Annotated in this window: 49 protein-coding genes and 4 tRNA genes (2 of these 53 cut by a window edge); 24 read left to right on the top strand and 29 right to left on the bottom strand. The window is 65.0% G+C overall.

What is annotated here, in order from left to right; genetic code table 11:
- Positions 1 to 136, bottom strand: partial view of a methyl-accepting chemotaxis protein gene (locus LY622_RS02565; protein ID WP_234289454.1) — the 5' portion only. Its footprint begins 1,457 nt before the window's first position; only the first 136 of its 1,593 coding nucleotides appear in the window; it begins with the start codon at positions 134 to 136; the stop codon falls past the left edge of the window.
- A gap of 190 nt (positions 137 to 326) precedes the next feature.
- A complete protein-coding gene (locus tag LY622_RS02560; RefSeq protein WP_234289453.1) occupies positions 327 to 1,601 on the bottom strand; it encodes an O-acetylhomoserine aminocarboxypropyltransferase/cysteine synthase family protein in 1,275 nt (424 codons plus the stop codon).
- Between the two features lie 139 nt (positions 1,602 to 1,740).
- Here LY622_RS02560 and LY622_RS02555 point away from each other — a divergent pair, with 139 nt between their 5' ends.
- The 6 genes from LY622_RS02555 to LY622_RS02530 all read left to right on the top strand — a co-directional run bounded on the left by LY622_RS02555 (position 1,741) and on the right by LY622_RS02530 (position 10,764).
- A complete protein-coding gene (locus LY622_RS02555) occupies positions 1,741 to 3,462 on the top strand; it encodes a SulP family inorganic anion transporter (RefSeq protein ID WP_234289452.1) in 1,722 nt (573 codons plus the stop codon).
- 264 nt (positions 3,463 to 3,726) lie between these two features.
- Positions 3,727 to 4,887, top strand: coding sequence for a TAXI family TRAP transporter solute-binding subunit (locus LY622_RS02550; protein ID WP_234289451.1), 1,161 nt, complete (start codon positions 3,727 to 3,729; stop codon positions 4,885 to 4,887).
- A 66-nt stretch (positions 4,888 to 4,953) separates the two neighbouring features.
- Positions 4,954 to 6,978 carry a TRAP transporter permease gene (locus LY622_RS02545; RefSeq protein ID WP_234289450.1) on the top strand — a complete coding sequence of 675 codons (2,025 nt, stop codon included), beginning with the start codon at positions 4,954 to 4,956 and terminating at the stop codon, positions 6,976 to 6,978.
- Between the two features lie 55 nt (positions 6,979 to 7,033).
- The gene (locus LY622_RS02540; protein ID WP_234289449.1) at positions 7,034 to 8,458 is read left to right on the top strand and encodes an enoyl-CoA hydratase/isomerase family protein; all 1,425 of its coding nucleotides are present in this window, start codon (positions 7,034 to 7,036) and stop codon (positions 8,456 to 8,458) included.
- On the top strand, positions 8,458 to 9,651 hold the full coding sequence (locus tag LY622_RS02535; protein WP_234289448.1) for an acyl-CoA dehydrogenase family protein: 1,194 nt from the start codon (positions 8,458 to 8,460) through the stop codon (positions 9,649 to 9,651). Before LY622_RS02540 ends, LY622_RS02535 begins: the two co-directional genes overlap by 1 nt.
- A gap of 9 nt (positions 9,652 to 9,660) precedes the next feature.
- Positions 9,661 to 10,764: an acyl-CoA dehydrogenase family protein gene (locus tag LY622_RS02530; RefSeq protein WP_234289447.1), complete on the top strand. Its 1,104-nt coding sequence runs from the start codon at positions 9,661 to 9,663 to the stop codon at positions 10,762 to 10,764.
- Positions 10,765 to 10,798: 34 nt separating this feature from the next.
- Here LY622_RS02530 and LY622_RS02525 read toward each other — a convergent pair whose 3' ends face one another.
- From LY622_RS02525 to LY622_RS02515, 3 genes are read right to left on the bottom strand one after another with little or no spacing between them, the layout of a single operon-like run.
- Entirely contained in the window at positions 10,799 to 12,187 is a 1,389-nt protein-coding gene (locus tag LY622_RS02525) for a hypothetical protein (RefSeq protein WP_234289446.1), read from the bottom strand.
- The gene (locus LY622_RS02520) at positions 12,184 to 13,809 is read right to left on the bottom strand and encodes a class I adenylate-forming enzyme family protein (RefSeq protein WP_234289445.1); all 1,626 of its coding nucleotides are present in this window, start codon (positions 13,807 to 13,809) and stop codon (positions 12,184 to 12,186) included. Before LY622_RS02520 ends, LY622_RS02525 begins: the two co-directional genes overlap by 4 nt.
- Positions 13,809 to 14,960 (bottom strand): acyl-CoA dehydrogenase family protein, encoded by a 1,152-nt coding sequence (locus LY622_RS02515; protein ID WP_234289444.1) that lies wholly within the window; start codon positions 14,958 to 14,960, stop codon positions 13,809 to 13,811. Before LY622_RS02515 ends, LY622_RS02520 begins: the two co-directional genes overlap by 1 nt.
- A gap of 202 nt (positions 14,961 to 15,162) precedes the next feature.
- Between LY622_RS02515 and LY622_RS02510 the strand changes: the two genes are divergently transcribed.
- The 9 genes from LY622_RS02510 (at position 15,163) to LY622_RS02470 (ending at position 23,757) form a co-directional block, all read left to right on the top strand.
- Positions 15,163 to 16,713, top strand: coding sequence for a 3-hydroxyacyl-CoA dehydrogenase (locus LY622_RS02510; protein WP_234289443.1), 1,551 nt, complete (start codon positions 15,163 to 15,165; stop codon positions 16,711 to 16,713).
- Between the two features lie 22 nt (positions 16,714 to 16,735).
- The gene (locus LY622_RS02505) at positions 16,736 to 17,944 is read left to right on the top strand and encodes a 3-oxoadipyl-CoA thiolase (RefSeq protein ID WP_234289442.1); all 1,209 of its coding nucleotides are present in this window, start codon (positions 16,736 to 16,738) and stop codon (positions 17,942 to 17,944) included.
- A 98-nt stretch (positions 17,945 to 18,042) separates the two neighbouring features.
- Positions 18,043 to 18,852 (top strand): IclR family transcriptional regulator, encoded by an 810-nt coding sequence (locus tag LY622_RS02500; RefSeq protein WP_234289441.1) that lies wholly within the window; start codon positions 18,043 to 18,045, stop codon positions 18,850 to 18,852.
- 153 nt (positions 18,853 to 19,005) lie between these two features.
- Positions 19,006 to 20,142, top strand: coding sequence for an MlaE family ABC transporter permease (locus LY622_RS02495; protein ID WP_234289440.1), 1,137 nt, complete (start codon positions 19,006 to 19,008; stop codon positions 20,140 to 20,142).
- Positions 20,139 to 20,930 (top strand): ABC transporter ATP-binding protein, encoded by a 792-nt coding sequence (locus tag LY622_RS02490; RefSeq protein ID WP_369413713.1) that lies wholly within the window; start codon positions 20,139 to 20,141, stop codon positions 20,928 to 20,930. The genes LY622_RS02495 and LY622_RS02490 overlap by 4 nt, the downstream gene beginning before the upstream one ends.
- Positions 20,930 to 21,871: an MlaD family protein gene (locus LY622_RS02485; protein ID WP_234289439.1), complete on the top strand. Its 942-nt coding sequence runs from the start codon at positions 20,930 to 20,932 to the stop codon at positions 21,869 to 21,871. Before LY622_RS02490 ends, LY622_RS02485 begins: the two co-directional genes overlap by 1 nt.
- A 14-nt stretch (positions 21,872 to 21,885) precedes the next feature.
- Positions 21,886 to 22,515 (top strand): ABC-type transport auxiliary lipoprotein family protein, encoded by a 630-nt coding sequence (locus LY622_RS02480; protein ID WP_234289438.1) that lies wholly within the window; start codon positions 21,886 to 21,888, stop codon positions 22,513 to 22,515.
- 124 nt (positions 22,516 to 22,639) lie between these two features.
- A complete protein-coding gene (gene csiR, locus LY622_RS02475) occupies positions 22,640 to 23,326 on the top strand; it encodes a DNA-binding transcriptional regulator CsiR (RefSeq protein ID WP_234282895.1) in 687 nt (228 codons plus the stop codon).
- A 215-nt stretch (positions 23,327 to 23,541) separates the two neighbouring features.
- Positions 23,542 to 23,757, top strand: coding sequence for a hypothetical protein (locus LY622_RS02470; protein WP_234289437.1), 216 nt, complete (start codon positions 23,542 to 23,544; stop codon positions 23,755 to 23,757).
- Positions 23,758 to 23,783: 26 nt separating this feature from the next.
- Here the strand turns inward: LY622_RS02470 and LY622_RS02465 are convergent, their stop codons facing one another.
- Genes LY622_RS02465 through LY622_RS02455 form a run of 3 tightly spaced genes read right to left on the bottom strand, consistent with a single transcriptional unit; the run spans position 23,784 to position 26,193 of the window.
- Positions 23,784 to 24,743: a 5-oxoprolinase subunit C family protein gene (locus LY622_RS02465; protein ID WP_234289436.1), complete on the bottom strand. Its 960-nt coding sequence runs from the start codon at positions 24,741 to 24,743 to the stop codon at positions 23,784 to 23,786.
- A complete protein-coding gene (pxpB, locus tag LY622_RS02460; RefSeq protein WP_255761862.1) occupies positions 24,740 to 25,417 on the bottom strand; it encodes a 5-oxoprolinase subunit PxpB in 678 nt (225 codons plus the stop codon). Before pxpB ends, LY622_RS02465 begins: the two co-directional genes overlap by 4 nt.
- A gap of 23 nt (positions 25,418 to 25,440) precedes the next feature.
- Positions 25,441 to 26,193 (bottom strand): 5-oxoprolinase subunit PxpA, encoded by a 753-nt coding sequence (locus LY622_RS02455; RefSeq protein WP_234289434.1) that lies wholly within the window; start codon positions 26,191 to 26,193, stop codon positions 25,441 to 25,443.
- A gap of 217 nt (positions 26,194 to 26,410) precedes the next feature.
- Here LY622_RS02455 and LY622_RS02450 point away from each other — a divergent pair, with 217 nt between their 5' ends.
- The 5 genes from LY622_RS02450 (at position 26,411) to LY622_RS02430 (ending at position 30,822) form a co-directional block, all read left to right on the top strand.
- On the top strand, positions 26,411 to 26,848 hold the full coding sequence (locus tag LY622_RS02450; protein WP_234289433.1) for a VOC family protein: 438 nt from the start codon (positions 26,411 to 26,413) through the stop codon (positions 26,846 to 26,848).
- Positions 26,849 to 26,860: 12 nt separating this feature from the next.
- Complete coding sequence (locus tag LY622_RS02445; protein WP_234289432.1) at positions 26,861 to 27,853, top strand: LysR family transcriptional regulator; 993 nt, start codon at positions 26,861 to 26,863, stop codon at positions 27,851 to 27,853.
- 16 nt (positions 27,854 to 27,869) lie between these two features.
- Positions 27,870 to 28,853, top strand: a complete 984-nt coding sequence (locus LY622_RS02440) for a TRAP transporter substrate-binding protein (RefSeq protein WP_234289431.1) — start codon at positions 27,870 to 27,872, stop codon at positions 28,851 to 28,853.
- A gap of 67 nt (positions 28,854 to 28,920) precedes the next feature.
- On the top strand, positions 28,921 to 29,484 hold the full coding sequence (locus LY622_RS02435) for a TRAP transporter small permease (RefSeq protein WP_234289430.1): 564 nt from the start codon (positions 28,921 to 28,923) through the stop codon (positions 29,482 to 29,484).
- 33 nt (positions 29,485 to 29,517) lie between these two features.
- Positions 29,518 to 30,822: a TRAP transporter large permease gene (locus tag LY622_RS02430; protein ID WP_234289429.1), complete on the top strand. Its 1,305-nt coding sequence runs from the start codon at positions 29,518 to 29,520 to the stop codon at positions 30,820 to 30,822.
- A gap of 12 nt (positions 30,823 to 30,834) precedes the next feature.
- Here LY622_RS02430 and LY622_RS02425 read toward each other — a convergent pair whose 3' ends face one another.
- From LY622_RS02425 to osmF, 8 genes are all read right to left on the bottom strand, one after another.
- Positions 30,835 to 32,694, bottom strand: coding sequence for a protein kinase domain-containing protein (locus LY622_RS02425; protein ID WP_234289428.1), 1,860 nt, complete (start codon positions 32,692 to 32,694; stop codon positions 30,835 to 30,837).
- A gap of 70 nt (positions 32,695 to 32,764) precedes the next feature.
- Positions 32,765 to 34,390 carry a dihydrolipoyllysine-residue acetyltransferase gene (locus LY622_RS02420; protein ID WP_234289427.1) on the bottom strand — a complete coding sequence of 542 codons (1,626 nt, stop codon included), beginning with the start codon at positions 34,388 to 34,390 and terminating at the stop codon, positions 32,765 to 32,767.
- 28 nt (positions 34,391 to 34,418) lie between these two features.
- Positions 34,419 to 35,396 carry an alpha-ketoacid dehydrogenase subunit beta gene (locus LY622_RS02415; RefSeq protein ID WP_234289426.1) on the bottom strand — a complete coding sequence of 326 codons (978 nt, stop codon included), beginning with the start codon at positions 35,394 to 35,396 and terminating at the stop codon, positions 34,419 to 34,421.
- Between the two features lies 1 nt (position 35,397).
- The gene (locus LY622_RS02410) at positions 35,398 to 36,624 is read right to left on the bottom strand and encodes a thiamine pyrophosphate-dependent dehydrogenase E1 component subunit alpha (RefSeq protein ID WP_234282618.1); all 1,227 of its coding nucleotides are present in this window, start codon (positions 36,622 to 36,624) and stop codon (positions 35,398 to 35,400) included.
- A 219-nt stretch (positions 36,625 to 36,843) separates the two neighbouring features.
- Positions 36,844 to 37,575 (bottom strand): ABC transporter permease, encoded by a 732-nt coding sequence (locus tag LY622_RS02405; RefSeq protein ID WP_234289669.1) that lies wholly within the window; start codon positions 37,573 to 37,575, stop codon positions 36,844 to 36,846.
- Positions 37,576 to 37,622: 47 nt separating this feature from the next.
- Positions 37,623 to 38,564, bottom strand: coding sequence for an ABC transporter ATP-binding protein (locus LY622_RS02400; RefSeq protein WP_234289425.1), 942 nt, complete (start codon positions 38,562 to 38,564; stop codon positions 37,623 to 37,625).
- Positions 38,561 to 39,727, bottom strand: a complete 1,167-nt coding sequence (locus LY622_RS02395; protein WP_500796435.1) for an ABC transporter permease — start codon at positions 39,725 to 39,727, stop codon at positions 38,561 to 38,563. Before LY622_RS02395 ends, LY622_RS02400 begins: the two co-directional genes overlap by 4 nt.
- 3 nt (positions 39,728 to 39,730) lie before the next feature.
- Positions 39,731 to 40,642: a glycine betaine ABC transporter substrate-binding protein OsmF gene (gene osmF, locus LY622_RS02390; protein WP_234289424.1), complete on the bottom strand. Its 912-nt coding sequence runs from the start codon at positions 40,640 to 40,642 to the stop codon at positions 39,731 to 39,733.
- A gap of 93 nt (positions 40,643 to 40,735) precedes the next feature.
- Here osmF and LY622_RS02385 point away from each other — a divergent pair, with 93 nt between their 5' ends.
- A complete protein-coding gene (locus LY622_RS02385; RefSeq protein ID WP_234289423.1) occupies positions 40,736 to 41,731 on the top strand; it encodes a DUF1853 family protein in 996 nt (331 codons plus the stop codon).
- A gap of 50 nt (positions 41,732 to 41,781) precedes the next feature.
- Here the strand turns inward: LY622_RS02385 and cysS are convergent, their stop codons facing one another.
- Positions 41,782 to 43,182: a cysteine--tRNA ligase gene (gene cysS / locus LY622_RS02380; RefSeq protein ID WP_234289422.1), complete on the bottom strand. Its 1,401-nt coding sequence runs from the start codon at positions 43,180 to 43,182 to the stop codon at positions 41,782 to 41,784.
- Between the two features lies 1 nt (position 43,183).
- Positions 43,184 to 44,878 carry a glutamine--tRNA ligase/YqeY domain fusion protein gene (locus LY622_RS02375; RefSeq protein ID WP_066446835.1) on the bottom strand — a complete coding sequence of 565 codons (1,695 nt, stop codon included), beginning with the start codon at positions 44,876 to 44,878 and terminating at the stop codon, positions 43,184 to 43,186.
- Positions 44,879 to 45,068: 190 nt separating this feature from the next.
- On the opposite strand from LY622_RS02375, the gene LY622_RS02370 reads away from it, so the two are divergent.
- Both LY622_RS02370 and LY622_RS02365 read left to right on the top strand, forming a co-directional pair.
- Positions 45,069 to 45,578: a peptidylprolyl isomerase gene (locus tag LY622_RS02370; protein ID WP_234289421.1), complete on the top strand. Its 510-nt coding sequence runs from the start codon at positions 45,069 to 45,071 to the stop codon at positions 45,576 to 45,578.
- A 79-nt stretch (positions 45,579 to 45,657) separates the two neighbouring features.
- Positions 45,658 to 46,416, top strand: coding sequence for a UDP-2,3-diacylglucosamine diphosphatase (locus LY622_RS02365; protein ID WP_234289420.1), 759 nt, complete (start codon positions 45,658 to 45,660; stop codon positions 46,414 to 46,416).
- A gap of 23 nt (positions 46,417 to 46,439) precedes the next feature.
- Here the strand turns inward: LY622_RS02365 and LY622_RS02360 are convergent, their stop codons facing one another.
- The 11 genes from LY622_RS02360 to LY622_RS02310 all read right to left on the bottom strand — a co-directional run bounded on the left by LY622_RS02360 (position 46,440) and on the right by LY622_RS02310 (position 56,998).
- The gene (locus LY622_RS02360; protein WP_234289419.1) at positions 46,440 to 47,477 is read right to left on the bottom strand and encodes a CobW family GTP-binding protein; all 1,038 of its coding nucleotides are present in this window, start codon (positions 47,475 to 47,477) and stop codon (positions 46,440 to 46,442) included.
- A 180-nt stretch (positions 47,478 to 47,657) separates the two neighbouring features.
- Positions 47,658 to 49,475 (bottom strand): SurA N-terminal domain-containing protein, encoded by a 1,818-nt coding sequence (locus LY622_RS02355; RefSeq protein WP_234289418.1) that lies wholly within the window; start codon positions 49,473 to 49,475, stop codon positions 47,658 to 47,660.
- A 200-nt stretch (positions 49,476 to 49,675) separates the two neighbouring features.
- Complete coding sequence (hbs, locus tag LY622_RS02350; protein ID WP_234282598.1) at positions 49,676 to 49,948, bottom strand: non-specific DNA-binding protein Hbs; 273 nt, start codon at positions 49,946 to 49,948, stop codon at positions 49,676 to 49,678.
- A gap of 175 nt (positions 49,949 to 50,123) precedes the next feature.
- Positions 50,124 to 52,529 carry an endopeptidase La gene (lon, locus tag LY622_RS02345; RefSeq protein ID WP_234289417.1) on the bottom strand — a complete coding sequence of 802 codons (2,406 nt, stop codon included), beginning with the start codon at positions 52,527 to 52,529 and terminating at the stop codon, positions 50,124 to 50,126.
- Positions 52,530 to 52,685: 156 nt separating this feature from the next.
- Positions 52,686 to 53,963, bottom strand: a complete 1,278-nt coding sequence (gene clpX / locus LY622_RS02340) for an ATP-dependent Clp protease ATP-binding subunit ClpX (protein WP_234282594.1) — start codon at positions 53,961 to 53,963, stop codon at positions 52,686 to 52,688.
- A 75-nt stretch (positions 53,964 to 54,038) separates the two neighbouring features.
- A complete protein-coding gene (clpP, locus tag LY622_RS02335) occupies positions 54,039 to 54,659 on the bottom strand; it encodes an ATP-dependent Clp endopeptidase proteolytic subunit ClpP (protein ID WP_234289416.1) in 621 nt (206 codons plus the stop codon).
- Between the two features lie 97 nt (positions 54,660 to 54,756).
- Positions 54,757 to 56,127, bottom strand: a complete 1,371-nt coding sequence (tig, locus tag LY622_RS02330) for a trigger factor (protein ID WP_234289415.1) — start codon at positions 56,125 to 56,127, stop codon at positions 54,757 to 54,759.
- 307 nt (positions 56,128 to 56,434) lie between these two features.
- Positions 56,435 to 56,509, bottom strand: a tRNA-His gene (locus LY622_RS02325).
- A gap of 37 nt (positions 56,510 to 56,546) precedes the next feature.
- Positions 56,547 to 56,621: transfer RNA gene (locus LY622_RS02320), tRNA-His, on the bottom strand.
- 155 nt (positions 56,622 to 56,776) lie between these two features.
- Positions 56,777 to 56,853: transfer RNA gene (locus LY622_RS02315), tRNA-Arg, on the bottom strand.
- A gap of 68 nt (positions 56,854 to 56,921) precedes the next feature.
- Positions 56,922 to 56,998: transfer RNA gene (locus LY622_RS02310), tRNA-Pro, on the bottom strand.
- Positions 56,999 to 57,224: 226 nt separating this feature from the next.
- Between LY622_RS02310 and folD the strand changes: the two genes are divergently transcribed.
- Positions 57,225 to 57,671: the 5' portion of a bifunctional methylenetetrahydrofolate dehydrogenase/methenyltetrahydrofolate cyclohydrolase FolD gene (gene folD / locus LY622_RS02305; protein ID WP_234289414.1), read on the top strand. It continues 432 nt past the right edge of the window; 447 of the gene's 879 nt are visible here — the first part of the coding sequence; the start codon lies at positions 57,225 to 57,227; the stop codon falls past the right edge of the window.

Here is a 57,671-nt window from a genome sequence, read left to right as displayed (position 1 = left end):
TCAGCGACAAGAGGCTGCCGGCCAGGACGCCGAGACCCAGGCCCAGGTAGAGCTGCCATCCTGAGCCGAGATCGTTCAATACGAAAACGCCCGCGGCAAGAGAGACCGCGGCTAACAGAAACATCAGTATCCGCATGACGCCTTTTCTCTTTGTTATTGGGAATAATCAGAGATTAGCGTCTTGCGAGTGGCATTCGCATCACCACTTTGGCCTGAGAGACCAAAGCACAACTCAAGTCGATGACACATCAGCCGATATAATGAAGTTATGCCTCAGGATATACCGACTGTGGGGTGGGCCGCCCCATGCAGGGGCGCCCACGCCGTCAGGCCTGACTGGCGGCGAGCGCCTGCTCCAGATCGGCGATAATATCATCGATATGCTCGATGCCGATGGAGAGGCGCACCATGTCGGGTGTCACGCCGGCGGCGATCATTTCCTCGTCATTCAGCTGGCGGTGAGTAGTCGATGCGGGAATCGACGAGCAGGTCTTGGCGTCGCCGATGTTGACCAGGCGCAGGATCATGCCCAGCGCGTCGTAGAAGCGCGCCCCCGCCTCGCGGCCGCCCTGGATGCCGAAGCTGAGAATGCCCGAGGCATGGCCGTCCATGTAGCGCTGGGCGAGCTCATGATCCTTGTGAGCGGGAAGACCGGCGTACTGGACCCAGTTCACCGCCGGATGTCCCTCCAGGTACTCGGCCACCTTCCGCGCATTGGCGCAGATACGCTCGATCCGCAGCGACAGCGTTTCCAGACCCTGCAGGAGATTCCACGCCGCCTGGGCCGACAGTGCCGCCCCCATGTTCCGCAGCGGCACCACCCGTGCACGGGCGATGAAGGCGGCTTCGCCGACGTCGCGGGTATAGCTCACCCCATGATAGGAGACGTCGGGCTCGTTGAGCAGCGGGAAGCGCTGCGGATGATCGGCCCAGGGGAACCTGCCGGAATCGACGATGACGCCGCCAACCGTGGTGCCATGGCCGCCGATATACTTGGTCGCGGAGTGGATGACGATGTCCGCCCCCTGCTCTATCGGCCGCCACAGGAAGGGGGTGGGCACGGTGTTGTCCACGATCACCGGAACGCCATGGCGATGGGCGGCCTCGGTCAGGCGCGCCATGTCGACAACGCTGCCGGACGGGTTGCCAACGCTTTCGCAGAAGACGGCCTTGGTCCGCGCATCGATCAGCGACGCGATGCCCTCGATGTCATCCTTGTCGGCGAAGCGCACCTCGATGCCCTGGCGCGGCAAGGTATGCGCAAACAGGTTGTAGGTGCCGCCATACAGTTCGCTGATGGAGACGATATTGTCACCGGCCTCGGCGATGGTCTGGATGGCATAGGTGATCGCGGCCATGCCGGAGGCGACCGCCAGGCCGGCGATACCGCCTTCCAGTGCAGCGACGCGCTGCTCAAGCACCGCACAGGTTGGATTCATGATGCGAGAATAGATGTTTCCCTCGACCTTGAGATCGAACAGGTCGGCCGCATGCTGGGCGTTGTCGAAGGAAAACGAGGTGGTCTGGTGGATAGGAACGGCCACGGCATGCTGGTCGTCGGGTGAGTAGCCGTGGTGCAGGGCGATGGTCTCGGGCTTCATGGCGTGTCCTGTCGGTTCGAAGAAACGTTCGGTTTTATTTCACCTGATGCTAACCAAGTCTCAACCCTTGCACCAATATCGTTTAGTCTGGTGCTCTACGCCTCCTGCCGGCCCAGACACTCAACCTCGAAGAGAACGGATGCTCAAGCGCTACCTGCCGATACTGACGTGGCTTCCTCACTACAACCGCCGGCTGTGCGGCGCCGATCTGCTGGCCGGAGCGATCGTCACCATGATGGTGATACCGCAGTCACTGGCCTATGCCATTCTTGCCGGCCTGCCGCCGGTGGTGGGCCTTTACGCCAGCCTGCTTCCGCTGCTGGCCTATACCCTGCTTGGCACCAGTCGAACGCTTGCCGTGGGCCCTGTTGCCATCATTGCGCTGATGACAGGGGCGGCCCTGAGCGGGGTCGCCGCACCCGGCAGCGCGGCCTATCTCCAGGCGGCCCTGGTGCTGTCCCTGCTCTCCGGGTTGATGCTGGTGGTCATGGGGATGCTGCGCATGGGCTTTCTGGCCAACTTCCTGAGCCACCCGGTAATCGCCGGTTTCCTGTCCGCTTCCGGCATCCTGATCGCGGCCAGCCAGGCCGGCCACCTGCTGGGTATCGACGCCAGTTCCACCGCGCTGTTGCCGCGCGTCTCGGAGCTGGTCACCGGGTTACCGGAAGTCCACCTGCCCACCCTGGCCCTGGGGGGCGGCTGCCTGCTGTTTCTGGTCCTGCTGCGGCTGCGCGGCAAGCGGGCGTTGCGGGGGCTCGGCCTGCCCGGCAACCTGGCCGACCTGCTCACCCGGGCCGGCCCCGTCCTGGCCGTGGTGGTCACCACCTGGATCACCTGGTATTTCGACCTTGCCGCACAGGGCGTGGCCGTCATCGGCGACATACCCCGTGGGCTGCCTCCCCTGACGCTCCCCGGCTTCGACACCTCGCTGTGGCGGGCCTTGATGATCCCGGCCTTCCTGATCAGCGTGGTGGGTTTCGTCGAGTCCGTCTCCATGGGGCAGATGCTCGCCGCCAGGCGGCGTGAACGCATCTCTCCCAACCAGGAGTTGATCGGGCTCGGCGGAGCCAACCTGGCAGCGGCCTTTTCCGCCGGCATGCCCGTCACAGGAGGCCTGTCACGCACGGTGATCAACTATGATGCGGGCGCCCGCACGCCACTCGCCGGCTTTTTCGCCGCCATCGGCATCGGCGCGATCACGCTCTACTTCACCCCGGCCCTCTACCACCTGCCCATTGCCACCCTGGCCGCCACCATCACCGTGGCGATTCTGACCCTGGTGGACATTCCCATGATCCGCCAAACCTGGCGCTACTCCCGCAGCGATTTCTCGGCCATGGCGCTGACCATCCTGCTGACCCTGGTAGAGGGGGTGGAAGCCGGCATCATCAGCGGTGTCGCGCTTTCCATCGGCCTGTTCCTCTATCGCACCAGCCGCCCCCACAGTGCATTGGTGGGCCGCATACCGGACACCGAGCACTTCCGCAACGTCGAACGCCACGACACCGAGACCGTCAGCCACCTGGCCCTGCTGCGCATCGATGAAAGCCTCTATTTCGCCAATGCCCGCTACCTGGAGGATACCGTCTACGACCTGGTCGCCACCCGCCCCGAACTCGAGCACGTGGTATTGATCTGTTCGGCGGTCAACCTGATCGACGCCTCCGCCCTGGAGAGCCTCGACGCCATCAACGCGCGTCTCTCCGACTCCAGGGTCACGCTGCATCTGGCCGAGGTTAAAGGCCCGGTCATGGACCAGCTCAAGCGCAGCGACTTCCTCGACGACATGACCGGCCGGGTGTTCCTGAGCACCTATGCCGCCTGGCGCGAATTGTCACGCCCCTCCGACGCCATGGACTGACGCACCACCTCTCCTTGCGCCAGAAAAGCCTATACCTTGGTCGCATGTTTCGCTTTTTGGCATTCGCCGCAGCTTCCGCCTCTCCCCCTCTTCCAGCGACTTATCAATCAGTTGACACCTGTGTTCCGCCAAGCGGACGAGCAAGCCTCGCGACAGGGACAAGCATGCGTTGACACCGACTCGTCGCCTTCCTAGTATCGAGTGCAGTTTCGGAATCAAATACCGCACAGCAAAACAACAATCGCTTTGTACAGGAGTCGTTCCATGCGCCAGTTCTCCCGCTCACTCATTCTCGCCGCCCTGCCGCTCTCGCTGCTCTCCGCCGGCGTGGCCCAGGCAAGCGAGGTCGAGCTCCCGCGCACCATGGCCTGGACCGCCTACGGCACGAATTCAAGCGGCTACGCCCAGGCCGTGGCCATCGGCAACATGCTGCAGAATACCTACGGCACCTCGGTGCGTATCCTGCCTGGCGACAACGATGTCTCGCGGATGACGCCGCTCAAGCAGGGCCGCGTCGACCTCTGCGCCTGCGGGATCGCCAGCTATTACGGTGCCGAAGGGGTCATGATGTTCGCTCACCGCGACTGGGGCCCCCAGCCCATCCGAGTGATTACCACTTCTACGGCTTCGTTCGGCCTGTCACTGGCGGTCGCCGGGGATCTCGACGTCGTGACGCCGGCTGACCTGGCCGGCAAGCGTATCGCCTATATTCGCGGGGACGATGCCCTGAACAAGGGCACCGAAGCCTACCTTGCCTTCGGTGGATTGACCTGGGACGACGTGGAGCGCATCGACTTTCCCGGCTATGCCCGCTCCTTCGACGGCATCATTGCCGGCAACGCCGATGCCTCCTTCACCACCACCGTGACTCCGCCAGCGCAGCAGCTTGCAAGCAGTCCTCGAGGCATCAGCTGGCCGGTATTGGACCCCGACAATGCCGAGGGCTGGGAGCGCATGATGGCCGTGGCGCCGTACTTCCGCCCCCATGAGGTGACAGCCGGCGCGGGTGACATCAGCGCCGACAACCCCGTGCCCAGCGCCAGCTATCCCTATCCGATCGTGGTCGGCAATCAGGACCTCGACGACAAGGTGGCCTATGGCCTGATCAAGGCGTTGCAGGAAAACTACGACGACTACAAGGATGCCGCACCCGGCGCCGTGGGCTACGCCTTCGAGTACCAGGATCTGCAGTGGGTCATACCGTTCCACGATGCGGTCGTCGAGTACTACGAGGAGATTGGCGTCTGGACCGACGAGATGCAGGCGCACCAGAAGGGGCTGGTGGAGCGCCAGGAGCTGCTCGTCGCCACCTGGAGCGACTTCATTGCCGACGCACCTGAAGACGAGGATGAGTTCCGTGATGCCTGGATGCAGGCGCGCGCCGAGGCACTCAGCGACGCCGGTCTCGAACCGGTGTTCGAATAAGCCGCGCCCTCTCAGCCTGAACCTGGGGCGGCCTTGCCGCCCCTTCCCCGATTCACGGACGCCACCATGACCAACCCCACTCCCCCTGCCGATTCGACGCGCGAGCTCAAGGAAAAGGTCACCCACGTTCGTCCGCTTCCCCCTGCATTGCGCTGGATTCCCGGCGCAGTGACAGTCCTGCTGATGTTGATGACCCTGGATTACCTCTTCAACACGGGTTGGCTGCGCTTCATCACCGGGTTGGAGACCCAGTTCTACTATGCCGTGGTGGCCCTGCTGCTGCCGCTGGTCTATCTGCTGTGGCCGATCAAGTCGTCCCTGCAACACCGCCCGGTGCCCTGGTACGACTACGCGCTGTGCCTGGCGACGCTGATTGTCGGCGGCTACTTCGTCTACAACGCCGAGTCGATTCTCGAGCGCGGCTGGGCCTTTGCCGCCCCCGATATCGCCATCCTGGCCAGCTATGCCTGGTGGCTTCTGATCGTGGAGGCAGCCCGGCGCGCCGGCGGCTGGCCCATCGCCGTCATCGTGTCGCTGTTCTCTCTCTACCCTTTGGTCGCGGATATCGTGCCCGGGCCGATCCAGGCGTTCCCCTCCACCCTGGAGGAGACCGCCATGTACCACACCATGAGCACCGAGAGCATCATGGGCGTGCCGCTGCAGGCCTTCGCCGGCCTGGTCATCGGCTTCCTGGTGTTCGGCGTGGTGCTGCAGAAGAGCGGTGGTGGCAAGTTCTTCATCAACCTGGCCTTCGCCCTGCTCGGCCACGTCCGCGGTGGGCCGGCCAAGGTCTCGATCTTCTCCAGCGGCCTGATGGGCTCGATGAGCGGCAGCGTGATCAGCAACGTGCTGACCACCGGCGTGCTGTCGATTCCCGCCATGCGTCGTATCGGCATGGGCCGCTCTTTTTCCGGCGGCGTGGAAGCCTGCGCCTCCACCGGCGGGGTGCTGATGCCCCCGGTGATGGGCGCCACCGCCTTCGTCATGGCGATGTTCCTCGACGTGCCCTATGCGGCCGTCGCCCTGGCCGCGGTCATTCCCTCGATTCTCTATTTCCTGGGGCTGTTCATCCAGATCGATGCCTACGCCGCGCGCCACGATATCAAGGGGCTTCCCGCCGCTGAATTGCCCTCACTGTTGCAGACGCTGAAGGAGGGGTGGTACTTCATCTTCGTCTTCGCACTGCTGGTATGGATGCTGTTGGTGATGCAGCGCGAAGCCGTGGCTCCCTTCTATGCCACCGCCCTGCTGCTGGTGCTCAACCAGTTCTCGCGCCGCAACCGCTGGGGGCTGCGCGAGCTGGGCGAGTCGCTCTCCTCGGCGGCCAAGCTGTTCGCCGAGCTGATCGCCATCCTGGCCGGCGTCGGCATGCTGGTCGGCGCCCTGTCGATGACCGGCCTCTCCGGCACCATCGCCAACGACTTCATCCATATCGCCGGTGGCAGCGTGCCGCTGCTGCTGCTCATGGGTGCGCTGACCAGCTTCGTGCTCGGCATCGGCATGACCGTCACCGCCGCCTACATCTTCCTCGCGGTGGCACTGGCCCCGGCGTTGATCCAGGGCGGCGGGCTCGACCCCATGGCGGTGCACATGTTCATCCTCTATTGGGGCATGCTCAGCTTCATCACCCCACCGGTGGCCCTGGGCGCCTTTGCCGCCGCTACCGTGGCCGGCGCGCGCCCCATGGCCACCGGCCTGCAGGCCATGCGACTGGGTAGCGTGATCTACTTCATTCCTTTCCTGTTCGTGCTCAACCCGGCGCTGATCATGCAGGGCGAGCCGCTCCAGATCGGCCTGGTCTTCGTACAGGCGCTGGTGGGCATCGTGCTGTTTGCCTCCGCCATGCAGGGGTATCTGATCGGTGTCGGGCGACTCGGTGTCGGTGCCGTTTGCGAGACGCTTGTCCGCGGCCTGGTGCTGGTGGCCGGTCTGCTGTTCGCCTTGCCCGGTGGCGGCATGGTGCCGCTCAGCCAGGTCGAGCTGTTCGCCTACGCCCTTGCCGCCCTGGTCCCTGCCGTACTGCTGGCGCGCTGGAGCCAGCGCCGGGCCCGGCCACAGGCGGCGACGCTGACGCCGCCCACGGACTCATGAGCTACCGTTTGCATGACTCGTTCTCCTCCACTCCAGATACTGGGAGCTCCACCCCATGACGACTCCGGTCACATACCAGCGCCATGACGATATCGGCGTGATCGTCATCGACAACCCGCCGGTCAACGCCCTGGGCCAGGCCGTACGCCAAGGCCTGGTGGAGGCCATTGCACAGGGCAACGAAGACCCCGAAGCTCGCGTCCTGGTGCTGGTCGCTCGCGGCAGGACCTTCATCGCCGGTGCCGATATTCGCGAGTTCGGCAAGCCGCCCCAGGCGCCGATCCTGCCGGACGTGATCAGGCATCAGGAGGCCAGCGCCAAGCCCATCGTCGCCGTCCTGCACGGCACGGCCCTCGGTGGCGGGCTCGAAGTCGCTCTGGGCTGCCAGCTTCGGGTCGCCCTGCCCGGCACCCGGGTGGGTCTGCCCGAGGTCAAGCTCGGGCTGCTGCCGGGCGCCGGTGGCACCCAGCGGCTGCCACGCCTGGCCGGCATCGCGGCGGCGCTCGACCTGATCACCAGCGGACGTTTCGCAGCCGCGGACGAGGCGCTAGAACTCGGTATCGTCGATGCCTTGGCGGACACCAACGACCCTCTCGAAGCCGGCCTGGCAGCGGCGCGAGACGTGCTGGCCGGCAAGCGCTCGCCGCGGGTAACCGGCGAGCTGCCACCCCCCGCGGCCGATCCAGTGGCCATCGAGCGTTATCGTGCCAGGCTCGAACAAGAGGTACCCGAGCTTTATTCACCGTTCCGCTGCATCGAGGCGATCGCCGCCAGCAGCGAAGGCAGCCTGGCCGAGGGCCTGCGCCGGGAGCGCGAACTGTTCCTCGCCTGCATGGATTCGCCCCAGCGCGCCGGGCTGATCCACGCCTTCTTTGCCGCTCGCGCGCCGCACAAGGTGCCCGACGCCAGCGATGCACCGGCCCTGACACGACTCGCCTTGCTCGGCGAGCATCCACTGTTCGCGCAGCTCAAGGGCAAGGCCGAGCGCGCCGGCATCGATCTAAGCGACAATCCCGACGCCAATGCCCAGGCCTGCCTGGCCGCTCCGGGCAGCGCCACGCCCTGCCCCGCGCCCTGCCTGCACATCGCACTGCTATCCCCGGCCGAAGCCGAAGCCCTTGACGCCATCGACGCTGACCTGGCGTTGGTCGTTCCTGAAGAGGGCAACATGGCGGAGCTGGTCACCCTGCGTGCCGACGCCGGGCAGCAGCAAGCCGTGGCCAATGCACTCAAGGCGCTGCGCCTTGCCATCGTGGCAAGCCGCCAGGGCAGCCTGCTGGCGACGCTGGCAAAGGCCGCGCACGGCGATGCCGCCAACCCCCAGGCGGCCATGGAAGCGGCCAGCCTGATGCTGGCGGAGCGTGGCTGGGCCTATCGCGATAGCGATATCGACCTGCTCGCCATCGAGGACCTGGGCTATCCGCGCCACCTGGGCGGCCCCCACCGACAGGCCTGCCACACCGCCGGAGGAGACGCCTGATGAACCTCGAATTCACCGCCGAGGAGCAGGCGTTTCGCCGGGAAGTGCGCGACTTCCTGGCTACCGGTTTGCCCGACGACATCCGGGAGCGCGTCCGCCTGGGGCGGCGCCTCTCCGCCGACGATCACCTGCGCTGGCAGGATAGTCTCAGTGTACGCGGCTGGCTTGGCGTCAACTGGCCGCAAGAGCATGGCGGCCCGGGCTGGGGCCCGGTGGAACGGCACATCTTCGAAGAGGAGTGTGCCGCGGCCCACGCCCCGACCATCGTGCCCTTCGGCGTCAGCATGGTCGCCCCGGTGATCATGAAGTTCGGCAGCGAGACGCAGAAACGCCACTATGTGCCGCGCATCCTCTCCAACCAGGATTGGTGGTGCCAGGGCTACTCCGAACCCGGCGCCGGCTCAGACCTGGCCAGCCTGCGCACTCGCGCCGTGCGTGACGGCGATGAGTATGTCGTCACCGGCCAGAAGAGCTGGACCACCCTGGGCCAGCACGCCAACATGATGTTCTGCCTGGTACGCACCGATCCCGAGGCCAAGAAGCAGGCCGGTATCAGCTTCCTGTTGATCGACATGGAAACTCCCGGCATCAGCGTTCGCCCGATCATTACCCTCGATGGCGCCCATGAGGTCAACGAGGTGTTCCTCGATGAGGTGCGCGTCCCGGTCGCCAACCGTATAGGGGAAGAGGGCCAGGGCTGGACCTGCGCCAAGTTCCTGCTTACCCATGAGCGCACCGGCATCGCCGGGCTTGGCCACGCCAAGCAGGCCCTGCGCCACCTCAAGTCGGTGGCCTTGGAGATCCAGCATCGCGGCCGCCCGCTGCTCGAGCAGCCACACTTTCGTCAGCGCGTGGTCAAGGCGGAGATCGAACTGATGGCACTGGAGGTCACCCACCTTCGCGTGCTCGCCGCCGCCCGCGACGGCGGGGCGCCGGGTGCCGAAAGCTCGCTGCTCAAGGTCCGCGGTTCGGAGCTGCGCCAGGAGCTCAGTGAGCTGACCCGGCGCGCCCTGGGCCCTCAGGCGCTGCCCTTCTTCCCCGACCATCTCTACGGCGACCAGGAGCTGGAGCGCGAAGAAGCCGAGCATGCCGCCCTGGGCGCGCAGTATTTCAATCGACGCAAGCTCTCGATCTACGGCGGCAGCAACGAGATCCAGAAGAGCATCGTCGCCAAGACCCTACTCGGCATGTAAGGAACTGACATGAACTTCGCATACAGCGACGAGCAGCGCATGCTCGCCGATACCCTGGAGCGCCTGGTCGCCGACCAGGCGCCAACCGAGACTGACGCCCTGCACGGGGAGCCCTCTCCCCTGTGGGGCACCTTCGCCGAACTGGGGCTGCTGCAACTACCGTTTACCGAGGAGGCCGGTGGCCTGGGCGGTGACGGCATCGACGTGATGATCGTGATGCAGGCGCTTGGCCGTGGCCTGGTGCGCGAGCCCTACCTGGCCGGCCTGCTGCTGCCAGGCACCCTGCTGGCCCGGCTGGCTGATGCGCCCCAGCGTGAGCGCTGGCTGGCCCCGTTGCTGGAAGGCGAGCTGCGACTGGCCCTGGCCTGGCAGGAGACCGCCGCCCGCTACGATGCCCACGCCATCGCCACGTGCGCCCGCCGACAGGCGGACGGCTGGATCATCGAGGGTGCCAAGCAGGTCGTGATAGCGGCCCCTTCGGCCACGGCACTGCTGGTTAGCGCCCGGGTCGACGACGGCACGCTCGGCGTCTTCCTGGTGCCTGCCGACAGCCCGGGACTCGAGCGACGCGACTATCCGACACTGGACGACCAGATCGCCAGCGACGTGCAACTGAAGGGCGTGGCCCTACCCCACGACGCCCGCCTTGGTGAAGACGCCGCCGAAGCCCTGGCGGAGGTATTGGCGTTGGGGCGCGCCGCGCTCTGCGCCGAAGCGGTGGGCGCCATGGAGGCCGCCTGCGACCAGACGCTGGCCTACCTCAAGGAGCGCCGGCAGTTCGGCACCCCGCTGGCAAGCTTCCAGGTGCTGCAGCATCGCATGGTCGACATGCACCTGAACCTGGAGCAGGCTCGGTCCATGGCGATCCTCGCCGCCGCCAGCCTCGAGCGCCCCAGTGACGAGCGCGACTACCGCGTTGCCGCAGCCAAGGCCTACTGCGGGGAAGCGGCCCGCTTCGTCGCCGAGCAGGCCATCCAGCTCCACGGCGCCATGGGCATGACCGAAGAGTGTCGAATCTCCCACTACGCCAGACACCTGGTGATGTTCGATCACCATCTGGGTGACGTCGACCATCACCTGGAGTTCGTCAGCGAGGGGCTAAGCGCCGCCTGAGCTTCGGAAACAGCTCGGCAACACCTCAGCCAGGTCACCAGGAGACGAACAGGAACCAGCCGGAGAGCAGCGGAATCGCGGCGACAAGGAAGCGTGCGTTCCAGCGGTAGCCAATGCGGGTCGACGCCACGCCGGTGAAACGCGACAGGATCAGCATCGATGCGGTCATCGGCGAGGACATCAGCGCCAGCGCCCAGCCCACCATCAGCGAGGCGCCGACCAGCGCCGGGGTCAACCCCTCGATGGGCAGCGAGGGCAGCAGGCCGACGAGCAGGGTCACGGTCACGATGGGATTGACCCCGACCTGAGCCAGCCCCACCACTGCCAGCATTGCCAGCACCGCATTGCCCGCTCCCAGCGGCTCGATGACGACCAGCAGCGGTCCCAGGCTATCCACCGGCACCAGCGCCACGCAGAGGTGGCCGAGGTATCCCGCCGCCCCAAGCACCACCACTTCATTGCCGATGGGCGCCACAAGCCACGGCAGCTGTCGCCGCAGGCTGGCCAGCGCCGCCGGCACACCCAGCAGGCCGAGCCGACGCCGCTGCCAGGCAAGCCAACCAAGCGCACCCAGCGGCGCCCCGACCAGGGCAGCGATGGGCAGCCGCACCTCGAGCACCCAGGAGAGCAGGAACACCAGCGAGACGATACTCAGCAGCAGCAGGCAGAACTGTCCCAGGGGTGCCAGCGAAGGCGCCGGGTGCCTGGCGCCACCGGCGGCTGGATGCGGGCCTGTCAGGTGGTCTACGGCCCAGCCCACCAGGAAGATGAGCAGCGCCGCGCCGATCACGTAGGGCGCCAGGTCGATCCAGCGCAGCTCGTGCAGGTTCGAGAGTACGACCGCCACCCCGATCCCCATGGGGGAAATCAGCGGCGCCAATGAAAAGCCCCGCAGCAGCGCGAGCATCATCCGCCGCTGGCGCGCCTGCCGTACCCAGGCACGCCCCTGGGCCGCCGCCAGGGTGTTGCTCTTCTCGATCATGCCGGCAAAGAGGTTGAGCACGCCGATGTTGAGGATGATGCCGAACAGCGCGGAACCGGCGGAAAGAATGGGATAGCGGCGCCCGGGTGGCTGCAGCAGCATTGCCTCGCCGCAGCGGCGCACCAGCCGCGACCGGTAGGCCGGCAGGCGCAACAGACTGAGCGCGACGACGAAGGTGGCGAAGAAGGCGAAGCGCCCGGCCGCCTCGAACAGCAGCCGGCCGGGCGCCTCGGCACGCCATAGCGCCATCAGGGTCAAGATGCCGGCTGCGAGCAGCAACCCCCGCGCCATGGGCGAGAGGCTGCCACGCAGCGTGGCCAGATAGCCAGCCAGGGCCAAGACGCCGATAGCCTGAAGGGTCGTGCTGACGAAGACGAGGTGACACAGGGTGGCCAGCGTGACGACGACCAGCAGGCCGGCGCGCAGACGCGCCGGCCTCACTCGGGAGGGTCCTCCCTTCCGGCCATGTCACGCAAGCGTCCCTTGAGGATCTTGCCACTGGCGGTGGCCGGCAAGGCATCCAGCAGGATCAGGCGAGTCGGCCGCTTGTAGGGCGCCAGCCGCGGGCCGATGAAGTCGCGCAGCTCGGCCTCGCTGAGCATGGCGCCGGGCTCGCACTGGACGAAGGCGACCACCTCCTCGTTGCCTTCGACCGGGAGCCCGACCACCGCCGACAGGGTCACGTCAGGGTGTTCGTTGATCACCGCCTCCACGTCGGGCGGGTAGATGTTGAAACCGGAGCGAATGATCAGCTCCTTGCTGCGACCGACGATGTAGAGCTGGTCGTCCTCGTCGAAGCGGGCGATGTCGCCGGTATTGAGCCAGCCGTCGTCGGTGAGGCACGCACGCGTGGCAGCGGGCTGGCGAAAATAGCCCTTCATCACATTGGGGCCGCGCACCCATAGCTCGCCTGCGCCTGCGTGATCGGGCTCATCCTCGCCGCCCTCGCCCAGCGGCTCCAGGCGATACTCCAGCAGCGGCAGCACCCGGCCCACGGTATTGTTGCCGAAGCGATCGTCGATGCGGGTCTGGCTGATGGTCGGGCTCGCTTCGGTGAGGCCGTAGCCGTTGTGCAGCGTCAAGCCAAACAGTGCCTGGACCCGCCCCTTGAGGTCGCCATCAAGCGGGGAGCCGCCGGCGGAGATGTAGCGTAAGGCCGGCGCCTCCAGCGGCCGCCCTTCGCGACGCAGAAACTCCAGCGTACGCGCGAACATGGCCGGTACGCCCTGCAGTACGGTGATGCGCTCATGCACCAGTGCCGCCAGCATGGACGCGGCATCGAAGCGTGGCACGGTATAGAGACAGGCGCCGTTGTAGAGCGACCCCATGCAGACCGATGAAAGACCGAACACGTGGGACATCGGCAGCACGCCATAGACGCGCTCGCCCTGGCTGAGGTGACGCATGCCCCCCGAGAGCGTGGCAATGAACAGGATGCCCCGGTGGGTCAGCATCACCCCCTTGGGCGTGCCGGTGGTGCCCGAGGTGTAGATCATCGCCGCGACCTGGTCGGCACCGCCGGCTGCGACAGGCTCCGGCTCGACATCGGCCTGGGGCGTGCGCATCAGCCGACCCAGGCTGGGGTGTTCACAGGCCTCGGCGCCATGCCGAACGCCGTGGGCCTCGGCTTCCGGCGAGGCCTCGCTGGTGTAGAACACCCGGCGCGGCTGGCAGTTGTCGCGGATCGCGTCGATTTCCTGGCCCGAGAGGCGCGAATTGACGATGGCCACCCAGACATCCCGCTCGCTGGCCGCCAGCAGCAGCACCACCAGCGCCCGGCAGTTCTCGCTCACCGTCATGATGCGATCGCCCGGTCGAACGCCCAGCGAATCGAGCCACTCGGCGGCGGCTCGAATCTCGCGGCCCAGCTCGGCGTAGCTCCAGCGCACCTCGCCGTCGACCAGCGCCGGCTCATCGGCAAGCCGCTCGGCGTTTTCCAATACCCGAGTACTCAGGCGCTCGGGCAGCTCGGCCACCAGGTCGCTTGCCAGGCGGCCGAAGATCGCCTCGTCGGGTGCCCGGCGGGATACCGAGAGAGCCTTCGGCTCACGTCGGAGAGCCATCAGCTCGCCTCCCGCACCATGTTGCGCGCGATCACCACTTGCTGAATCTGGGTCGTGCCCTCGTAGATGCGGAACAGGCGCACGTCGCGGTAGAAGCGCTCCACCGCATACTCGGCCATGTAGCCGGCACCGCCGTGGACCTGCACCGCCCGGTCGGCGACGCGCCCCACCATCTCGGCGCAGAACAGCTTGCAGCAGGACGCCAGCGTCGACACCTTCTCACCGGCATCCTTGCGTCGCGCGGCGTCGAGCACCATGCTGCGACCGGCATAGGCTTCTGTCTTGCTGTCGGCGAGCATCGCCTGAATCAGCTGGTGCTCGGCCAGCGGCACGCCAAACTGCTTGCGTTCGATAGCGTAATTGAGCGACTCCTCGACAAGACGCTCGGCCACGCCCACGCACACCGCCGAGATATGCAGCCGGCCGCGATCGAGCACCTTCATGGCGGTCTTGAAGCCCTTGCCCTCCTCGCCACCGATGATGTTCTCGGCCGGCACCCGGCAATCCTCGAAGATGATATCGCAGGTGTGGGCCCCCTTCTGGCCCATCTTCTTGTCCGACGGCCCGCGCTTGAGACCCGGCGCGTCGCCATCGACGATGAAGGCGGTGATTCCGCCCGCGCCCTTGTTGGCGGGATCGGTGCGCGCCATCACGGTGAAGACGTCGGCTTCGGGGCCGTTGGTGATGTAGCGCTTGGTGCCGTTGAGCACATAGTGATCGCCGTCACGCACCGCCGTGGTGCGCAGGCTGGCGGCGTCGGAGCCGGAGTCCGGCTCGGTCAGGCAGAAGGAACTGAGCAGTTCACCGGTGGCCAGGCGAGGCACGTATTTCGCCTTCTGCTCCGGTGTGCCATCGATCAGGATGCCCTGGGCGCCGATGCCGTTATTGGTGCCGAATACCGAGCGGAAGGCCGGCGAGGTCTTGCCGATCTCCATCGCCACCAGCGCCTCCTCCTCCATGGTCAGGCCCAGGCCGCCGTACTCCTCCGGGATCGACAGGCCGAACAGCCCCATCTCCTTCATCTCCTCGAGCAGCTCGGGCGGCACGGCATCGTCTTCTGCCAGCCGCGCCTCATTGGGTATCAGGCGCTCGCGTACGAAGCGGGAAATGGTATCGATCAGCTGATCGAGCAGTTCGGTATCGCGAATCATGACATGTCCTCATAAGGAAGAAGGCGGCTGGTCTGGACGAGATACCTTGAATTCGTCAGGCTCATCTGTCCTTATTTCGCTAAGCAGAATCAAAGACCGCACTTGGTTGTCAGGCACTCTTGCATAGCCTAGGATGGCAGTCAATAAACGAAATAGTATTCCGCAAAGCGAAACAACAAACACGATTCGAGAGGACGATGCCATGTCGAAAGGAATGTCCAAGGAGATACCGAAAGCGGACACACCGCCCCCTCCCTACCGGACGCTGGGCATCGTCGGTACCGGCGCCATGGGCCGCGGCATCGCCCAGATCGCCGCCCAGGCCGGACTGACCGTGTACCTGCATGACCTGCGCGACGGCGCCATCGACGAGGCGCGTGAGTTCATCGGGGGCCTGTGGGATCGAGGTGTACAGAAGCAGCGCTTGAGCGAAACCGACGCCGAACGCTTTCGCGCCAGCCTAAAGGAAGCCGCGAGCCTTGCCGACCTGGCCGGGTGCGATATCGTCGTCGAAGCCATCGTCGAGCAGCTCGAGGCAAAACAGACCCTGTTCCAGCAGCTCGAGGAGATCCTCGACGACCGGGCGGTGCTGGCCACCAATACCTCATCGCTCTCGGTGACCGCCATTGCCTCGGCCTGCCGCCGACCTCAGCGCGTCATCGGCTTCCACTTCTTCAACCCCGTGCCGCTGATGAAGATCGTCGAGGTGATCCCTGGGCTGCGCACGGCAGACGACGTGACCGAGAGGGTCGAAGCGCTGGGCAAGGCCATGGGACATTTCACCGCGCGAGCCACTGACACGCCGGGCTTCCTGGTCAACCACGCCGGGCGCGCCTTCGGCACCGAGGCGCTGCGCATCCTCGGCGAGAGCGTGACCGATCATGCCACCATCGATCGCATCCTGGTCGACCAGGGTGGCTTTCGCATGGGTCCCTTCACCCTGCTCGACCTGACCGGTCTGGATGTCTCCCATGCGGTAATGGAGTCGATCTACCATCAGTACTATGAGGAGCCGCGCTTCCGTCCCTCGCCGCTGACACGCCAGCGGCTGACCGCCGGCCTGCTGGGTCGCAAGAGCGGCGAGGGCTTCTACCGCTACGTCGACGGCAGGCCGGAGGTCCCCGATGAGCCGCCACTGCCCGATGCCTCACCGCGCCCGGTATGGATCGGCGCCGAGGCTGATGAGGCTCATGCACAGCTCGCCGAACTGGTACACGGTGCGGGCTGGACGCTGGAGAGCGGCCCTGAGCCATCGCCGGAAGCGCTCTGCCTGGTGGCACCGCTGGGCGAAGATGCCACCGGCTGCGCCCTGCGCCTGGGCCTGCCGGCGGAACGCTGCGTGGCCGTGGACCTGCTGGCCGGCCTAAACAAGCGCCGCAGCCTGATGACCACCCCGGCCACTCTTGCCGATTACCGCAACGCCGCCATGGCCCTGCTCGGCCACGACGGCACACCGGTCAGCGCCTTCAACGACAGCAACGGTTTCGTGCTGCAGCGGGTGGTGGCCTGCATCGTCAACGTGGGCAGCGAGATCGCCCAGCAGGGCGTGGCCGAGCCGGATACCATCGACCGCGCCGTGGAGCTCGGGCTGGGCTATCCCCGCGGCCCCCTGGCCATGGGCGACCACTACGGCAGCCGCCGGATACTCGCCATTCTCGACAACCTGCTCGCAGCCACCGGCGACCCCCGCTACCGGGCCAGCCCATGGTTGCGCCGCCGCGCCACCCTGGGGCTACCGCTGACCACCCCTTGAGCACCAATCGGAGACGATTTCCATGCAAGACGCCTATATCTACGACGGGCTGCGGACCCCCTTCGGCCGCCACGGTGGCGGACTCGCCGGCATGCGACCCGACGACCTGCTGGGGCACGTTCTCAAGGCCCTGGTGGCACGCAACGACTTCACCCCGGCGTCCTATGAGGAGGTGCTGGCAGGCTGCACCAACCAGGCGGGCGAGGATTCCCGCAACGTGGCGCGCCATGCGGGCCTGCTGGCCGGCCTGCCCGTCGAGGTGGCGGCCCAGACGGTCAACCGCTTGTGCGGTAGCGGCCTGGCGGCCATGGTCGACGCAGCGCGGGCCACTCGCCTCGGCGAAGGCGAGCTCTTCCTGGCCGGTGGCGTGGAGTCGATGTCCCGCGCGCCCTATGTGCTTGGCAAGGCCGAGTCGGCCTTCGCCCGCAACCAGCCGCTGTACGACACAGTAATCGGTTCGCGCTTCCCCAATCCCTGGATCGCCCGCGAGTTCGGCAGCCATAGCATGCCCGAGACCGCCGACAACGTGGCCCGCGACCTCGACATCGGCCGTGACGCGAGCGACGCCTTCGCCGCCCGCTCCCAGGCACGCTACGCAGAGGCGCTCGCCCGCGGCTTCTACGATGACGAGCTGCTCGCCGTCGAGGTGCCTCAGGGCCGCAAGCAGCCCCCGCTAGTGGTCGACAGGGACGAGCACCCGCGCCCGGGTACCGACGCCGACAAGCTGAGCAGGCTGGGTCCGCTGTTCGACGGCGGCGTGGTCACCGCCGGCAACGCCTCCGGGCTCAACGACGGCGCCGCCGCGCTGATTGTCGGCAGCCGGGCCGCCGGCGAGCGCGCGGGAGTCGCCCCGCGGGCGCGGATCGTCGCCAGCGCCCTGGCCGGGGTACCGCCCCGGGTCATGGGGCTCGGTCCGGTACCGGCGAGCCGCAAGGCACTGGAACGGGCCGGACTGACCCTCGAACAGGTGGACGTGATAGAGATCAACGAGGCGTTCGCCGTTCAGGTGCTGGGCTGCGTCAAGCAGCTCGGCCTCGACCCCGACGACAGCCGCCTGAATGCCAACGGCGGCGCCATCGCCATCGGCCACCCTCTCGGCGCCTCCGGCGCCCGCCTGGCGCTGACCGCGCTGCGCCAACTGGAGGCCACACGGGGGCGGTATGCGCTCGTCACCATGTGCATCGGCGTCGGCCAGGGCATCGCGACCCTTATCGAGCGCCTCGATGCCTGAGGCCGCCATGGCAACGCCCCGGGCCTGTCGTCGTCGACGGACCGTTCCCGGGGCAATATGCGATACTCCGCGCAACCATCTCGCCACAGGGAACTCCCATGAACAAGCCAGCCCCTCTGGATGATGACCAGGCCGCTCCGGCCAAGGACCGCAACTTCGTCACCGCCCTGGCTCGCGGCCTCGAACTGCTGCGTGCCTTCGGCGCCGGCGAGGAGTACCTGGGCAATGCCGAACTCTCCAGCCGCACCGGCATTCCGCGCCCCACGGTCTCGCGCCTGACCTATACGCTGACGCAGCTCGGCTACCTGAAGCACAACACCCGGCTGGAGAAGTACCGGCTCGGGCCTGGCATCCTCGCCCTGGGATACCGTTTCCTGGCCAACCAGGGCATTCGCGAGATCGCCCGCCCCTTCATGCAGCAGCTGGCCGAAGCCACCGACTGCAATGTCAGCCTGGGGGCCGCCGACAAGACCTCGATGATGTACATCGAAAGCTGCCACGGCAGCGGCCCCCTGATCATGCGCCTCGATGTGGGTTCGCGACTGCCCATGGCGACGACGGCGATCGGTCGTGCCTGGCTATGCGGCCTGCCCGCTGCCCGCCGCGACGCCGTGATGACCGAACTCGCCGAGGCACATGGCAGCGAATGGCCGGCACTGGAGGCCGGCATCAAGCGTAGCCAGGAGGATTACGAGCGCTACGGTTTCTGCCTCTCGGAAGGTGACTGGCAGTCGCAGATCAGCGCCGTGGCCACACCGCTGATCCTCGAGGACGGCGCCGAAGTCATGGCGGTCAACTGCGGTGGCGCCTCGCATCGCCTCAGCCATCAGGTCCTGGTCGAGAACCTGGGGCCACGACTGAAGAGCCTGGCGACGCAGATTCTCGGCGAGCTGCAGCACGGCGGCTGACGTCAATCGCCGTTACGCTGTCTCGCCCGTCTCCGGCATCCGTGGCATCTAGGAGCAGTGGCCTGGCGCGCGCTGTCACCCCCCGCTGCATAAGGGTATAGTGATATCTCAGCGCCATTGCAGCCACCTTCAGGGAAAGACAGGCGATACGCGATGCCACAGACCGCTTTATCCCCCGGCAAGCTAGAACGGCAGGCCGGCGGGCTTCGCGCCACCGGTGACTGGACGTTGCCGCACCATCAACGGCTCCGCAAGACGATTGAACAGCAGCGCCCTGGCCATGCCGCGAATACGCAGGATCTGGACCTGAAGGGACTGGGCGAACTGGATACCTCCGGTGCAGTACTGCTGGTCGAGATCATCGGGCCGGAGCGGATGCTCGAGGTAGCGAACTGGGCACCCGAACAGCCGGCCGAACGCCATGCACTGCTGCTGGCTGTCGCCGGCGCCATGCAACATTCCGACCCTATCCCCACTCCTACTCGGTCTCCTGCCGTCGCTGCCCTGGGGGAGATCGGCCGAATCATGGAAAATTTGGGGCGGCAGCAGCTCCAGCTGCTCGGCTTCATCGGCCTGACCCTGGGCAGCCTGGCGTCGGTGCTGCTGAAGCCCTGGCGCTGGCGTGTCACCGCCCTGGTCGCCCATATCCAGCAGACCGGGCTCAACGCCATCCCCATCGTCGCCCTGCTCACCTTTCTGGTCGGTGCCGTCGTGGCCTTCCTCGGCGCCACGGTACTGCGCGACTTCGGTGCCACCATCTTTACCGTCAACCTGGTGGCCTACGCCTTCCTGCGCGAATTCGGCGTACTGCTTGCCGCCATCATGCTGGCCGGCCGAACGGCCAGCGCCTTCACCGCCCAGATCGGTTCGATGAAGGCCAACGAGGAGATCGATGCCCTGCGCGCCCAGGGACTCAGCCCCATGGAGCTGCTGGTCTTGCCCCGGGTCCTGGCAATGATGATCAGCCTGCCGATACTCACCTTCATCGGCATGCTCAGCGGCATCGCGGGAGGGGCGATGGTCTGTGTCCTGGCGCTGGACATCTCGCTGACCCAGTTCCTCGACATCCTGCAGCGCGACACCCCCCTGCGGCACTTCCTGGTGGGGCTCGGCAAGGCCCCCATCTTCGCCTTCCTGATTGCGGTCATCGGCTGCCTGGAGGGTTTCAAGGCCAGCGGCAGCGCCCAGTCGGTCGGCGAGCACACCACCTCGAGCGTGGTACAGTCTATCTTCATGGTGATCCTGATCGACGCCCTGGCGGCCATGTTCTTCATGGAGATGGGCTGGTGAGCAGATCCGAAGAGGCGGTCATCGAAGTACGCGGCCTGGTCAATCGATTCGGCCCTCACGTGGTCCACGAAGATCTCGACCTCGACATCCGGCGCGGTGAAATCCTCGGTGTCGTCGGCGGTTCGGGGACCGGCAAGTCGGTGCTGCTTCGCAGTATCGTTGGCCTGAAGCACCCCGACGGTGGCAGCATCCGGGTCTTCGGCCAGGACCTGCGACGCCTGCCCGCCGACCAGCGGTCCCGGCTGGAGCGCCGCTTCGGCGTGATGTTCCAGCGTGGCGCCCTGTTCACCTCCCTCAACCTGCAGGAGAACGTGGCCCTGCCCCTGATCGAACATGCGGGCCTGTCTCGCGCCGATGCCGAGCATCTCGCCCGGGTCAAGCTGGCACTGGCGGGGCTGCCGCCGGAGGCGGCTTTGCTGGCTCCTGACGCCCTCTCCGGCGGCATGACGAAGCGGGCGGCCCTGGCGCGGGCCCTGGCGCTGGACCCGGAAGTGCTGTTCCTCGATGAACCCACTGCCGGCCTCGACCCTATCGGAGCAGCGGCCTTCGACCAGTTGCTGATGACCCTTCGCGATGCCCTGGGCTTCAGCGTGTTCCTGGTCACCCACGATCTCGATACGCTGTATACCGCCTGCGACCGGGTTGCGGTGATCGCCAGGAAGCGGGTGCTCGTCGCCGATGATCTGGCGACAGTGGAGGCCACCGACGACGACTGGATACGCGACTACTTTCATGGCCCCAGGGGCCGAGCGGCCAGCCAGGCCGCACAGCGGTTGGAGGATCAGTGATGGAAACGCGAGCACACCACGTCGTGATCGGCCTGTTCACCGTGCTGGCCCTGGCCGGTGGCCTGCTGTTCGTCCTGTGGATGTCACAAACCACCAGCGACCGGGAATATCTTCACTATGAGGTCTTCTTCGATCGTAGCGTCAGCGGCCTGTCGGAAGGCAACGCCGTTGAGTACAGCGGGGTACGGGTTGGCGAGGTCACCGACCTGCGCCTCGACCCGGAAGATCCCCGCAACGTGCTGGCACGCATTCGCGTGGAAAGCCGTGTGCCCATTCGACACGATACCCGTGCCCGGCTGGCGCTGGCCAATATCACCGGCAGCATGTCGATTCAGCTCCATGGCGGCACACCGGAGAGCCCGCTCCTGATCGCCGCTGCCGGCGAAGCCCCGCCCCGCATCGTCGCCGATCCTTCGCCACTGAGTGCCCTGCTCGGTGATGGCGAGGAGATTCTCGGCAACGTCAACCGAGTGCTTGATCGACTCGAAGCGCTGCTGTCGGAGGAGAACACCGATAGCGTTCAGAACATCCTGGCCAACCTGGAGCGAACCACCGCCAGCCTGGCACGCGTCGGCGACGGCCCCAGTCGACTGGTGGCACGCATGGAGGCGCTTTCCGCAGAAGGCGTCGAGGCCCTCGAGGAGCTACGAATGTTCATCGAACGGGCCGGTGGCATGCTCGGCGGCCAGGGCGAGGAGATCATGGATGGCGCCCGCCAGACCACCGCTAGCCTGGCCCGGACCGCCGAGCAGATAGAGGCGCTGCTTGGTGCCAACCAGGGCGCCCTGGAAAGCGGCATTCGGGGCATCGAGGGGCTGGGTCCCGCGACGGTCGAGCTGCGCAACACGCTCAGCACCCTCAACCGGGTCATCCGTCGCCTGGAGGAGAGCCCAGCCGACTTCCTGCTGGGACGTGATGGCGTCGAGGAGTTTACCCCGTGAGGACAAGGCTATCTTTGATCAGGCTGCTATCGTTCGGCGCCCTGGGGCTGCTCTCCGCCTGCACCCTGATGCCGGGAAGCGATCCCGTCAGGCTCTACGACCTGCCCACCCAACCCCTGGAGAGCGCCCACCAGGCCCAGGCACCAGCAGCGGATGCCACCCTGCGCCTGGCCACGCCCAGCGCCGGGGGCCTGCTGGACGGATCACGTATCGTCGTGGTGCCGACCCCCAACCAGCCTCAGGTCTACCAGGGTGCTCGGTGGGCGAATGCCACACCCGTGCTGATACGCAATCGCCTGCTCGATGCCTTCCACGAGGATGGGCGAATCACCCGGCTGATCCATGCCGACACGCCGCTCTCCGCCGACCTGGAGCTCACCAGCGACCTGCGTACATTCCAGAGCGAATACCGTGACGGCCGCCCTGAAGGCGTCATTCGGCTGGATGCACGCCTGATCGATTCCCGCTCACGACAGCTTCAGTCCAGCCGGCGCTTCACACAGCGCCAGGCCGCAGAGAGTGAGGACATTGCCGCAGTGGTCGATGCTCTCGGCCTGGCGGCGGACCGGCTGGCCCAGGAGTTGGTAGACTGGACGGTGGAGCAGATCGCCGAGCGCCAGGCACGACAGCAGCAGAGCCAGTAATATCCACGCCTTGCTGCAATGGAGGATACTTTCTTCAATAAAGGACACTTGGATTGAATGTCCTGCCATTACCGTCTTGGTGCCAATTGGTTATCATGCTCTGCAAAAGCAAGGATGACCGATGATGGACAGCAGCCCACGACAGAACCTTGGCATCAGCGCCTACAGCTGGCTGAAGCACGACATCACCCGCGGCGTCTTCCAGCCTGGCGAAAAGCTGCTGATGAGCCGCCTCAAGGAGCGTTACGACCTGGGCATCGGCCCGCTGCGCGAGGCCTTGTCCCAGCTGGTGGCGGAGCGCCTGGTGGTGGCCATCAGTCAGCGTGGCTACCGGGTCGCGCCGATGTCGCTGGCCGAGCTTGCCGATCTCTACGACGCCCGTGCCCAGCTCGAGGGGCTGATCCTGAAACTGGCCATCGAGCGCGGTGACGACAGCTGGGAGGCCGAGATACTGGCCAAGGCCCATACGCTGTCAAAGGTCATGGAGGTCAATACCCCCGATGAGCTCCTCGATATCTGGGATACCCGCCACCAGGCCTTTCATACCGCCATTGCCAGCGGATGCCGCTCCCCTCACCTGCTGCAGGTCCGCGAGAGCCTGTTCGACCAGGTGGAGCGCTATCGCCATCTCTGGCTGTGCGAGACGGTCTTTTCCGAAGAAGCCCTGGAACGCAAGCGCCGGGAGCATACGGCGCTGGTCGATGTGATCCTGGAGCGCAAGGCCGAGCGTGCCGCCGACATGATGCGCGAGCACCTGATGACTCCGGTACCGATCATTACCGAGGTCATGGTGCGCCGCGGCCTGGCCTGAGAGCCACTTCCTTCGAGAGCCACTTCCTTCAAGCTCCACTTCTTTGAACCACCGCGGCAACGCTGTCATGGCGCGGTCACAGGAGACAGGCATCATCAGGCGGTGAGCCCAAGAGGTGACAAGGCAGCACGCGCCTCTTATCTTTAAGAGAATACCGGTCTACAGGCCTGTCGCAGCGCGATGCCGAACGGACGGGACAATGGAGAGACGATGCCATGCCACATCTACTGCGATTTTCCCGTGAAACCGAATCCCGTCTTGATAAACTCTGCCAGCAGACCGGCATGAGCAAGGCCGAGCTGATCGAGCGCTGCCTCGACACCGGCATGGACGACCTGGAAATCCAGCTGCATATGGAAGGCGCCAGCAAACGACCGGTCACCAAGACGAGCCTGGATCAGCTGCTGCGGGAAAGCGGGCTCGGCGCTTGAGAGGGGCGACAACCGCAACGCCAGGCTCAGCGTGACGCAGGCCCGCCGTCGCTGAAGTTCCGCATTACCCACCGATAGTCGGCGACCGCCCGCTCCCGTGAGACGGCCACCAGCCTGACCTCCTGTCCCGGCAGGCACTGGGCCAGCCTGGCAGCGGCAAGCGGCGTCAGGGCACCCAGGCGGGGGTATCCACCGATCGTCTGACGATCATTGAGCAGGACGATCGGCTGCCCATCCGGCGGCACCTGGACCGCCCCTAGTGGAATGCCCTCGGAAATCATGCTCCCCAGGAGAGACATCAGCTGCGGCCCCCGCAGCCGAACCCCCATGCGGTCGGCGCGATCATCGACCCGCCAATCGGCATTGAAAGCGGCATAGAGGCTTGAACCGGTGAATTCGCCGATCTGGGCGCCGGGTACCAGTGCCAGTCGACAGCCCGGCTGCGGCATCGGGGGCAACAGGCCTTCCGGAATGCTGCGCGGGTCGACCGGCTCTCCCCGCCAGGCAAGGCGGTCCCCAACCTTGAGTGGCTGGCCATCGCCGTGCAGGCCGCCGAGCCGTTCCCGCGGCGTGGTACTGCGGCTACCCAGCACCTCCGGCGCCTCCAGCCCACCGGGAAAGGCCAGATAGCTGCGCAGCCCATCCCGTGGCTGCCGGAAAACCAGCCGCTGGCCTTCGCGCACCGCGAAGCTCTTGCCGGGGACGAGTGGCGTGTCATCGAGTCGCGCATCGAGATCGGCGCCTACCAGTGCCAGCCTCGTGGCGCGTTCGACCTCGAGGGTCAAGCCGCCCCCCACCACGATCTCCAGGGCGGCGCTGTCAGGGGCGTTGCCCAGCAGCCAATTGGCCCAATAGAGCGAGACCCAGTCGGCGGCACCGCTCTGGGTCACGCCGAGATGGCGCACGCCGACCCTCCCGCCATCCTCGATCATGGCCAGGGGGCCGGCCTGGATGACACGCATCCCCTGGGTGCCGGCGTCGTTCATGGGCGCTCCTCCAGTGGCGTGGTATCGCCGCCCTGCGCCTCGAACTCGTCACGGGAGACGGCCTGGAAGCGCACCCGGTCTCCCGGCTTCAGCAGCGGGTCGCCGCGGCGGGCATGCTCGAACAGCGGCACCGCGGTGCGCCCCAGGATATTCCAGCCACCAGGCGACGGCAGCGGGTAGATGGCGGTCTGACGACCCGCAATGCCGACGCTGCCCGCGGCGACCTTGCGCCGCGGCGTCTCCAGGCGCGGCGTGGCCAGCGCCTCCTCCACCAGCCCCATGAATCCGTAACCGGGCGCGAAGCCCAGGGCAAAGACGCAGTAGTCGTGATCGCAGTGGCGCCGAATCAGCGCGTCGATGGAAATACCCGCCCGATCCGCCACTCGCTGCAGCTCGGGACCGACGCTCTCGTGATACCACACGGCTATCTCATGGCGCTGCCCTGCCTGGGTGTCCGCGGGCTGAAGGTATTCCAGCGCCTCTCGAATTCGCCCATGGGCCTCGCCATGCGACAGCACACGGCAATCATAGTGAACCATCAGTGTGGTATACGACGGCACCAGGTCGATCAGCGTCTTGCCGAAGGCCACGCGCAGAGCCCGATCGGCGGCGATGATCCACGCCATGTTGGACTCTTCGATGGTGTCGAAGAGCCTGACCATCAGCACGTCCATGGCCGTCGTTTCGATGCCTGCCCTCACGCTTCCCCCAGGCTGTGAAAGGCGTCGCGAATGGCCCGCACCGCCGCTACCGACTCGGGATTGTCCCCGTGCACGCAAATCGTATCGCAGGGCAGGCTCAGGGCAGAGCCGTCGCTGGCCGTCAAGGCCTCGCCCCTGGCCAGCGCTACCGCCTGGGCCACGATGGTGGCTTCGTCGTGGTGCACGGCGTTGGGCAGCCGGCGCGAGACCAGGTGGCCCTGGGCATCGTAGGCACGGTCGGCGAAGGTCTCGAACCAGATCGACAGCCCCATCTTTGCGGCAAGCGTCCGGAAGGGCTCCGGGTCAGCCGTTGCCATGACCATCAGTGGCAGGCTGGCGTCGTAGGCAAGAACCGCCCGCATGACTCCCTCGAGCAGCGCCGGATCCCGTGCCATGTCGTTGTAGAGGGCACCATGGGGCTTGACGTACTGGATGGCGGTACCTTCCGCCCGGCAGAGCCCCGCCAGGGCACCGATCTGGTAGAGCACCATGTCCTCGACTTCGGCGGGGGTGCAGGCCATCGAGCGGCGGCCGAAGCCCATCAGGTCAGGATAGGCGGGGTGAGCGCCGATTCGGACATCATGCCGGGCAGCCAGAGCCACGGTACGGCGCATCACGTGAGGGTCCGAGGCATGGAAGCCGCAGGCGACATTGGCGCAATCCACGAAGGGCATCACGTCCTCATCCATGCCCAGGGTCCAGTTGCCGAAGCTTTCCCCCATATCGCAATTGAGCAAGGGCATGACCATGACGATTCCTTTTATTATGGCGAGTGAATATCTGCTACTTGATTAATGCACTATATGGAGAGGTCTTTTGGGGTGCCAATCGTTTTTTCCGATATTCTTTATCGGCACCCCCTATCAAGCTGATATTATTTACAAAAGTGGTTGACGACAGCCTCCTTGAGGATTATCAATTTAACTAGGTTTTACCCGGTACAATGACAAGAATTCAGGAGGTCCCATGTCCGTTTCCGACCCTTTCCACCTTGCCGTTCAGGTCCGCGATATCGATGAAGCGAGGTCATTCTACGGTGACTTCCTGGGCTGCCCTGAAGGTCGATCCTCGGAAAGCTGGGTCGATTTCAACCTGTTCGGGCACCAGTTCGTCTGCCACCTCAATCCGGCCCTCAAGGACACCCCCGTCACCAGCCACACCAACCCTGTCGATGGCCACGGTGTGCCGGTACCGCATTTTGGCGTGGTGCTGGAGATGGAGGCCTGGGAGGCGCTCGCCAGCAAGCTCAAGACACACGGCGTGCGCTTCGAGATAGAACCCTATATCCGCTTCAAGGGTGAGCCCGGCGAGCAGGCCACCATGTTCTTCTACGATCCCTCCGGCAACGCGCTGGAGTTCAAGGCGTTCAAGGATCGGGAGAGCCAGCTGTTCAAGAAGCAGTGACGAGACCGCCGGGTGCTCGATTTCAAGGAGCTCGAGGCTTTCGTCTGGGCAGTGCGGCTGGGTTCGTTTCGCAAGGCGGCGTCACACCTGCACCTGACGCAACCCTCGGTGTCCGAGCGCATCTCACGGCTCGAATCGACCGTGGGCGAACGGCTGCTGGAGCGCTCGGCGCGTCCCATTCAACCCACGATGCGAGGACGGGAGTTCTTCCTCCATGCCGAGCGCATGTTGCACCAGCGCGATGAGGCGATGCAGCTGTTCGACAGCGAGGAGACCTTTTCGGCCCCCCTGCGGGTCGGAACCATCGAGACCATCGCCCACAGCTGGCTGCCGGATTTCATGCGTCGGCTGACCGGCAAGCACCCGGACCTGGTCATCGAACTGACCGTCGATTATTCACCTGCATTGAACGAGCGGCTCGAAAGGAACGACCTGGATATCCTGCTGGCAATGAATGGATATCTTGCCGAGGATCGTATCGAAAGCATGCCCCTCAGCCCCTATGAAATGGGCATGTTTGTCGCGCCCGTCCATGCCGAAATGCTGTTGGAAAGCCCACGACAATGGATGAAAACACTTCCCTTCATCTCCTTCGGCAAGAAAGCCAGGCCCTATGAGGAACTCCTTCAATACCTGGCCCGAGAGAAGCTGAAACAGCCGCAGATACACAGCGTCAGTACACTGATGACCATCGCCCGAATGACCATGGAAGGCCTGGGATTTGGTGCACTCCCGGTCGCCACGATGCTTGACCAGTGGCGCAGCGGAGAGCTCCATCGAATCGCGCTGCCAAGGCCGCTACCGGACATGCACTATGATGTGATATGGCGCACGGCGAATCATCCCCGCTTCTGTCGCAGCATCGGCCGGCTGGCACAGGCCTGTGCCGAAGACTATGCGCAAAGGCGACAGAACGAGATGGAAGATCCGGATTTCGAAGGCCGTTGGGTGCGGCCGCAATACCCTACGACTCACCCTCAGGCAACAACACGACAATCAACATGAACAAGAGGTCTTTACCATGCACAAGACGATAGCCACCCCCGTGATGCTGGCGGCCGCCCTCGGGTTCGCCGCGACCGCCCAGGCAGCGGAATGGACCATGGCGACCCCCTATGGCGATGCCAGCTTCCATACCAAGAACGTCAAGCAGTTCGCCGAGGACGTGGCGGAGGCCACCGACGGCGAACTGCGCATCAACGTGCACAGCGGCGGCTCCCTGGTCGCCCACGGCGAGATCAAGCCGTCGGTTCGTCGCGGCACCATCGAGGTGGGCGAGGTCTTTCTCTCGGTCCTCTCCAACGACGACCCGATCTTCGAGGTCGATACCCTGCCGGGGGTGGCGGGCAGCTACGAGGAGGCCTTTGCCCTGTGGGAGGCCACCAAGCCCATCATCACCGAACTGTTCGCCAACCAGGGCATGATGCCCCTCTACGCCGTGGCCTGGCCCTCCCAGGGCATCTATACCGACTTCGAACTGAACAGTGCAGAGCAGTTCGAAGGCCTGCGGGTCCGTGCACCCAACATCAATACCCAGCGCTTCGTCAACTACCTTGGCGGCAACCCCACCGAAACCGAAGAGTCCGATATTCCCACCGCCTTCAGCACCGGGCGGGTCGACGCCATGATCACCTCGACCTCCACCGGCAACTCGATGACCGCCTGGGATTACGTCTCTCATTACACCGACGCCAACCTGTGGCTGCCGAAGAATATCGTCTTCATCAACCAGCGCGCCTTCGACCGCCTGGATGAGGCGACCCAGGAGGCCGTTCTCGAAGCGGCCGCCCGTGCCGAAGAGCGCGGCTGGCAGATGAGCCGCGACGACAACGAAGCCAGTACCCAGGCCCTGCAGGAGAACGGCATCACCGTATCCACGCCGAACGACGAGGTGGCAGCCGCCCTGCAGGCAGCAGGCGACAGGCTGTTCAACGATTGGGAAGAGCGCGCCGATGACACGGCCAAGCAGGTACTCGAAACGTATCGCGAGCAGCGTGACAACTGAGGCCTGACCACGAAGGTGCGGCGGCAATCCGCCGCGCCCTCCCTCGAGTTCGCAGTGAGGCTAAATCATGACTTTCAAATTCGATCCGCTCTACCGCCTCGGTGCCTGGGGGGCGGCCGCCTGCATGATCACCATCTGCGTCCTGGTTTCCCTGCAGGTCGCCTTCAGGTTCATGGATGCCGGCCTGGTACTGATTGGCCTGCGGCGAACCGGACTGAGCATCACCGGGGTGTCGGAGATCGCCTCCTACCTGCTGGTCGGTGCGACCTTTCTCGGCCTCGCCTATACCTTCGTGCATCATGCCCACATTCGCGTGACGCTGCTGATCTCGCGGCTGCCCTCGGCCATACGTGTCTGGTTCGAGGTCTTCGGGCTGCTGGTTGCCCTGACCCTCAGCCTGCTGCTCGGCTATGGGCTGATCGAACTGGCCAGGGAGAGCCTGCAGTTCAATGACGTCTCGTCAGGATTCCTGGCGATTCCCCTATGGATTCCGCAGACCGTCCTGGCAACCGGCGTGGGGCTGCTCTGCCTCGCTCTGCTTGAGGCGCTGATCATCGCCTTGCGCATCGCCGCCCGCGACCCGTCGAGCTTTCGCGAAGCGACGGCGATCGACGACAGCGAGACACGCTGAGCCCGACCTCTATCCTCTCTCGGAGATACTCTCGTGCTGACATTGAGTCTGGCTACCATATTCACGCTGGCACTGCTTCTGGGCAGCGGCGTCTGGATCGCCTTCGCGCTGATCGGTACCGCCTGGGTAGCGCTGGCCTTCTTCAGCCCCTTTGCACCGGGCCCGATCCTGGCATCGGACTTCTGGGGCGCCAGCTACGGCTGGGACCTGACCGCCCTGCCCATGTTCATCTGGATGGGCGAGATCCTGTTCCGCTCGGGCCTGGCCGACAGCATGTTCCGCGGTCTCTCGCCATGGCTCAACCGACTGCCCGGCCGGCTGCTGCATACCAACATCATCGGCAGCGGCATGTTCGCGGCGGTCTGCGGTTCGTCGGCGGCCACCTGCGCCACCGTGGGCAAGATGACCCTGCCGGAGCTCGAGCGTCGCGGCTATGACAGCGGCATGGCGATCGGCACGCTGGCCAGCGCCTCCACCCTGGGCCTGCTGATCCCGCCCTCCATCGTCTTGATCGTCTATGGCGTGGTGACCGAGCAGTCGATCTCACGGCTGTTCATGGCGGGCATCGGCCCGGGGCTGTTGATCCTGGCCCTGTTCATGAGCTACCTCATCCTCTGGTCGCTGCTCAAGGGCAACCGCCAAGGCCTTACCGGACACGACGAGTCGTCGATGCCCCTGGCGGAGAAGCTTCGCCACACGCTGTCGCTGATACCGGTCCTGCTGCTGATCGGCGGCATCATCGTGTCGATCTACGGTGGCCTGGCCTCGCCCACCGAGGCAGCAGCGGTCGGCGTGGTGCTCTCCATCGTGATCGCACGCTGTACCGGCAGCTTCGGCCTTGCCACCTTCAAGGCGTCGCTATTCGCGGCGGTGCGTACCGCCTGCATGATCGCCTTCATCATTGCCGGTGCGTCGTTCCTCACGTCGGCCATGGGCTTTACCCAGGTTCCCATGCAGCTGGCCCGGGCCATCGGCGAGATGGGGCTGTCACCCACCATGCTGCTGGTGGCACTGACCCTGCTGCTGCTGGTGATGGGCTGTTTCCTCGACGGCATTTCGCTGATATTGCTGGTCACGGCCATTCTGATGCCGCTGGTCAGCGCAGCGGGTTTCGACCTGATCTGGTTCGGCATCTACCTGGTCGTCGTGGTGGAAATGTCGCAGATCACCCCGCCGGTGGGTTTCAACCTGTTCGTCATCCAGGGGCTGACCGGCAAGGATATCGTCACCATCACCAAGGCGACCCTGCCCTTCTTCCTGCTGATGCTGGCCTCCATCGCGCTGCTGCACATCTTCCCCGAGATCGCCCTCTACCTGCCCCAGGCGATGACTCGCTGAGGAATCAACCAATCAACCGGCCGGATCCTGGCGCAACGCGGCGCTTGCGTCGCGTTGCGCCAGCCGGGGATCCCGGGGGTAGTAGCGCTCCGGCTGTCGCTCCACATGGGCAAAGAAACGGGTGTCCTTGTAGGGCATCTTCATGAAGCCGGAAACCCCCAGCCCTTCGATCAGGCCCACCGCCGACAGGATATCGTCCAGACGCTGGCGGAACTCCGTCTCCCGCGAGGGATCCAGCAGCCGGTAATAGCTGTGGATCTTCAGGTGCTGCGGCAGTGCCTCGAAGATGATCATGCCGGTATGGTGGATCTCGTTGAGCGCTTCCAGCGAGACGATGATCTCCTCGGGCAGCACCAGGAACTCCTCCGGGTCGGGCCCATCCTCGAAGTAGCTGTGCAGTCGGCTGCGGTCTTCCAGCTCGGGCATGGCGCTGACGTCATAGCGCAGGAGCATGCCCGGCTCGACCACGAAGGGACAATCCGGCCCCTCCCGGTCCAGGTGAAGGGTATCGCGGGCATTGAACAGGCAGCTCTTGAAGATGCCCTGCCGATAGATCGCCCGGGCGAGGTTGACCATGTTGTTGACGGCCGCCACGAAGGCGGACTTCAGCGCGGCGTCGTGCAGGTTGAGCGAGGTGTCGATATAGACGCCCTCGGCTTCCCAGCGTACGGCCAGCCCGCCAACCACCGGATACTTCCCCAGCCGGCTGACGGCGGCGAGAAACGCTTTCTCCGTCTCCCCCATGCCCTGCATGAAGTTCTTGTAGTAGCGGTCGAGCTGGACGTCGTTGACGTCACTGAGGGTCTCCGGTGCGCCCTCCTCACGCAGGAAGGCCTTGCGCGAACTGTAGACCACGGTGTCGATCTCACGGCTGGAGGGCCGCAGCCAAGTGGGCACCAGCGCCGCTTCCTGCGGCTCGGGGAGATCGATCATCACCAGGCGTGCGAGCCTTGGCATCTCGCGAATGAAATGGTCGCCGGCACGCAGCCGCACCCGGGGGTCAGGGTCCAGCATGCCGTCGAGCATGCGGGCGAACTCCATGGGCAGGCCCAGCGAGGTGGCAGGTATGGCGCGATGGCCGAAGCGGCAGGACTGGGCGGACGCCAGGGCGTAGAGGGTGCCCGCCGTGCCCTGCTCGTCGAAGCGCGGCGAGGAGAGCGCCCCGTTGAGCTGCTCTTCCCCGATGAAGTAGACATCGCCCAGGCGGGCGTTGGTCTGCTGGAGATTGTCCGACATCAGCTCCATGACGTTGGCCGCCACGAACTGCTGGTTGGCATCGAGCTGGGCGAATACCGAGGAGCCCCAGTCGATCAGCGCGACCGCCTCGCGGCGTGCATCGAAGACCAGGTTCGAGGGCTTGATATCGCCATGCACGATAGGGCGCCCTGCCGGCCCAGACTCACGACGCAGCGTACCCAGGATATCCGCCAGCTGCCCGGCGATACGCACCACCAGCCGGGGCGGGAGCCGGCCCTCGCGCAGCGAGACCTCCTCCAGGTTGAGCCCCGGTGCCCGCTGCATGACGAGGATCGACTGGTTCCGCACCCGCTGGTAGGCCACCAGCTTCGGCACCCGCGGATGGTCGACCTGCTCCAGCATGAAGGCCTCCTCCTCCAGGCGGTCCTGGAGGTGCTGGGGCAGGTTGACCCGGGTGAACTTGAAGACATACTCCTCGTCGTGGGCGGTGACCCCGGCGAAGACGAAGCCGTAGGCGCCCTTGCCGATCAGGGCGATATCCCGGTAGCCCAGCTGGGACAGCTGGGCCTGACACAGCGCCACCCACTCCTTGAGCTTGCGGGCATCGTCGTGGCTGAGCAGGTAGATCGACTGCTCTTCCGGAATATAGAACTGCTGCAGCCGCGCCTGGGACATACATCACCTTCCCATCCGATTACGCCGATCCCTGCCGCTCTCGAGACGAGACGACATGAACCGGCGTTTCTCACCCAAGGTGGAGGAGCATCGTTTCCGGATTCTCCAGATACCCTTTCCAGGCATTGCAGAAGCGGGCGATGGTGCCCCCATCGATGACGCGGTGATCCCCCGCCCAGGTAATGGTCATGATCGCCCGCCGCACCACCTCGCCGCTGTCATCGAAACGTGGCAGCCACTGGGTCTTGCCGATGGCGACGATGGCCAGTTCCGGTGCGTTGATGATCGGGGCCGCATAGGTCCCCCCCAGCGCGCCGATATTGGAGATGCTGATGGTGCCACCCTTGAGGTCGGCCTGGTCCACTCGCCCCTCCCGCGCCGCCGCGGTCAGCCGCTCGACCTCCCTGGCCACATCGAGCAAGGTGCGACGCTCGACATGTTTCACGTTGGGTACCAGGAGGCCCGCCTTGCTATCCACCGCCATGCCCACATTGCAGGAGGGCAGGTAGTGGATCTCGCTGACATCGGCATTGAGCCGGGCATTGAGGATGGGGTACTCCTTCACCGCCAGCGCCATGGCCTTCATGAAGAACGGCATCAGGGTCATGCGCGTGCCCTGCGCCTCTGCCTGGGGCTTGAGACGGGCACGCAAGGCCAGCAGGTCGGTGACGTCGATCTCCTCGCCATACTGGAAGTGCGGAATCGTGCTGGCGGACTCCACCATCCGACGGGCCATGACCGCGCGCACGCCACGGATCGGCTCGACGGTGATCTCGCCTTCGCCGGTGGGTGCAGGCGCCGGCGTCCTCTCAGGCGTGCCAGCTGTCCGGCCAGTCGCGGCCGGTGTCGACTCGCCACCCTGCTCGAGGTGGCGCAGCACATCCTCCTTGAGCACCCGCCCCTCCTTGCCCGATCCCGGCACCGCTTCCAGCGCCAGATCATGCTCGCGCAGCAGGCGGCGCACGGCGGGGCTCGCCGGGATACGCCCGTAGGGGCCTCGCCCCGTCGTTGCCACGCCCAGGCCCTGCGGGGCATCCGAGGCCGGCTTCGCCGGTTGCTCTGGCGCCGGGGGTGCGGAGCGAGCCGGCTGCGGACTCTCCACTACCGCCGGCTCATAGGCGAACAGCGGTGCATGGACCTTGGCAATCTCGCCCTTGGGAACGTACAGCTTCGCGACTCGCCCCGCCTCGGGCGCGGTGATCTCCACCAGCGCCTTGTCGGTCATCACATCGACCAGCGGCTGGTCCTCTTCGATAGTGTCCCCCTCGGCGACACGCCACTCCACCACCTCGCACTCGACGATGCCCTCGCCGATATCCGGCAGGATGAAGTCCGTCGCGGCGACGGGAGCCGAAGCGGATGGGGAGCCGGGTGGGGTCGCCGTCGGTGCAGGGGCAGGCTCCGCCGTCGCCCTCTCCACCGGGGCAGCGCTGGCCTGGCCGCTATCGCCGCCCTCTTCCGCATCGCTCTCGTAGGCAAACAGCGGGGAGTGGACCTTGGCGATCTCCCCCTTGGGCACGTACAGCCTGGTGACTCGACCGGCTTCCGGCGCAGTGATCTCCACCAGCGCCTTGTCGGTCATCACCTCGACCACCGGCTGGTCCTCCTCGATGACGTCGCCTTCGCTGACGCGCCATTCCACGATCTCGCATTCCACGATACCTTCACCGATATCGGGCAGCATGAAGTCACTCATCTTGCATCTCCTGTCCTGATATCGATCGTCAGAAATCCACGCTGGCCCGGATGGCTTCGTAGATCTTGAGGTGGTCCGGCATGTACTCCTTCTCCAGCGTCAGCGGGAAAGGGGTATCCATGCCGGTCACCCGTTCGATGGGCGATTCCAGGTACAGGAAGCAGCGCTCCTGTATGGTGGCGGCAATCTCGCTGGCAAAGCCGCCGGTACGCGTCGCCTCATGGCTGATCACCAGTCGGCCGGTCTTGAGCACCGACTCGACAACCGAGTCCTCGTCCCAGGGCAGGATGGAGCGCAGGTCGATGATCTCGCAGGAGATACCCGCCTTCTCGGCCATCTCGACCGCCTTCTCGATCAGCTCCATCTGGGCCCCCCAGCCCAACACCGTGACATCGGTGCCCTCCTTGGTCACCTCCGCCTCACCGATCGGCAGCTGGTAGTCGTTCTCCGGCACCTCGCCGGTGGAGGCGCGATACAGCCGCTTGGGCTCGAAGAAGATCACCGGATCGGGGTCGCGGATGGCCGCCAGCAGCAGCCCCTTCGCCTGGTAGGGGTTGCGCGGCACCACGACCTTCAGCCCCGGCGTGTGGGCGAAGTAGGCCTCCGGCGACTGGGAGTGGTAGAGCCCCCCGGCAATGCCGCCGCCGTAGGGCGTGCGGATCGTCAGGCCGCCCACGTTGAACAGGTCACCGGAGCGGTAGCGGAACTTGGCCGTCTCGTTGACGATCTGGTCGAAGGCCGGAAAGATGTAGTCGGCGAACTGGATCTCCGCCACCGGCACCGACCCCTGGGCCGCCAGGCCATTGGCGAAGCCGATGATGCCCTGCTCCACCAGCGGGGTATTGAAGCAACGGGCGCGGCCGTACTTCTCCTGCAGGTGGCTGGTGGCACGGAACACCCCACCAAAGACCCCCACGTCCTCGCCGAAGCAGAGGACCTTGTCGTCCTCGGCCATGGCGATATCCAGGGCATTGTTGATTGCCTGCAGCATGTTCATCTTCGGCATCTCAGGCTCCTTCCTGGTCGTCGCTGGCCTTGGCGGCATCGCTGGAGACGCTGACGTCGGGGTCGAGTGAGCTCGCTCCCTTCGGATAGGCGTCCGGATACTTGCGAATATGGGTCTTGAGCGCATCGAGCTGACGCTGCAGTGCCGGCGTCACGTCGGCGTAGACATCGGTGACGAGGCTCTCCAGCGGGGGCGGCGGGCGTTTCTCGGCGCGCTTCATGGTCTCCAGCACCTCACGACGCAGGCTCTCCTGAAGGTCCTTCTCCTCCTCTTCGCTCCACCATTGCCGGTCGAGGAGCCAGCGCTGCATGCGCAGGATGGGGTCCTTCTCGCGCCAGGCCTCCTCCTCCTTGCGCGAGCGGTAGCCGGAAGGATCGTCCGAGGAGGAGTGGGCCGCCAGCCGGTAGGTCATGGCCTCGATCAGCACCGGTTCATTCTGCTCCACGGCGATGGCGCGGGCCTCCTGGGTAGCGCGATAGACCGCCAGGATATCGTTGCCGTCGACGCGGATGACATGCATGCGATAGCCGAAGGCGCGTGGCGCGATGCCGTCGGCGGCAAACTGTTCGGTGGCCGGGGTCGAGATCGCATAGCCGTTGTTGCGGCAGAAGAAGATCACCGGCACCTTGTGCACCGAGGCCATGTTCAGGGCCGCGTGGAAATCACCCTCGGAGGCCGCGCCTTCACCGAAGAAGGTAATGGTGCAGTGCCCCTCTCCGGCCATCTTCTGACCGTAGGCGTAGCCGGTCGCCTGGGGAATCTGCGTCGCCAGCGGCGAGGAGATGGTCATGTAGTGCAGCTTGCGCGACCCGTAGTGGATCGGCATCTGCCGGCCCTTGCCGTAGTCGAGTTCATTGCCGAACAGCTGGTTCATGAACTCGTCGTAGGTGAAGCCGCGATAGGCGAGCGCGCCCTGCTCGCGGTACTGGGCCATGATCATGTCGGCATCGTCCAGCGCCGCCGTGGCGCCGATGACCGCCGCCTCTTCACCCGTGCACTGCATGTAGAAGGAGAGCCGCCCCTGGCGCTGGGCTGCCAGCATGCGCTCGTCGAGCACACGGGTCACGAGCATGGCGCGGTAGATCCTGAGCGCCTTCTCCTTGTCGAGTTCGGGTGCCTCGGCGCCTTCGAACAGGGTGCCGTCCTGCTGCAGGAGCCGGAAGGTGGGGATCTGGAATTCATCGCCGGTCATGAAGCTTGGCGAATGGACGTCGTATGTTGTTGTCATCATCCTGTTCCTTGGGTGGTGGCAGGAGGAAAGCCGCCCCTTGTGAGGGCAGTGTTGACTGTAATGTAGTCGGCTGCCAGAGGTTGTCTCCAGCGTACCGCCAACGCTGGTTAGTTGACGTTAACGTAAGATGCCATCAAAAGCATCTATTTTGCTAGCCCTTCCGCAATCGACCTGATGAATCCACTGCCTGCGCTCTCGCCTCTGTTGGATATCGCGCTAACGGGCCGTCGGTCGACGCAGCAGACGCTCGAACGTACTGTCGACGGTGATCGCCAGCAGCCCGATCAGCAGGGCCCCCTGCACGATGTAGGCGGTATTGCCGTTGACGATACCGGAGATGATGGGGTCGCCCAGGTTGCTCGCGCCGACCGTGGCACCGATCGCAGCCGTGGCGATATTGATGGTGACGGAGGTGCGGATGCCGGCAAGAATCACCGGCGCCGCCAGCGGCAGCTCGACCTGGCACAGGATCTGGCCTCGGGTCATGCCCATGCCCCGGGCCGCCTCGTGAACGCCCGGGTCGATGCCCGAGAGCCCCGCCAGGGTGTTACGCACGATGGGCAGCAGGCCGTACAACAGCAGCGCCACGATGATCGGCAAGGTGCCGAACCCAAGCGCCGGCACCGCAAGCGCCAGGACGGCCACCGGAGGAAACGTCTGTCCGATGGAGGCGACCTGGGCGACCAGGGGCAGGAAATCGCGGCCGGCCGGCCGCGTGACGGCAATGGCGCCACCCACTCCCAGCACAATGGCCAGCACCGACGCCACGGCTACCACGAACACATGCTGGCCCAGCAGGGCGGCAAGGCTCGTACGGTGATAGAGCACCTGGCGGGTATCGGGCTCGACCAGCCGCAAGACCGCCTCCAACTGCGCCATGCCGAAGGTGAGTGCCAGCAGCAGCGTCAGCCAGATCAGCGGCACGACCCAGTGTCGCCATGAAGCCATCCCGCGACTGGCATGGCTGCGAGATACCGTCAGGACTTCGCTTTCGCTCATGATGGCTTGGCACCCAGCAGCCGGCGCAGCGATAGCTCGCCGATGGGGATGTCCTCGTCGTCGACCACCGTCAGGCGCTCCACCCGGTGCCACAGCATCACCGACAGCGCCTGGCTCAGCGGCGCCCGGTAGGGAATACGCTCGCTGGCCAGCAGCCGCGGACCAAAGGGCGCCATGCGCTCGCTGACGCGGGTCAGTGCCGCCTCCTTGAGCCCCCGATCCAAGCCGCCCAGCAGGGACTCGACGAACGCATCGACCGGATCATGCAGCAGGTCGATGGGACGCCCCTGCTGAATGATGCGCCCCTGGTGCATCACCACCAGGCGATCGGCCAGGGCCAGGGCTTCATCCATGTCATGGGTCACGAAGACCACGGTCTTGTTCAGCCGTGCCTGGAGATCCTGCAGCTCACGCTGCAGCGTTTTACGGGTAATCGGGTCCAGGGCGCCGAAGGGCTCGTCCATGAGCAGGATCTCGGGGTCGGCAGCAAGGGCCCGGGCCACGCCGACTCGCTGCGCCTGCCCCCCCGACAGCTGATGGGGGTACTTGTCGGCAAATTCCTCGCGCGGCAGCCCCAGCAGCTCCAGCAACTCCTCGGTCCGCTCGCGTATCTGACCGCGCGGCCACTTGAGAAGTCGCGGAACCAGCCCGATATTGCGTGCCACCGTCCAGTGCGGGAAGAGCCCGGTATTCTGGATCACGTAGCCGATGCGTCGGCGCAGCAGCTCCTCATTGAAGGATCGCACCGGCTGGCCGTCGAGATGGATCTCACCCTCGCTATGCTCGATCAGCCGGTTGATCATGCGCAGCGTGGTCGACTTGCCGCAGCCGGAGGTGCCCACCAGGGCGCAGAATTCGCCCTTCTCGACCCGCAGCGAAATGCCGTCCACGGCGGTCTCGCTGCCGAAACGCTTGGTGACGTCAAAGAGCTCGATCATGGGGTCCCTCCGTGGCGAAGCCGTTCGGCCAGTGCGCCCAGCAGCGCATCGGCAATCATGGCCAGGGCGATGATGGGCAGCGCACCGAGCAGCACCAGGTCCATCGCCGCCTGGCCCAGGCCCTGGAAGATGAAGGTGCCCAGTCCACCGGCGCCGATCAACGCCGCCACGGCCGTGAGGCCGATCGCCTGGACCGTGGTGATCCGCACGCCCTCCAGCACCACCGGCAGCGCCAGCGGGAGGCGCACCTGCAGGAAGGTCTGACGACGACTCATGCCCATTCCCCGGGCCGATTCGATCACGGCCGGCTCGACCCCCTCCAGCGCGACATAGGTGTTGCGCACCATGGGCAGCAGGCTGTAGCCCACCAGTGCCAGCCAGGCCGGCGCCCAGCCGATGCCGCTCACCCCCATGGACGCCAGCCAGTCGACCCGCGACGCCAGCCAGGCCAGGGGGGCCAGCAGCAATCCAAAGAGGGCCAGACTGGGGATGGTCTGAACGAAATTGAGTACGCCGAAGCCGGCCTTGCGCATGCCGGGGTAGCGACGCATGCCCAGCGCCAGCACGATCCCCAGCAGCAGGCTCGCACCCACCGCCGCGCCGACCAGTGCCAGGTGGTAGACGAGGGCCGAGGCGAACTGATCGCTACGCCCCTGATACTCCCGATAGAGCGCCAGCGGCTCGAGCCAGAGCGACAGTGACAGCCACCAGGCGCACACGACAGGCAGCAACAACAGCCAGCCGAATGTACGCGCCAGGCCCAGGCGGGTGCGCAGCTCGATCAGTACCAGCAGCCACAGGAACAGCAACAGCCAGAGCGAGGCGCCGATCCCCAGTCGCGCCTGGGGCATGTCGGGATCGGCCAGGGCCGCGACGGCCGTTGCCAGCCACAGCGGCATCATGACCAGCAGCCCGACCACCACAACCAGGGCGGCCTGCAGGCGTCGGGTGTCAGGCCGCCAGGCCAGGCCCATTACCGCCAGCATGGGCAGGCTGGCCAGCAGCGCCGCCCACCAGCCATGCACCTCATGGGCGCGATGGGGGGTGCCGGCGACGAGGCGGTTCGGCGCGACACTCACCGCGTCGAGGGCCAGCCAGGCAAGTACCCCCGCCAACATCAGGCACAGCAATACCCAGTTGGGTGGGGACCTGTCAGTCGTCACGAATCATTCCGCGAGGTCGGCGAGAAAATCCTCGGCAACCTGGCGCGGGTCCAGCCCATCGACGGCCACTTGCCCGTTGAGGCGCTGCAGGGTCTCGAGATCCAGCGCCTGGAAGACCGGCGCCAGCAGCGACTCGATCTCGGGGTACGCCGCGAGCACCGATTCACGCACCACCGGCGCCGGCTGATACACCGGCTGAACGCCAAGCGTATCCTCCAGCACCACCAGGTCCAGCGCACCGAGGCCACCGTCGGTGCCGTAGGTCATGGCCCCGTTGACGCCACTGGTCTGCTGGGCAGCGGCCCGCATGGTGGCGGCCGTATTCCCGCCCGACAGCACCAGCAGCTGGTCCGACGACAGCTCGAAGCCGTAGGCCTGCTGGAATGCCGGCAAGGCCTGCTCGGATTCAACGAACTCCGCACTGGCGGCAAACTTGAACTCGCCACCCTCCGCCAGGTAATCCGCCAGATCTTCCAGCGTGGCCAGGCCCTGCTCACGCGCCAGGTCGCCGCGGACGCTCATGGCCCAGGTGTTGTTGGCATCGGCCGGCGTCAGCCAGACCAGGCCATCCTCGGCGTCCAGCTTCCGCACCGTGGCATAGGCCTCGCCGGCGTCATTCCAGACATCGCTGTCTGCCATGTCGAAGAAGAAGGCGCCATTGCCGGTATACTCGGGATAGAGGTCGATTTCGCCGGCCTTCAAGGCGCTGCGCACGATGCTGGTGCCGCCCAGCTGCAGCCGATCCTCGACCTCGATACCGGCCTGCTCGAGCCGCTGCATGATCAGCTGGCCGAGCACCGACCCTTCGGTATCGATCTTGGAGGACACCACCACGGGATCGCTGGCCTGGGCCACGGACAGGGTGAGCAGGGAGGCAGTCGTCAGGACTGCCAGACCGGTCAGGGAGCGCTTCATCGCCATCACCCATTGGTTGAGAATGTTCCCCGAGTATAAGGGGTGTACAGTTTGGCTGTCAGACCCGATCTCAACGCGGAATGCTTATTTACCATGCTTGCAAGCGGCGACCCACATCTCGCTGACTGTCATCACCCCCTGGTGCGCGACCTGGCCTGGATCCTGCTGGCGCCGGACCTGATCCACGCCGAGTGGCCGGGGCGCCCCTCCCGAGAGGCGCTGGGGCTGACAGACGACCGTCGGCTCGCAGACTTCCTCCTCGGGCTGGAAGCCGCCCCACAGGCGCTCGAACGACGCGTCGGCAGTACCGTTGACGGCCGCATGGGGCTCTATCATGAAAGACTCTGGCAGTTCCTGCTCGATGCCGCGCCCGGTACCCGGCTACTGGCGCATAACCTGCGCATCCACCAGGGCAAGCGCACCCTGGGCGAGCTCGACCTGCTCTATCGTCGTCGCAACGATCCGATGCCCATCCACCTGGAGGTGGCCATCAAGTTCTATCTCGGCCTGCCGGAAGGCCCGGGCGACAGCAGCGACCAAGCGCGCTGGATCGGCCCCGGTGGCGCCGATAGCCTGGCGACCAAGCGCGAGCACCTCCATCGTCATCAACTGCGCCTGACAGAGCGGGCCGAGACCCGCCTGGCGATCCGGCTCCACACTCGCCCCAGGGATATCGGCCCCACCCCGGAGCCACTCATCCAGCCCCAGCTGGCGATGCCCGGCGTGCTCTTCTATCCCTGGCACCAGGCACTACCGCCGCCCCGGGAGGCGACCCATGAGCATCTCAGGGGAGAGTGGCTGCACTGGGGCGAGTGGCGCAACTTCCGCGACGGGTTGCCCCGGGGGACCCACGCCGCCTGGCTGGCAAAGCCGCACTGGCTGGCCCTGCCTAGAGACGAGGCATTCACTCCCCTGCCCGACATTGAAGCTCGCCTGGCGCAGCACTTCCAGGGCCACGGCTCGCCGGTCCAGATCGCCCTGCTGGCAGGAGGCGACCGCCACACGGGCGATGGCTTTCGGCGGCTATTCGTGGTCGCTGATGACTGGCCGCGCCAGATCCCGCTTCCGCCCGCAAAAGCCCTGGGCTGAACGCAGAGCGCCCGGCCAAGGGCCGGGCGCTGATCCGGGTGACGTCACGGCTAGTCGGTCTTCTCCAGAACCCAGCTAGTCCCCTCGCGGGAATCCTTGAGGATGATGCCAAGGGCCGCCAGCTCGTCCCGTATGCCGTCGGCGGCGGCAAAATCCCGCGCCTTCTTCGCTTCCGCACGGGCAACGATCTTCGCCTCGATCTCTGCCTCACTCAGCGGCAGCTCGCCGGCACCGCCCTTGAGGAACGCCTCGGGCTCCTGCTGCAACAGGCCGAGCACGCCGCCCAGGCGCTTGAGCTCATGGGCAAGGCCGGGAGCCAGTCCCGGCGCTTCCTTCTTGGCCCGGTTCAGTTCCCGGGCCAGGTCGAAGAGCACCGACAGCGCTTCGGCGGTATTGAAGTCGTCGTCCATGGCGGCGATGAAGCGCTCGGCGAACCGTGCGTCCACCTCGCCCCGTGGCTCACCGCCCTCGAGCGCCAGCCCTTCGAGGGCGTTGTAGAACCGCTCGAGGGACTTGCGGGCATCCGCCAGGGACTCCGGGGCGTAGTTGATGGCACTGCGATAGTGGCTGGCCACCAGCAGGTAGCGCACCACCTCCGGGTCATGCGATTCAAGCACCTCGCGAATGGTGAAGAAGTTGCCCAGGGACTTGGACATCTTCTCCTGATCCACCCTCACCGCTCCCGCATGCATCCAGGTGTTGACGTAGGGCTTGCCGGTGGCCGCCTCGCTCTGGGCGATCTCGTTCTCATGGTGGGGAAAGGTCAGGTCCGGCCCGCCGCCATGAATGTCGAAGGTCTCCCCCAGGCAGCAGGTCGACATCGCCGAGCACTCGATATGCCAGCCCGGCCTCCCCTCGCCCCAGGGCGACGACCAGCTCGCCTCGCCGGGCTTGGCCGCTTTCCACAGCACGAAGTCGAGCGGGTCCTCCTTGTGCTCGTCGACCTCGACCCGGGCCCCGGAGCGCATCTCGTCCAGGTCGCGGTTGTTGAGCTTGCCGTAGCCCTCGAACTTGCGCACCCGGTAGTAGACGTCGCCGTTGCTCGCCGCGTAGGCGTAGCCCTTGTCGATCAGGGTCTCGATCATGGCGATGATTTCGGCCACATGCCCGGTGGCACGCGGCTCATGATCCGGACGCAGCACGAAGAGGCGCGCTTCGTCCTCGTGCATGGCGGCGATCATGCGCTCGGTCAACGCGCCGATGCTCTCGCCGTTCTCGTCGGCACGCTTGAGGATCTTGTCGTCGATATCGGTGATGTTGCGCACGTAGGTGACGTCAAGGCCGCGCCAGCGCAGGTAGCGGGTCACCACATCGAACGCCACCATCACCCGGGCATGGCCCAGGTGGCAGTAGTCGTAGACGGTCATGCCGCAGACGTACATGCGCACCCTGCCCGGCTCGATGGGTACGAACGTTTCCTTGCGGCGCGTCAGCGTATTGTAGATCTGCATGTCAGCCCTTCTTCTGAGCGTCTTTGTTCTGGATCTTGGCCCAACTGTCCTTCAACCCGACGGTGCGGTTGAACACCCGCTTGCCGTCGCGACAGGCGTGGCGGTCGGCACAGAAGTAACCCACGCGCTCGAACTGGAAGCGCGACTCGGGTGCGGCGTCGGCCAGGCTCGGCTCGCCCATGGCCTGGCAGACCTGCAGCGACTCGGGGTTGAGGTGCTCGAGGAAGTCGGCGTCCTTGTCCTTGTCCGGCTGTTCGACCAGGAACAGGTTGTCGTAGAGGCGAACTTCCATCGGCACGGCATGGGCCGCGCTGACCCAATGAATCACGCCCTTGACCTTGCGCCCCTCGGGATTCTTGCCCAGGGTGTCGAAATCCACCGAGCAGCGCAGCTCGGCGATCTCGCCGGTGCTGTCCTTCACCACCTCGTCGCAACGAATCACGTAGGCGTTGCGCAGTCGTACCTCCTGGCCCGGCGCCAGGCGGAAGAACTTCTTCGGCGGCTCCTCCAGGAAGTCGTCCTGGTCGATGTATAGCTCGCGGGTGAACGGCACCCGGCGCAGGGGCATGTCCTCGCGGGCGGGGTGGCCCGGCACATCAAAGACCTCTTCGTGATCGTCGGCGACGTTGGTCAGCACCACCTTGAGCGGCTTGAGCACGCACATGGCCCGCGGTGCGTTGTCCTCGAGGTCAGAGCGAATGGCGTGATAGAGCATGGCGATGTCCACCAGGCCGCCATCGGCGCGGGTGACCCCGATCATGTCGCAGAACTTGCGGATCGACCCCGGCGTATAGCCGCGGCGACGCATGCCGGAGATGGTCGGCATTCGCGGGTCGTCCCAGCCGTCGACGATACCCTCGTCCACCAGCAGCTTGAGCTTGCGCTTGGAGGTCAGGGTGTAGTTGAGGTTGAGCCGGGCAAACTCGATCTGGCGCGGCTTGGCCGGCACCGGCAGGTTCTCCAGGAACCACTCGTAGAGCGGCCGGTGATCCTCGAACTCCAGGGTACAGATGGAGTGCGTGACGCCTTCGAGGGCATCCGACTGGCCGTGGGTGAAGTCGTAGGAGGGATAGATCTTCCACTTGTCACCGGTCTGATGGTGATGAGCGTGGCGAATACGATAGAGGATCGGGTCGCGCAGATTGATGTTCGGTGCGGCCATGTCGATCCTGGCCCGCAGCACCTTCTCGCCCTCGGCGAACTCGCCGATGCGCATGCGCTCGAGCAGATCGAGGTTCTCTTCCGCACTGCGCGTGCTGTAGGGGCTCGGCCTGCCGGGCTCGGTCAGGCTGCCGCGATACTCGCGAATCTCTTCGGGAGAGAGGTCGTCCACGTAGGCCTTGCCCTCCCGGATCAGATGCTGCGCCCAGGCATAGAGCTGATCGAAGTAGTCGGAGGCAAAGCGCACTTCGCCCGCCCACTGAAAGCCCAGCCAGGCCACATCCTCCTTGATGGCATCGATATAGGCCTGCTCCTCCTTGGCGGGATTGGTATCGTCGAAGCGCAGATGACAGTCCCCACCGAACTGCTCGGCCAGGCCGAAATTGAGACAGATCGACTTCGCATGTCCCACGTGCAGGAAGCCGTTGGGCTCCGGCGGGAAGCGAGTGACGATCCTGTCGGCCTTGCCGGCCTCGATCTCGTCGCGGATCTGGTTGCGGATGAAATTCGGCGCGCTGGCGGTTTCGGTGGACATGTTGATGCGGTAAACCTCTGGTTGAATCGCGGCCCATGGGCGCGAAGCCCGTGTCGTGGGCTGTCGTAGAGTAAGGAACAACCCGACGCGCTTCGCGCATCGATGCAAAACCGCTATTATAGCGTCACGCCCCTGCACGGCGCCAAGGCGCGCCTGCTATTGCCAAAGCTAAAGCGCACAGGAAAAAGCGATGATCGTTCTAGAGACCAACTTCGGTGATATCACGGTTGCCGTGAATCACGAGAAAGCCCCGAAAACTGCCGCCAATTTCGAGCAGTACGTACGCGATGGTCATTTCGACGGTACGCTGTTTCATCGGGTGATCCCTGGCTTCATGGTACAGGGTGGCGGCTTCGATCAGGAGTTCAACCAGAAACCAACCCGCGACCCCATCGAGAACGAAGCCGACAACGGCCTCAAGAACACCGTCGGGACCCTGGCCATGGCGCGGACCCAGGACCCCCACTCTGCCACGGCGCAATTCTTCATCAACGTGGCCGACAACGACTTCCTCAACCACAGCGGGAAGAACATCCAGGGCTGGGGCTACTGCGTCTTCGGCGAGGTAGTCGACGGCATGGGCGTGGTCGAGAAGATCACCGCCGTGGAAACCACCCGTCGTGGCATGCACGCCGACGTCCCGGCCGAGGACGTGGTCATCCAGCGGGCCTACATGAAGGATGACCCTGCCGACGCCTGACAGGATCGAAGCGCAACACGACCGCCCCTCGCGAGCGTGTTGCGCGACGCCTTCATGACCCAGCCCTGCGAGATGGCCCATGAGCACCCTGATAGTTTCCGACCTCCACCTGCATCCTGAAGCCCCCGAGGTGATCGATGGCTTTCTCGGCTGGCTCCAGAGACGAGCCCGTGGGGTCGATGCCCTCTACATACTCGGCGACTTCTTCGAGGCCTGGATCGGTGACGACATCCTCGACATGGTCGATGTCGATGCCAGCGGCAATGCCGCCCTTGCCGCGGATATCGCCACCGCGCTACGCCGACTCACTGACGATGGTACAGCCATCTACCTGATGCACGGCAATCGTGATTTCCTGCTCGGCCAGCGCTTCGCTGCCGCTGCCGGCGCGAAGCTGCTGGCCGACCCGGCCCTGGTCATGTTCCACGACGAGCCAATGCTGCTGATGCACGGCGATAGCCTCTGTACCCGGGACGAAGCCTATATGGCCTTCCGCGCCCAGGCGCGCCAACCCGAATGGCAGCAGCAGGTGCTGGCCATGCCGATTGCCGATCGTATCACCCTGGCGGCCTCGCTACGCCAGCAGTCCGGTGAAGCCACCTCCAACAAGGCCGATGACATCATGGACGTGACGCCCGACGAAGTCGTCCAGGCGATGCGCGACCATGGCGTCACGACCCTGATCCACGGCCACACCCATCGCCCGGCGGTCCATGAGCTCGAGATCGACGGCATGCCCGCCCAGCGCATCGTGCTTGGCGACTGGCAGCCCGGCCGGGGTTGGGAAGTGGTCATCGAGAGCGACGGCCGGCCGACCCTGCAGCAGATCGATTTATGACCCTCACCTCTCTGCACCGGAGATCACGCAGCACAGGCCGCCAGTTCGGCCTGCAGCGCCTCCGGATCGGGGAGGCTTCCCGTCTCCCCGATCACCTCCAGCCGGGAATCCAGCCGCCACACGCTGGGCTCTAGCCTGGCAGCGCCATCGCCACGGTTATAGAGCTTCCAGCCGGCATCGGTATTCAGGACTCCCTTGACCCGCAGCTCCGGTGACAGCCGATCGAGCACACCGGTCAGGCGATCCAGGTCGAAGCGCGTATCCGGGTGCCAGCGCCATCCCAACGTGGTGTAGCCCAGCGCCGTTGCCGTCTCGTGCATGGGCTGCCCCCGCTCGGGGCGCGACAGCGCAGCGTCATCGAGCCGCACCACCCGCTCGCTTTCGGCCGCGACCCGCAGCCGGTCGTGGGCATCGCTTGCGAGTGCCCCTTCCGCCGTGGCGGCATGTCCTTCACTCTGAAGCAGCCGTGATATCGGCAGCTGTCCATTCGGCGCCTCTAGGATCCATTTCCTCGCCGGCCAGTGATCGGCCGCATGACGGTGCGCCGCCTCCACCTGCCCGGCCGAAGCCAGGTCGGTCTTGGCCAACACCACGGCATCGGCCATGGCCAGCTGGTCGCAAAAGGTCTCGTGCTCCCGCACCCGTGGCTCATCGAGGCGCCCCGGGTCGAGTACCACGATGATGTCGCGCACATCGAGAATGCCGTGGAAGGCCTCCCCTCGCAGCACATCGAGAAGCCCCGCCGGATGCCCCAGGCCCGACGGTTCGACGATCAGCCGATCCGGTCGATGGCGGTGAAGCAAGTTGACCAGCGTCGCCTGCAGCACGAAGGCAAGCTGGCAGCAGAGACAGCCTCCGGGCAGTCCCTTCACCACCAGGTCTTCCCTCGCCTCGAACATCGCCTGGTCGATACCTACCTGACCGAACTCGTTGATCAGAATCGCCCAGGTCTCATCCGCCGGCTTCTGGTCGATCAGGCCACGGATCAGCGTGCTCTTGCCGCTACCGAGGAAGCCTGTCACCAGATGTACGGGTATCGATTCAAGCGGTGTGCCGGACATCGCACGCCTCCAGGAAAATGCAATTGGCCCATAATGTTATATGATAACACTTGCCGTGTCACTCGGCCGGCATTGCCTTCGCCTGGCTGCATCGGATGCCTATCAAGATAACGGTATAATATCTGAGCGAGAAAAAAGCAGGAGGCACCGCGGGCCTCCTGCTTATCGATTCCTCCAATGTCAGCGGCGATCGATATCCGCCGTCTCCCGCAGGTAGGACCGGAGCCCCTGGATCGCCGCCTGTGCACGCAGCTGCTCCGACATCCGGGCAACGAAGTTCTCCACCTCGGTATCCACTTCGCCCTGCTCGACGCTGTCCAGGGCGATGAGCACCACCCGATCCTCGTCCGAGGCCTGGCCATAGACGGTCTCACCCTCCTCGGGGTGAGGGAGTCGGAACGCCGCCTGCAACACGGAACGCGGGACGTTATCCTGCTGACGCGCGGCGCGCTCGACGCGGCGCCATTCAATCTCCAGCTCCTCGCCTTCCCGCAGCAGCTCCACCTGGGCGCGCGCCACCTCGAGCAGTGCCTCACGCTGCTTGCGACGCTCCACGGTTGCCGTCACGCGATCGCGGACCTCGTCGAGGGGAAGCACGGTGGCATCGCGGTGCTCGGCGACCCGCAACACCATCCTGCGGTCCTCGTCCAGCTCGATGACATCGCTGTTGAAACCCTCCACCAGGACATCTTCACTGAAGGCCTCCTGCAGCACGCCGGGCTCGGATAGCACACCCTCACCAGCGTCACGGGCGACCCAGTCGCTTTGCTGCAGGTCCAGCTCCAGCTGTTCGGCCACGCTGGCAAGATCATCGGCAGCAAAGCTTTCATCGATCAGGGCCTGTACCCGGCGATTGAAGGCATCACTGACCTCCGCCAGCGCCAGCTCACGCCCTAGCTCTTCGCGCATCTCTTCAAGCGGCGGCTGGTCGAGCGCGGTCACCTTCAGCAGATGCAGGCCACTGCTGGTCTCGACGATACCGGAAACCTGACCGGGGGCGAGGGCAAAGGCGGCATCATCGAACTCATCGCCGAAGAATCCGCGACTGATGACACCCAGGTCCCCCCCCTGCTCGGCGGTCGTCGGGTCGTCGGAATAGCGGAGCGCCAGGTCGGCAAAGTCATCTCCCTCGGCGAGCTGCGCGCGAACGCTCTCCAGGCGTGCCACGGCTTCATCACGGCTACGCTCATCGTTGAAGCCCACCATGATATGGGACACACGCCGATCGACATCGCGACCGCGCGCCTCCCAGGCGCTGCGAAGGTTGTCGTCGGAGATGTCCACGGCATCCGCCATCTCCTGACGATCGAGCACCACATACTCGAGCCGAACCTGCTCGGGACGCCGGTAGCGATCGGCATTCTCTTCGTAGTAGGCAACAAGATCCTGCTCGGTGACTTCGACAGGCTCGGCCAGGTCGCCGGCAGTCAGCGTATGGTAGCGAAAGGTGCGAGCTTGACGCTGCAGTGCCGCCAGGGCCTGCCGCTCACTTTCCAGGGAGAAGTCACTCGTGACCAGGCCTTGCTGAACCTGCTGCCGCTTGAGGTCCACCCGCAGCGCAGCGCGAAACGACGACGGCGTGAAACCGGCGCTGGCCAGGCGGTTGCGGAACAGGTCGGCATCGAAGCGACCATTCTGGTTCTGGAATTCCGGCAGCGTGACGATCACTTGATCGAGCTGCTCGTCGGAGAGGTACAGGCCGCCATCTTCGGCGAAAGCCGTCAGCAGTCGCTCGCCGATCAGCTCATCGAGGACCTGCCCGCGTAGCGCCCGCTCCTGCTCGGGGGGCACCTGGCCCGAACGAATGGCCCGCTGAACCTCCATCTCCAGTTCCTGACGGGTAATCGACTGGCCATTGACCTTGGCTACTTCGTCGCCGCTTCCGCCTAATAGCCCCACCAGGGACTCGACCCCGAACAGGGCCATGGTCACGACCACGGCTCCGATGATGATCTTCGCACCCCAACTTCTGGAGCGGTCACGTATACTTTGCAGCATGGAGGCCTCGGCTGATGATTGTTGGCTGGCTGACGCGCCGTATTATACGGTGACAGAGGCATTCCCACCATGGCCCCCGCCCGGCACAGAGGGTAAGCCCATAAAAAAGAAGGCGCATCGCCTTAGCGATGCGCCTGATTTTTTGCTGCCGATGATGGCCTGCGTGAGCCGACGACCCGCGGCGCAAATAACCCGTTGACTCAGTTCACGGAGTCCTTGAGCGCCTTGCCTGCCTTGAAGGTCGGCACCTTGGCTGCGCTGATCTGGATCGGCTCACCGGTCTGAGGGTTACGCCCGGTACGCGCGGCGCGCTCCTTGACGGAAAAAGTACCAAAGCCCACCAGGGAGACAGTCTCACCGCCCTTCAGACTCTCGGTGACTGTGTCGACCATGGCATCCAATGCACGAGTCGCGGCGGCCTTGGGAATATCGGCAGACGCGGCGATGGCTTCGATCAGCTCGGATTTGTTCACACTTCACCCCTTGACTGTTTCAGAAAATGGCTCTAATCGGCGCACCTTTCGCCTGGCAACACGATCACAGCATGGCAGCAGTTTATAGCAATGCAGTAAAAGATGTGTCAAGCAACTTACGGCGCCAAACCGCGCCATACCAGGGTTTTTCTCCCGGCATGACGCTAAAATATCGTTAGTGCGTGCTGATCATTGAGGTGGATGATGCAGAATCATCCGCTCGGGAATCATCACTCTTGGGGCCAGACCTTTCAGCCAGAGCCGCCTCAAGCACCTCATCGATCCAGCGGACGGGCCGGATTTCCAAAGCATCCTTGATGTTATCCGGCACCTCTTTGAGATCCCGTCGGTTCTCTTCCGGAATGAGCACAATCTTTATACCACCGCGCCGCGCAGCCAGCAATTTCTCCTTCAAGCCGCCGATCGGCATCACCTCACCCCGCAGGTTGACCTCACCGGTCATCGCCAGGTCGCAACGAACCGGTCGCGCCGTATAGGCGGACACCATCGCCGTCACCATCGCAATGCCCGCGCTGGGGCCATCCTTCGGCGTGGCGCCCTCGGGCACGTGGATGTGCAGGTCCTCCTTCTCGAAACGGTCCGGGTCGATGCCAAGCACTGTGGCACGGGCACGAACCACCGTGTGAGCGGCACTCACCGACTCCTTCATGACATCACCCAGCGAGCCGGTCTTGTTGATCCGCCCCTTGCCCGGGGTCACCACCGACTCGATGTTGAGCAGCTCACCACCGACCGACGTCCAGGCCAGGCCGGTAACACGCCCCACCTGGTCCTCCTTGTCGGCCAGGCCGTAGCTGTAGCGCCTTACACCGGCATACTGCTCGATGTCCACCGCACTCAGCGTCACCGGCGCCTGCGCGCCCTGGCCCTGCTGCTCCAGGCGCTCACGCAGCACCTTGCGGCAGACCTTGGCAATCTGTCGTTCCAGCTCGCGCACGCCGGCCTCGCGGGAATAGTAGCGTATCAGCTCGAGCAGCGCGTCATCGGCGAAGCTCAGCTCGTCGTCCTTGAAGCCATTGGCCTTGAGCTGCTTGGCAACGAGATAGCGACGCGCGATGGCGAGCTTCTCGTCCTCTGTATAGCCGGGAAGCCGGATGATCTCCATGCGGTCCAGCAGGGGACCGGGAATATTCATGGAGTTGGCGGTACAGATGAACATCACATCGGACAGGTCGTAGTCCAGCTCGAGATAGTGATCGTTGAACTTGTCGTTCTGCTCCGGATCCAGCACCTCGAGCAGGGCGGATGCCGGATCGCCGCGATGGTCCATGCCAATCTTGTCGACTTCGTCGAGCAGGAACAGCGGGTTCCTGACCCCGGCCTTGCTCATGCGCTGGACCATCTTGCCCGGCAGCGAGCCGATGTAGGTGCGGCGGTGGCCACGAATCTCGGACTCGTCGCGCACCCCGCCCAGCGCCAACCGCACGTACTTGCGGTTGGTGGCACGGGCGATCGACTGGCCCAGCGAGGTCTTGCCCACCCCGGGCGGGCCGACCAGGCAGAGCACCGGCCCCTTGAGCTTCTTGACCCGCTTCTGCACGGCGAGGTACTCGAGAATGCGCTCCTTGACCTCATCCAGGCCATAGTGGTCTTCATCGAGCACCTTGTGGGCATGAACCAGGTCATGCTTGACCCGGGTGCGCTTCTTCCAGGGCACCGCGACCAGCCAATCGAGGTAGGAGCGCACCACCGTGGCCTCGGCCGAGTTGGGCGACATCATCTTGAGCTTGCCCAGCTCCTGCAGCGCCTTCTCGCGGGCGTCCTTGGGCATGCCCGCCTCTTCGATGGACGCCTCGTACTTCTCGGCTTCATTGGGTACGTTCTCGAGCTCGCCCATCTCCTTCTGGATGGCCTTCATCTGCTCGTTGAGATAGTACTCCCGCTGGGACTTCTCCATCTGGTCCTTGACCCGGGAGCGAATCCGCTTCTCGACCTGCAGCAGGTCGATTTCCGACTCGATCAGCGCCATCAGGTGCTCGATGCGGTCACGGACCCGGTCCATTTCCAGCAGCTGCTGCTTGTCGCCGATCTTCAGCGACAGGTGGGCACAGATGGTATCGACCAGGCGACTCGGGTCCTCGATCCCGGAAAGGGAGTTGAGCACCTCGTTGGGCACCTTCTTGGAGAGCTTGACGTACTGCTCGAACTGGTTGAGCAGCACACGCACCAGCGCCTCCTGCTCACGCTCCGAGAGCGGCTCGCTGTCACGCAGCACCGCCTCGGCCAGGCTGTACCCCTGGTCGGTATGGTGCACCTCACGGAGATCGGCACGGGAGCTACCCTCGATCAGCACCTTGACGGTACCGTCGGGCAGCTTGAGAAGCTGCATGATCTCGGCAACAGTGCCGATACCGAAGAGATCCTCGGTGCCGGGGTCGTCCTGGCCGGCTTCACGCTGGGCCACAAGCAGCACTCGCTTGTCGGCCGCCATGGCCGCATCCAGTGCCTGGATGGATTTCTCCCGTCCCACGAACAGCGGTATCACCATCTGCGGGTAGACGACGACGTCGCGCAGTGGAAGGAGGGGCAGACTCAGGGTCTGATCGGCGTTCTGCTGCATCGCAGACGTTCCTCAAACGAATCGGGTGGATACGGAAGGGAATGGGGGCGCAGGGCCCCCATTGCAAGGGAGAGAGCGGGGAACAGACAGGCAAAGGGGTCGCTCAGGCGACCCCTTACACTGGCATGAGCATCGGCCGGGATTACCCGCCGCACATCAGCCGTCGGTGCCGTCGACCCGCTGGTCCTGCTGCGAATAGATCAGCAGCGGCTCGCTCTCGCCAGCAATGACCGTGGCGTCTATCACCACCTTGGTCACCCCTTCCATGGAAGGAATCTCGTACATGGTGTCCAGCAGTACCGACTCGAGGATGGAGCGCAGCCCACGGGCGCCGGTCTTGCGGGTCATGGCCTTGATCGCCACGGCACGCAGGGCATCCTCGCGGAATTCCAGCTCCACGCCTTCCATGTCGAACAGACGCGCATACTGCTTGACCAGCGAGTTCTTCGGCTCGGTCAGGATCTGGATCAGCGCATCCTCGCTCAGCTCGGTGAGCGTGGCAATAACCGGCAGACGCCCGACGAACTCGGGAATGAGGCCGAACTTGACCAGGTCCTCCGGCTCGACATCAGCAAGCAGGGCGCCAACACCCTTGGCCTCGTCCTTGCTCTTCACCGTGGCGTTGAAACCGATGCCGCCCTTCTCGGCGCGGTCGCGGATCACCTTGTCCAGGCCGGCAAAGGCACCGCCGACGATGAACAGGATATTGCCGGTATCGACCTGCAGGAACTCCTGCTGAGGATGCTTGCGGCCGCCCTGGGGCGGGACGGAAGCCGTGGTACCCTCGATCAGCTTCAGCAGCGCCTGCTGCACGCCCTCCCCCGAGACATCCCGGGTGATGGAGGGGTTGTCCGACTTGCGCGAGATCTTGTCGATCTCGTCGATGTAGACGATGCCGCGCTGGGCCTTCTCCACATCGTAGTCGCACTTCTGCAGCAGCTTCTGGATGATGTTCTCGACGTCCTCGCCGACGTAGCCCGCCTCGGTAAGCGTGGTGGCGTCGGCAATGGTGAACGGCACATTGAGCAGCCGCGCCATGGTTTCCGCCAGCAGCGTCTTGCCGCTACCGGTGGGACCGATGAGCAGGATGTTGGACTTGCCCAACTCCACGTCATCGCCCTTGATACCGGCGCGAAGTCGCTTGTAGTGGTTGTAGACGGCTACGGACAGCACCGTCTTGGCGCGATCCTGACCGATGACGTAATCGTCCAGGGTGCGACGGATATCGCGGGGAACGGGCAACCGCTCCTCATCGCTCTCGGCGTCGGCATCGAGAACTTCCTCACGAATGATGTCGTTACAGAGATCGACACACTCGTCGCAGATATACACGGACGGGCCTGCAATCAGCTTGCGCACTTCATTCTGGTTCTTGCCACAGAACGAGCAGTACAGCAGCTTGCCCCCCTCGTCCTTGCCTTTGCCGTCGGCCATTCGCGTACCTCTATCACTTCGGCGGCCTCAAGCCGCCGGTTTTCACGTGTTATGGGCGTGTATCGAATCACGCTATCAGGATGCGGGCCGCTTATCCAGCACAGCATCGATCAGACCATACTCCGCTGCCTGCTTGCCATCCATGAAGTTGTCGCGATCGGTGTCTCGAGCAATCGTCTCGAAATCCTGACCAGTGTGATGCGCCAGAATCCGGTTGAGCTTGTCCCGGATGCCGAGTATCTCACGGGTGTGGATCTCGATATCGGAGGCCTGCCCCTGATACCCGCCCAGCGGCTGGTGGATCATCATCCGTGAATTGCTCAGGCAGTAGCGCTTGCCGGACGCACCGCCAGCCAGCAGCAGAGCACCCATGCTGGCCGCCTGGCCGATACAGACCGTGGACACATCCGGCTTGATGAACTGCATGGTGTCGTAGATCGCCATGCCGGCGGTCACGGCCCCACCCGGTGAATTGATGTAGAGATGGATATCCTTGTCCGGATTCTCGGACTCGAGGAAAAGCATCTGTGCCACCACCAGGTTGGCCATGTGATCTTCAACCGGTCCCACCAGGAAGATCACACGCTCCTTCAGCAGGCGAGAGTAGATGTCGTAGGCCCGCTCACCGCGTGCGCTCTGCTCTACCACCATCGGCACCAGGCCGCCGGCGTTTTGTATCTCGAACTCGTTGCTCATCAGTGTGATGTCCTTGCATCCGATGAATGGAAGCGTAATACCCCCTTCCGGTACCTGCCAGTTTCGACAGTCCCGGAAGGGGTGGCCGGCGTTGGTATCAGCTCTTGGCTTCCTGACCTTCTTCGGCCTCGGCCTCGCTGGCGGCTTCGTCATCCTGCTCGGCCTGCTGCTGAGCAGCGGCCAGGGCCTGCTGATAGCTCATCTCGACGTCCTTGACGGTCGCCTGCTCCAGCAGCTGGTCGACGGCCTTCTCTTCGAGAATGGCTGACTTGACCTGTGTCTTGAGCTGGTCGTTGCTCATGTAATAGTCGACGACCTGCTGTGGATCCTGGTACTGCTCGGCCAGCTCCTCGACCTTGGCACGGATCTCGTCATCGGTGGCGTCGAGCTCACTGGACTTGATCACTTCAGCCAGCAGCAGGCCGACCTGGACGCGCCCCTTGGCCTGCTCGGCGAAGAGCTCGTTGGGCAGCTGGGAGACATCGAAGTCCTCACCCAGGCCGAACTGCTGGGCCGCCTGACGCTTGAGCGCATCGGTCTCCTGCTGCACCAGCGCCTGGGGCACCGGCACCTCGTTCGCCTTCTTCAGCGCCTCGAGCACCTGCTGCTTGACGCGATTGTCCACGGCCTGCTTCGCTTCGCGGGCCATGTTCTTCCGCACTTCGGCGCGAAACTTCTCGACATCGCCGTCTTCCACGCCGAAGCGCTTGATGAATTCCTCGTCGATCTCCGGCAGGGCCTGGCCCTTGACCGCGTGAACCTTGACCTTGAAGGTGGCTTCCTGGCCGGCCAGCTGCTCAGCCTGGTAATCCTCAGGGAAGGTGACCTTGATCTCCTTCTCGTCACCAGCCTTGGCACCCTCCAGCTGCGCTTCGAAGCCAGGGATGAAGTTGCCGGAACCCAGCACCAGGTCGTGGCCCTCGGCGCTACCGCCTTCGAAGGGCTCATCGCCCAGGAAGCCCTGGAAATCGATCTTCACCTGGTCGCCGTCCGCGGCGACGCGGTCGACCTCCTCCCAGGAAGCGTTCTGCTTGCGCAGCGTCTCGATCATCTCCTCGAGATCGGCATCGGTCACGTCAACCACAGGCCGCTCGATCTCGGTGCCATCGATGGAGGCCAGCTCGATCTCGGGATAGACCTCCAGGTTGGCCACGAACTCCAGATCCTTGCCCGCCTCGTTCACCTTCGGCTCGATGCTGGGAAAACCGGCGGGATTCAGGTTCTCTTCTGAGATGGCCTTGACGTAACGCTCGCGCATCACTTCGCCCACCACTTCATCGCGCACGTCACGACCGTAACGCTGGCGCACCACCGACATGGGCACACGCCCCTTGCGGAAGCCGTTCAGGCGCACGTTCTTCGCAGTGTCCTTGAGGCGAGCCTCGACGGCTTCGTCGACCTCGGCCGCTGGCACCTGAAACGTGACACGGCGCTCGATCTGGGAAGGCGTTTCGACGGAAACTTGCATGAATAGTCCTCTACCGACTGGGGGCGTTCTATTGAAAGCGTGGAAGGTCAAAAGAGGGATTCTAAGAATCCCGGCCTGCGCTGGCAAGCGCCATGCCCATAGGATTGGGGCATCGGGGCAGATTACAAGGGGCCGAAGGCAATCGGCACAGCCGCTGGGCGACCAGGTCATCGAAAACAGCAAACTATCCGGAGGCAATACCGGGAAAGACGGGCACGCAGGGAACGCGGGCGTGAACAGCTGCAGGAAGAACAGGGAGCGAAAACAGAAAGAAAAAGAGCGGAATGAAGATCAGGCCAGGTTGCAATGGGGTGGATGATGGGGATCGAACCCACGACAGCCGGAACCACAATCCGGGGCTCTACCACTGAGCTACATCCACCACTGCAAGCGCCACTTCGAGATCTGGAGCATCGTTATGGGGTGGATGATGGGGATCGAACCCACGACAGCCGGAACCACAATCCGGGGCTCTACCACTGAGCTACATCCACCATAACGATAACTCGAACTGCTGGCACCGCGATTTCGGCGCCCTTCTTGCCCGGACAATCTTACCCAGGCAATCTTGCTCAGACAATCCTGTCTCGGCGCCTCAGGCGATCCCGCCTCAGACGATCAGGAACAGCCGCTGCCACAACATGCCGCATGGCACGCCCAGCAGGACTCGAACCTGCAACCTACGGCTTAGAAGGCCGTTGCTCTATCCGGTTGAGCTATGGGCGCATTCTACGTTCCATGGCGTCTGACCGCAACCCTGATTGTACAAGTTCCTTCGCACAAACAAGAAGTTGTGGTCGGGGTGGAGGGATTCGAACCCCCGACATCCTGCTCCCAAAGCAGGCGCGCTACCAGACTGCGCTACACCCCGCCGGTCTTCGCACGGCCCCGATGCCGCCACAGGGCCTCATCGAGCGCTGCGTATTCTACGCGAGAATCTTCCGGGGTCAATAGCCACCTGACAAGCCGGCCCTTTTTTGCGCTTTGCCTGACGGCCCCGCCATGCGAAAATCAGCCCCCTTCCTGCACCGGCCAGCCTCCTTTCAAGGTTGATGCTGCCGCCGGCCAGCCCACCCCCCAAGCAAGAGGAAGAAACGATGACCGCCCAACTCATCGATGGCAAGGCCATTGCCGCCCAGGTCCGCCAGCAGGTTGCTCGCCAGGTCGAGACACGCCACGCGGAAGGCAAGCGGACCCCCGGCCTGGCCGTCGTACTGGTGGGCGACGACCCAGCCTCTCGGGTGTACGTGAACAACAAGCACCGCGACTGCGAGCAGGCCGGCATCCTCTCCTTCCTGCATCTCCTGCCGACCGAGACATCCCAGCAGGCGCTGGAAGCACTGGTGGACGACCTGAATGCCGACCCGCGGGTCGATGGCATCCTCGTGCAGCTGCCGCTGCCCGACCACCTCGATGCCCGCCCCATACTCGAGCACATCCTGCCCCACAAGGATGTCGACGGCTTCCACCCCTACAACCTTGGCCGCCTCGCCCAGCGGCTGCCGATGCTGCGCCCCTGCACGCCCAAGGGGGTCATGACCCTG

It is taken from the genome of Halomonas alkalisoli (genome assembly GCF_021412585.1).
Classification (GTDB): domain Bacteria; phylum Pseudomonadota; class Gammaproteobacteria; order Pseudomonadales; family Halomonadaceae; genus Halomonas; species Halomonas alkalisoli.
The sequence above is the reverse complement of the archived record's forward strand: the minus strand, read 5'-3'. Positions and strand labels throughout refer to the sequence as shown.

Bases quoted from the DNA above. Each gene is read 5' to 3' on its own strand.
- LY622_RS02560 (WP_234289453.1), bottom strand. From the start codon at position 1,601: ATGAAGCCCGAGACCATCGCCCTGCACCACGGCTACTCACCCGACGAC.
- LY622_RS02555 (WP_234289452.1), top strand. From the start codon at position 1,741: ATGCTCAAGCGCTACCTGCCGATACTGACGTGGCTTCCTCACTACAAC.
- LY622_RS02550 (WP_234289451.1), top strand. From the start codon at position 3,727: ATGCGCCAGTTCTCCCGCTCACTCATTCTCGCCGCCCTGCCGCTCTCG.
- LY622_RS02545 (WP_234289450.1), top strand. From the start codon at position 4,954: ATGACCAACCCCACTCCCCCTGCCGATTCGACGCGCGAGCTCAAGGAA.
- LY622_RS02540 (WP_234289449.1), top strand. From the start codon at position 7,034: ATGACGACTCCGGTCACATACCAGCGCCATGACGATATCGGCGTGATC.
- LY622_RS02535 (WP_234289448.1), top strand. From the start codon at position 8,458: ATGAACCTCGAATTCACCGCCGAGGAGCAGGCGTTTCGCCGGGAAGTG.
- LY622_RS02530 (WP_234289447.1), top strand. From the start codon at position 9,661: ATGAACTTCGCATACAGCGACGAGCAGCGCATGCTCGCCGATACCCTG.
- LY622_RS02520 (WP_234289445.1), bottom strand. From the start codon at position 13,809: ATGGCTCTCCGACGTGAGCCGAAGGCTCTCTCGGTATCCCGCCGGGCA.
- LY622_RS02515 (WP_234289444.1), bottom strand. From the start codon at position 14,960: ATGATTCGCGATACCGAACTGCTCGATCAGCTGATCGATACCATTTCC.
- LY622_RS02510 (WP_234289443.1), top strand. From the start codon at position 15,163: ATGTCGAAAGGAATGTCCAAGGAGATACCGAAAGCGGACACACCGCCC.
- LY622_RS02505 (WP_234289442.1), top strand. From the start codon at position 16,736: ATGCAAGACGCCTATATCTACGACGGGCTGCGGACCCCCTTCGGCCGC.
- LY622_RS02500 (WP_234289441.1), top strand. From the start codon at position 18,043: ATGAACAAGCCAGCCCCTCTGGATGATGACCAGGCCGCTCCGGCCAAG.
- LY622_RS02495 (WP_234289440.1), top strand. From the start codon at position 19,006: ATGCCACAGACCGCTTTATCCCCCGGCAAGCTAGAACGGCAGGCCGGC.
- LY622_RS02485 (WP_234289439.1), top strand. From the start codon at position 20,930: ATGGAAACGCGAGCACACCACGTCGTGATCGGCCTGTTCACCGTGCTG.
- csiR (WP_234282895.1), top strand. From the start codon at position 22,640: ATGGACAGCAGCCCACGACAGAACCTTGGCATCAGCGCCTACAGCTGG.
- LY622_RS02470 (WP_234289437.1), top strand. From the start codon at position 23,542: ATGCCACATCTACTGCGATTTTCCCGTGAAACCGAATCCCGTCTTGAT.
- LY622_RS02465 (WP_234289436.1), bottom strand. From the start codon at position 24,743: ATGAACGACGCCGGCACCCAGGGGATGCGTGTCATCCAGGCCGGCCCC.
- pxpB (WP_255761862.1), bottom strand. From the start codon at position 25,417: ATGGACGTGCTGATGGTCAGGCTCTTCGACACCATCGAAGAGTCCAAC.
- LY622_RS02455 (WP_234289434.1), bottom strand. From the start codon at position 26,193: ATGGTCATGCCCTTGCTCAATTGCGATATGGGGGAAAGCTTCGGCAAC.
- LY622_RS02450 (WP_234289433.1), top strand. From the start codon at position 26,411: ATGTCCGTTTCCGACCCTTTCCACCTTGCCGTTCAGGTCCGCGATATC.
- LY622_RS02440 (WP_234289431.1), top strand. From the start codon at position 27,870: ATGCACAAGACGATAGCCACCCCCGTGATGCTGGCGGCCGCCCTCGGG.
- LY622_RS02435 (WP_234289430.1), top strand. From the start codon at position 28,921: ATGACTTTCAAATTCGATCCGCTCTACCGCCTCGGTGCCTGGGGGGCG.
- LY622_RS02425 (WP_234289428.1), bottom strand. From the start codon at position 32,694: ATGTCCCAGGCGCGGCTGCAGCAGTTCTATATTCCGGAAGAGCAGTCG.
- LY622_RS02420 (WP_234289427.1), bottom strand. From the start codon at position 34,390: ATGAGTGACTTCATGCTGCCCGATATCGGTGAAGGTATCGTGGAATGC.
- LY622_RS02415 (WP_234289426.1), bottom strand. From the start codon at position 35,396: ATGCCGAAGATGAACATGCTGCAGGCAATCAACAATGCCCTGGATATC.
- LY622_RS02410 (WP_234282618.1), bottom strand. From the start codon at position 36,624: ATGACAACAACATACGACGTCCATTCGCCAAGCTTCATGACCGGCGAT.
- LY622_RS02405 (WP_234289669.1), bottom strand. From the start codon at position 37,575: ATGGCTTCATGGCGACACTGGGTCGTGCCGCTGATCTGGCTGACGCTG.
- LY622_RS02400 (WP_234289425.1), bottom strand. From the start codon at position 38,564: ATGATCGAGCTCTTTGACGTCACCAAGCGTTTCGGCAGCGAGACCGCC.
- osmF (WP_234289424.1), bottom strand. From the start codon at position 40,642: ATGAAGCGCTCCCTGACCGGTCTGGCAGTCCTGACGACTGCCTCCCTG.
- LY622_RS02385 (WP_234289423.1), top strand. From the start codon at position 40,736: ATGCTTGCAAGCGGCGACCCACATCTCGCTGACTGTCATCACCCCCTG.
- cysS (WP_234289422.1), bottom strand. From the start codon at position 43,182: ATGCAGATCTACAATACGCTGACGCGCCGCAAGGAAACGTTCGTACCC.
- LY622_RS02375 (WP_066446835.1), bottom strand. From the start codon at position 44,878: ATGTCCACCGAAACCGCCAGCGCGCCGAATTTCATCCGCAACCAGATC.
- LY622_RS02370 (WP_234289421.1), top strand. From the start codon at position 45,069: ATGATCGTTCTAGAGACCAACTTCGGTGATATCACGGTTGCCGTGAAT.
- LY622_RS02365 (WP_234289420.1), top strand. From the start codon at position 45,658: ATGAGCACCCTGATAGTTTCCGACCTCCACCTGCATCCTGAAGCCCCC.
- LY622_RS02360 (WP_234289419.1), bottom strand. From the start codon at position 47,477: ATGTCCGGCACACCGCTTGAATCGATACCCGTACATCTGGTGACAGGC.
- LY622_RS02355 (WP_234289418.1), bottom strand. From the start codon at position 49,475: ATGCTGCAAAGTATACGTGACCGCTCCAGAAGTTGGGGTGCGAAGATC.
- lon (WP_234289417.1), bottom strand. From the start codon at position 52,529: ATGCAGCAGAACGCCGATCAGACCCTGAGTCTGCCCCTCCTTCCACTG.
- clpX (WP_234282594.1), bottom strand. From the start codon at position 53,963: ATGGCCGACGGCAAAGGCAAGGACGAGGGGGGCAAGCTGCTGTACTGC.
- clpP (WP_234289416.1), bottom strand. From the start codon at position 54,659: ATGAGCAACGAGTTCGAGATACAAAACGCCGGCGGCCTGGTGCCGATG.
- tig (WP_234289415.1), bottom strand. From the start codon at position 56,127: ATGCAAGTTTCCGTCGAAACGCCTTCCCAGATCGAGCGCCGTGTCACG.